At 43.8% G+C, this 57,671-nt stretch carries 58 protein-coding genes (2 of these 58 only partly in view); 37 read left to right on the top strand and 21 right to left on the bottom strand.

Features of this window, described 5'->3' with window-relative positions; all coding sequences use genetic code 11:
* Both yidC and mnmE read left to right on the top strand, forming a co-directional pair.
* On the top strand, window positions 1-887 hold the 3' portion of the coding sequence (yidC, locus tag CW740_RS12400) for a membrane protein insertase YidC (RefSeq protein ID WP_106647934.1). Its footprint begins 721 nt before the window's first position; the window shows 887 of its 1,608 coding nt (coding positions 722-1,608); the start codon falls outside the window, past its left edge; it ends in the stop codon at window positions 885-887.
* 14 nt (window positions 888-901) lie between these two features.
* The gene (mnmE, locus tag CW740_RS12395; RefSeq protein ID WP_106647932.1) at window positions 902-2,260 is read left to right on the top strand and encodes a tRNA uridine-5-carboxymethylaminomethyl(34) synthesis GTPase MnmE; all 1,359 of its coding nucleotides are present in this window, start codon (window positions 902-904) and stop codon (window positions 2,258-2,260) included.
* A 15-nt stretch (window positions 2,261-2,275) separates the two neighbouring features.
* Here the strand turns inward: mnmE and CW740_RS12390 are convergent, their stop codons facing one another.
* The 3 genes from CW740_RS12390 to CW740_RS12380 form a co-directional block, all read right to left on the bottom strand.
* Window positions 2,276-3,640, bottom strand: a complete 1,365-nt coding sequence (locus CW740_RS12390; protein ID WP_106647929.1) for a glycosyltransferase — start codon at window positions 3,638-3,640, stop codon at window positions 2,276-2,278.
* A gap of 240 nt (window positions 3,641-3,880) precedes the next feature.
* Entirely contained in the window at window positions 3,881-5,152 is a 1,272-nt protein-coding gene (locus tag CW740_RS12385) for a hypothetical protein (RefSeq protein ID WP_106647926.1), read from the bottom strand.
* A 38-nt stretch (window positions 5,153-5,190) separates the two neighbouring features.
* A complete protein-coding gene (locus tag CW740_RS12380; protein WP_106648211.1) occupies window positions 5,191-5,880 on the bottom strand; it encodes a CPBP family intramembrane glutamic endopeptidase in 690 nt (229 codons plus the stop codon).
* A 272-nt stretch (window positions 5,881-6,152) separates the two neighbouring features.
* Between CW740_RS12380 and mnmG the strand changes: the two genes are divergently transcribed.
* The 17 genes from mnmG to CW740_RS12295 all read left to right on the top strand — a co-directional run bounded on the left by mnmG (window position 6,153) and on the right by CW740_RS12295 (window position 22,694).
* Window positions 6,153-8,039, top strand: coding sequence for a tRNA uridine-5-carboxymethylaminomethyl(34) synthesis enzyme MnmG (gene mnmG / locus CW740_RS12375; protein WP_106647924.1), 1,887 nt, complete (start codon window positions 6,153-6,155; stop codon window positions 8,037-8,039).
* Window positions 8,040-8,077: 38 nt separating this feature from the next.
* Complete coding sequence (gene rsmG / locus CW740_RS12370) at window positions 8,078-8,782, top strand: 16S rRNA (guanine(527)-N(7))-methyltransferase RsmG (protein WP_264755039.1); 705 nt, start codon at window positions 8,078-8,080, stop codon at window positions 8,780-8,782.
* Window positions 8,783-8,798: 16 nt separating this feature from the next.
* Window positions 8,799-9,575 carry a ParA family protein gene (locus CW740_RS12365; protein ID WP_106647919.1) on the top strand — a complete coding sequence of 259 codons (777 nt, stop codon included), beginning with the start codon at window positions 8,799-8,801 and terminating at the stop codon, window positions 9,573-9,575.
* Between the two features lie 24 nt (window positions 9,576-9,599).
* Entirely contained in the window at window positions 9,600-10,499 is a 900-nt protein-coding gene (locus CW740_RS12360) for a ParB/RepB/Spo0J family partition protein (protein WP_106647916.1), read from the top strand.
* 172 nt (window positions 10,500-10,671) lie between these two features.
* Window positions 10,672-11,052 carry an ATP synthase subunit I gene (locus tag CW740_RS12355; RefSeq protein WP_106647913.1) on the top strand — a complete coding sequence of 127 codons (381 nt, stop codon included), beginning with the start codon at window positions 10,672-10,674 and terminating at the stop codon, window positions 11,050-11,052.
* A 33-nt stretch (window positions 11,053-11,085) separates the two neighbouring features.
* Window positions 11,086-11,934, top strand: a complete 849-nt coding sequence (gene atpB, locus CW740_RS12350) for a F0F1 ATP synthase subunit A (protein ID WP_106647911.1) — start codon at window positions 11,086-11,088, stop codon at window positions 11,932-11,934.
* A gap of 93 nt (window positions 11,935-12,027) precedes the next feature.
* Window positions 12,028-12,294 carry a F0F1 ATP synthase subunit C gene (atpE, locus tag CW740_RS12345; protein WP_106647908.1) on the top strand — a complete coding sequence of 89 codons (267 nt, stop codon included), beginning with the start codon at window positions 12,028-12,030 and terminating at the stop codon, window positions 12,292-12,294.
* Window positions 12,295-12,346: 52 nt separating this feature from the next.
* On the top strand, window positions 12,347-12,817 hold the full coding sequence (locus tag CW740_RS12340) for a F0F1 ATP synthase subunit B (RefSeq protein ID WP_106647906.1): 471 nt from the start codon (window positions 12,347-12,349) through the stop codon (window positions 12,815-12,817).
* Between the two features lie 9 nt (window positions 12,818-12,826).
* A complete protein-coding gene (locus CW740_RS12335; RefSeq protein WP_106647904.1) occupies window positions 12,827-13,363 on the top strand; it encodes a F0F1 ATP synthase subunit delta in 537 nt (178 codons plus the stop codon).
* A 12-nt stretch (window positions 13,364-13,375) separates the two neighbouring features.
* Window positions 13,376-14,923, top strand: coding sequence for a F0F1 ATP synthase subunit alpha (atpA, locus tag CW740_RS12330; RefSeq protein ID WP_018623641.1), 1,548 nt, complete (start codon window positions 13,376-13,378; stop codon window positions 14,921-14,923).
* Between the two features lie 68 nt (window positions 14,924-14,991).
* Complete coding sequence (atpG, locus tag CW740_RS12325; protein WP_018623642.1) at window positions 14,992-15,852, top strand: F0F1 ATP synthase subunit gamma; 861 nt, start codon at window positions 14,992-14,994, stop codon at window positions 15,850-15,852.
* A 50-nt stretch (window positions 15,853-15,902) separates the two neighbouring features.
* On the top strand, window positions 15,903-17,279 hold the full coding sequence (atpD, locus tag CW740_RS12320; protein ID WP_106647901.1) for a F0F1 ATP synthase subunit beta: 1,377 nt from the start codon (window positions 15,903-15,905) through the stop codon (window positions 17,277-17,279).
* A 26-nt stretch (window positions 17,280-17,305) separates the two neighbouring features.
* The gene (locus CW740_RS12315; RefSeq protein WP_106647899.1) at window positions 17,306-17,731 is read left to right on the top strand and encodes a F0F1 ATP synthase subunit epsilon; all 426 of its coding nucleotides are present in this window, start codon (window positions 17,306-17,308) and stop codon (window positions 17,729-17,731) included.
* A gap of 154 nt (window positions 17,732-17,885) precedes the next feature.
* Window positions 17,886-19,274 carry a bifunctional UDP-N-acetylglucosamine diphosphorylase/glucosamine-1-phosphate N-acetyltransferase GlmU gene (gene glmU / locus CW740_RS12310; RefSeq protein ID WP_106647897.1) on the top strand — a complete coding sequence of 463 codons (1,389 nt, stop codon included), beginning with the start codon at window positions 17,886-17,888 and terminating at the stop codon, window positions 19,272-19,274.
* On the top strand, window positions 19,274-21,103 hold the full coding sequence (glmS, locus tag CW740_RS12305; protein ID WP_106647894.1) for a glutamine--fructose-6-phosphate transaminase (isomerizing): 1,830 nt from the start codon (window positions 19,274-19,276) through the stop codon (window positions 21,101-21,103). Before glmU ends, glmS begins: the two co-directional genes overlap by 1 nt.
* 12 nt (window positions 21,104-21,115) lie before the next feature.
* Window positions 21,116-21,727, top strand: coding sequence for a thiol:disulfide interchange protein DsbA/DsbL (locus CW740_RS12300; RefSeq protein WP_106647891.1), 612 nt, complete (start codon window positions 21,116-21,118; stop codon window positions 21,725-21,727).
* A gap of 61 nt (window positions 21,728-21,788) precedes the next feature.
* The gene (locus tag CW740_RS12295; protein ID WP_106647888.1) at window positions 21,789-22,694 is read left to right on the top strand and encodes a lysophospholipid acyltransferase family protein; all 906 of its coding nucleotides are present in this window, start codon (window positions 21,789-21,791) and stop codon (window positions 22,692-22,694) included.
* Between the two features lie 6 nt (window positions 22,695-22,700).
* Here the strand turns inward: CW740_RS12295 and CW740_RS12290 are convergent, their stop codons facing one another.
* The 5 genes from CW740_RS12290 to def form a co-directional block, all read right to left on the bottom strand.
* A complete protein-coding gene (locus tag CW740_RS12290) occupies window positions 22,701-24,149 on the bottom strand; it encodes a TrkH family potassium uptake protein (protein WP_106647886.1) in 1,449 nt (482 codons plus the stop codon).
* 14 nt (window positions 24,150-24,163) lie between these two features.
* Entirely contained in the window at window positions 24,164-25,537 is a 1,374-nt protein-coding gene (trkA, locus tag CW740_RS12285) for a Trk system potassium transporter TrkA (protein WP_018623650.1), read from the bottom strand.
* Between the two features lie 85 nt (window positions 25,538-25,622).
* Window positions 25,623-26,954, bottom strand: coding sequence for a 16S rRNA (cytosine(967)-C(5))-methyltransferase RsmB (gene rsmB / locus CW740_RS12280; RefSeq protein ID WP_106647883.1), 1,332 nt, complete (start codon window positions 26,952-26,954; stop codon window positions 25,623-25,625).
* A gap of 66 nt (window positions 26,955-27,020) precedes the next feature.
* Window positions 27,021-27,980: a methionyl-tRNA formyltransferase gene (gene fmt, locus CW740_RS12275; protein ID WP_106647881.1), complete on the bottom strand. Its 960-nt coding sequence runs from the start codon at window positions 27,978-27,980 to the stop codon at window positions 27,021-27,023.
* Between the two features lie 8 nt (window positions 27,981-27,988).
* Window positions 27,989-28,492: a peptide deformylase gene (gene def, locus CW740_RS12270; protein WP_106647878.1), complete on the bottom strand. Its 504-nt coding sequence runs from the start codon at window positions 28,490-28,492 to the stop codon at window positions 27,989-27,991.
* Window positions 28,493-28,785: 293 nt separating this feature from the next.
* Between def and CW740_RS12265 the strand changes: the two genes are divergently transcribed.
* The 12 genes from CW740_RS12265 (at window position 28,786) to CW740_RS12210 (ending at window position 39,161) form a co-directional block, all read left to right on the top strand.
* A complete protein-coding gene (locus CW740_RS12265) occupies window positions 28,786-29,823 on the top strand; it encodes a LysM peptidoglycan-binding domain-containing protein (RefSeq protein ID WP_106647876.1) in 1,038 nt (345 codons plus the stop codon).
* Window positions 29,824-29,906: 83 nt separating this feature from the next.
* Window positions 29,907-30,998, top strand: coding sequence for a DNA-processing protein DprA (gene dprA / locus CW740_RS12260; protein WP_106647873.1), 1,092 nt, complete (start codon window positions 29,907-29,909; stop codon window positions 30,996-30,998).
* 85 nt (window positions 30,999-31,083) lie between these two features.
* Window positions 31,084-31,563 carry a DUF494 family protein gene (locus CW740_RS12255; RefSeq protein WP_106647871.1) on the top strand — a complete coding sequence of 160 codons (480 nt, stop codon included), beginning with the start codon at window positions 31,084-31,086 and terminating at the stop codon, window positions 31,561-31,563.
* Between the two features lie 209 nt (window positions 31,564-31,772).
* Window positions 31,773-32,594: a TlpA disulfide reductase family protein gene (locus CW740_RS12250; RefSeq protein ID WP_227523867.1), complete on the top strand. Its 822-nt coding sequence runs from the start codon at window positions 31,773-31,775 to the stop codon at window positions 32,592-32,594.
* Between the two features lie 220 nt (window positions 32,595-32,814).
* Window positions 32,815-33,378 carry an L-threonylcarbamoyladenylate synthase gene (locus CW740_RS12245; RefSeq protein WP_106647868.1) on the top strand — a complete coding sequence of 188 codons (564 nt, stop codon included), beginning with the start codon at window positions 32,815-32,817 and terminating at the stop codon, window positions 33,376-33,378.
* 9 nt (window positions 33,379-33,387) lie between these two features.
* Window positions 33,388-34,314, top strand: a complete 927-nt coding sequence (gene hemF / locus CW740_RS12240; protein WP_106647866.1) for an oxygen-dependent coproporphyrinogen oxidase — start codon at window positions 33,388-33,390, stop codon at window positions 34,312-34,314.
* 21 nt (window positions 34,315-34,335) lie between these two features.
* Window positions 34,336-35,334 carry a porphobilinogen synthase gene (gene hemB / locus CW740_RS12235; RefSeq protein ID WP_106647863.1) on the top strand — a complete coding sequence of 333 codons (999 nt, stop codon included), beginning with the start codon at window positions 34,336-34,338 and terminating at the stop codon, window positions 35,332-35,334.
* A gap of 16 nt (window positions 35,335-35,350) precedes the next feature.
* Window positions 35,351-36,238, top strand: a complete 888-nt coding sequence (locus CW740_RS12230) for an AEC family transporter (protein ID WP_106647861.1) — start codon at window positions 35,351-35,353, stop codon at window positions 36,236-36,238.
* A 54-nt stretch (window positions 36,239-36,292) separates the two neighbouring features.
* Window positions 36,293-37,012, top strand: coding sequence for a DUF4197 domain-containing protein (locus tag CW740_RS12225; RefSeq protein ID WP_106648206.1), 720 nt, complete (start codon window positions 36,293-36,295; stop codon window positions 37,010-37,012).
* A gap of 77 nt (window positions 37,013-37,089) precedes the next feature.
* On the top strand, window positions 37,090-37,962 hold the full coding sequence (locus tag CW740_RS12220; RefSeq protein ID WP_106647858.1) for an alpha/beta hydrolase family protein: 873 nt from the start codon (window positions 37,090-37,092) through the stop codon (window positions 37,960-37,962).
* A gap of 9 nt (window positions 37,963-37,971) precedes the next feature.
* Window positions 37,972-38,469 (top strand): acyl-CoA thioesterase, encoded by a 498-nt coding sequence (locus tag CW740_RS12215; RefSeq protein ID WP_106647855.1) that lies wholly within the window; start codon window positions 37,972-37,974, stop codon window positions 38,467-38,469.
* A complete protein-coding gene (locus CW740_RS12210; protein ID WP_157826424.1) occupies window positions 38,460-39,161 on the top strand; it encodes a hypothetical protein in 702 nt (233 codons plus the stop codon). Before CW740_RS12215 ends, CW740_RS12210 begins: the two co-directional genes overlap by 10 nt.
* Window positions 39,162-39,209: 48 nt before the next feature.
* Here CW740_RS12210 and CW740_RS12205 read toward each other — a convergent pair whose 3' ends face one another.
* A complete protein-coding gene (locus CW740_RS12205) occupies window positions 39,210-39,488 on the bottom strand; it encodes a hypothetical protein (protein ID WP_106647849.1) in 279 nt (92 codons plus the stop codon).
* A 117-nt stretch (window positions 39,489-39,605) separates the two neighbouring features.
* A complete protein-coding gene (locus tag CW740_RS12465; RefSeq protein ID WP_157826423.1) occupies window positions 39,606-39,881 on the bottom strand; it encodes a hypothetical protein in 276 nt (91 codons plus the stop codon).
* Window positions 39,882-40,080: 199 nt separating this feature from the next.
* Between CW740_RS12465 and CW740_RS12200 the strand changes: the two genes are divergently transcribed.
* Window positions 40,081-40,518, top strand: a complete 438-nt coding sequence (locus CW740_RS12200; protein WP_106647846.1) for a hypothetical protein — start codon at window positions 40,081-40,083, stop codon at window positions 40,516-40,518.
* A gap of 76 nt (window positions 40,519-40,594) precedes the next feature.
* Here the strand turns inward: CW740_RS12200 and rhlB are convergent, their stop codons facing one another.
* A complete protein-coding gene (rhlB, locus tag CW740_RS12195; RefSeq protein ID WP_106648204.1) occupies window positions 40,595-41,854 on the bottom strand; it encodes an ATP-dependent RNA helicase RhlB in 1,260 nt (419 codons plus the stop codon).
* Window positions 41,855-41,962: 108 nt separating this feature from the next.
* On the opposite strand from rhlB, the gene trxA reads away from it, so the two are divergent.
* The 5 genes from trxA (at window position 41,963) to CW740_RS12170 (ending at window position 48,114) form a co-directional block, all read left to right on the top strand.
* Window positions 41,963-42,289, top strand: a complete 327-nt coding sequence (gene trxA / locus CW740_RS12190) for a thioredoxin TrxA (RefSeq protein ID WP_106647843.1) — start codon at window positions 41,963-41,965, stop codon at window positions 42,287-42,289.
* 219 nt (window positions 42,290-42,508) lie between these two features.
* Window positions 42,509-43,765: a transcription termination factor Rho gene (gene rho / locus CW740_RS12185; protein WP_106647840.1), complete on the top strand. Its 1,257-nt coding sequence runs from the start codon at window positions 42,509-42,511 to the stop codon at window positions 43,763-43,765.
* Window positions 43,766-44,212: 447 nt separating this feature from the next.
* A complete protein-coding gene (locus CW740_RS12180) occupies window positions 44,213-45,763 on the top strand; it encodes a S41 family peptidase (RefSeq protein ID WP_106647837.1) in 1,551 nt (516 codons plus the stop codon).
* 102 nt (window positions 45,764-45,865) lie between these two features.
* Window positions 45,866-47,353 carry a 4-hydroxy-3-polyprenylbenzoate decarboxylase gene (gene ubiD / locus CW740_RS12175; protein ID WP_106647834.1) on the top strand — a complete coding sequence of 496 codons (1,488 nt, stop codon included), beginning with the start codon at window positions 45,866-45,868 and terminating at the stop codon, window positions 47,351-47,353.
* 11 nt (window positions 47,354-47,364) lie between these two features.
* A complete protein-coding gene (locus CW740_RS12170) occupies window positions 47,365-48,114 on the top strand; it encodes an NAD(P)H-flavin reductase (protein WP_106647831.1) in 750 nt (249 codons plus the stop codon).
* A 23-nt stretch (window positions 48,115-48,137) separates the two neighbouring features.
* Here CW740_RS12170 and CW740_RS12165 read toward each other — a convergent pair whose 3' ends face one another.
* The 10 genes in view from CW740_RS12165 to CW740_RS12120 are tightly spaced (at most 13 nt apart) and all read right to left on the bottom strand, a layout consistent with a single transcriptional unit that may run on beyond the window.
* On the bottom strand, window positions 48,138-49,355 hold the full coding sequence (locus tag CW740_RS12165) for a beta-ketoacyl-ACP synthase (protein ID WP_106647829.1): 1,218 nt from the start codon (window positions 49,353-49,355) through the stop codon (window positions 48,138-48,140).
* Entirely contained in the window at window positions 49,355-50,080 is a 726-nt protein-coding gene (locus CW740_RS12160; RefSeq protein WP_106647826.1) for a 3-ketoacyl-ACP reductase FabG2, read from the bottom strand. Before CW740_RS12160 ends, CW740_RS12165 begins: the two co-directional genes overlap by 1 nt.
* A gap of 13 nt (window positions 50,081-50,093) precedes the next feature.
* Window positions 50,094-50,570 (bottom strand): ApeP family dehydratase, encoded by a 477-nt coding sequence (locus tag CW740_RS12155; protein ID WP_106647823.1) that lies wholly within the window; start codon window positions 50,568-50,570, stop codon window positions 50,094-50,096.
* 9 nt (window positions 50,571-50,579) lie between these two features.
* The gene (locus CW740_RS12150) at window positions 50,580-51,773 is read right to left on the bottom strand and encodes a beta-ketoacyl-[acyl-carrier-protein] synthase family protein (RefSeq protein ID WP_106647821.1); all 1,194 of its coding nucleotides are present in this window, start codon (window positions 51,771-51,773) and stop codon (window positions 50,580-50,582) included.
* Window positions 51,760-52,344: a DUF3261 domain-containing protein gene (locus CW740_RS12145; protein WP_106647819.1), complete on the bottom strand. Its 585-nt coding sequence runs from the start codon at window positions 52,342-52,344 to the stop codon at window positions 51,760-51,762. The genes CW740_RS12150 and CW740_RS12145 overlap by 14 nt, the downstream gene beginning before the upstream one ends.
* A complete protein-coding gene (locus tag CW740_RS12140; RefSeq protein WP_106647817.1) occupies window positions 52,329-53,585 on the bottom strand; it encodes an NAD(P)/FAD-dependent oxidoreductase in 1,257 nt (418 codons plus the stop codon). Before CW740_RS12140 ends, CW740_RS12145 begins: the two co-directional genes overlap by 16 nt.
* Window positions 53,578-55,914 (bottom strand): MMPL family transporter, encoded by a 2,337-nt coding sequence (locus tag CW740_RS12135; RefSeq protein WP_106647814.1) that lies wholly within the window; start codon window positions 55,912-55,914, stop codon window positions 53,578-53,580. The genes CW740_RS12140 and CW740_RS12135 overlap by 8 nt, the downstream gene beginning before the upstream one ends.
* Window positions 55,901-56,533: an outer membrane lipoprotein carrier protein LolA gene (locus tag CW740_RS12130; protein WP_106647812.1), complete on the bottom strand. Its 633-nt coding sequence runs from the start codon at window positions 56,531-56,533 to the stop codon at window positions 55,901-55,903. Before CW740_RS12130 ends, CW740_RS12135 begins: the two co-directional genes overlap by 14 nt.
* Entirely contained in the window at window positions 56,520-56,963 is a 444-nt protein-coding gene (locus CW740_RS12125; RefSeq protein ID WP_106647810.1) for an acyl-CoA thioesterase, read from the bottom strand. The genes CW740_RS12130 and CW740_RS12125 overlap by 14 nt, the downstream gene beginning before the upstream one ends.
* A 1-nt stretch (window position 56,964) precedes the next feature.
* A protein-coding gene (locus CW740_RS12120; protein ID WP_106647807.1) for an HAL/PAL/TAL family ammonia-lyase crosses the window boundary here: on the bottom strand, window positions 56,965-57,671 show its 3' portion. 838 nt of this gene lie beyond the right edge of the window; only the last 707 of its 1,545 coding nucleotides appear in the window; its start codon lies beyond the right edge, outside the window — the gene reads right to left on this strand; it ends in the stop codon at window positions 56,965-56,967.

The raw sequence follows: 57,671 nt of genomic DNA, 5'->3' as shown, positions 1-57,671 counted from the left end.
GTTGGATCGGCTATTTGCAGCATTACTTCATATCAGCCTGGATTCCTGAGCAGCAGGAGCAAATCAAGGTGACCTCAACGGTTAAGCCAAACCAGGACACCATCATTCGTTTTATTCAGCCAACAGTTGCCGTTCCTGCGCAAGGCGAAAAGGCAATTAATGCCACACTTTATGTTGGCCCAAAAATCCTTAAGCGTCTTGAAGCGGCAGCACCAGGTCTTGAGAAATCTCTAGATTTGAGCTGGGTGTGGTGGATCGGTTTACCGCTGTATAAGTTGATGCAGTTCTTCTACTCATTCGTTGCCAACTGGGGCGTGGCCATTATTCTTGTAACATTGGTGGTTAAAGCATTGTTGTATCCATTGTCAGCAGCACAGTACCGCTCAATGGCCAATATGAGAAAACTAGCGCCAAAAATGCAACAGCTAAAAGAGCGATATGGTGAAGACAAGCAACGTATGCAGCAGGAAATGATGAAGATGTATAAAGAAGAAGGTGCCAATCCATTTGGTGGCTGTCTTCCAATGTTGCTTCAGTTCCCAATTTTCATTGCCTTATATTACGTATTATTCGAAGCGGTTGAATTGCGCCACGCACCATTCTTCGGCTGGATTCAGGATTTGTCGGTTGCTGATCCGTATTTTGTACTGCCGCTATTAATGGGGGGCAGCATGTGGTTGATGCAGAAATTACAACCTCAATCACCAACCATGGATCCTATGCAGCAAAAGATCATGAGTTATCTGCCAGTGGTCTTTACCGTCTTTATGCTGTTCTTCCCTGCGGGTCTGGTTCTATACTGGTTATGTAACAACCTGATTTCTGTTGCGCAGCAACAATACATAACCAAAAAGATCGAAAGACAGGGTAATGCAAAAGCAAAATAACCCTTCATTCTAAAATGAGCACTCTAGATACAATTGCAGCAGTAGCAACGCCACCCGGTCGCGGTGGCGTTGGCATTATTAGAGTATCTGGAAAAAACTGTCAGACAATAGCAGAAAAAATTCTACGTAAACCGCTCAATATTCGTGAAGCAACTTACCTACCCTTTTATGATCTGGCCGGAAATATTCTCGACCAAGGTATAGCGATATTATTCAAAGGCCCAAATTCATTTACTGGTGAAGACGTGCTGGAGTTACAGGGACATGGCGGTCCTGTGATTCTTGATATGCTGCTAAAAGAAGTTTTAAAAGCAGGTGCCAGAATAGCAAAGCCAGGTGAGTTTTCTGAACGAGCTTTTTTAAACGATAAACTGGACTTGGCGCAGGCTGAAGCAATAGCTGATCTGATTGAATCAACGTCAGAACAGGCTGTTCGGTCTGCCATACGTTCGTTGCAGGGTGAGTTTTCAAAGAAAGTAAATGCACTCGTTGAGTCACTGATTCATTTAAGAATTTATGTGGAAGCAGCTATCGATTTTCCAGAAGAAGAAATTGATTTTTTATCTGATGGCAAGGTTCAGTCCGATCTATATTCAATTCTGGATGATATAAAAAAACTGAGAAGTGAAGCGCAGCAAGGGTCAATTCTGCGAGAAGGTATGACAGTGGTTATCGCTGGTAAACCCAATGCAGGTAAATCAAGCCTGCTTAATGCGCTTGCTGGAAAAGAATCAGCGATTGTCACAGAAATTGCCGGCACTACTCGAGATGTGTTGCGTGAGCATATTCATATTGATGGCTTGCCTATTCATATCATTGACACTGCTGGTTTGCGCGAAAGCGATGATACGGTAGAAAAAATTGGCATTGAGCGTGCCTGGCAAGAAATCGAAAAGGCCGATCAGATAATACTGGTTGCTGATGCCAGTGAAACGAGACAGTTTATCCCTCATGAAATCGACCCGGCTTTTACCAAGTTTGAACAGTTTAAAAATAAACTGATGATAGTTGCCAATAAAGTGGATTTAACCAAAGACATGAAGTTGGCACAATCAAGTGAGTATAAAGTCCTACCACTGAGCGCAAAAACGGGTCAAGGTATTGAAGAATTAAAAAGCACCTTGAAGGATATCGTCGGTTTTAAACAGACATCCGAAGGATCTTTTATTGCACGTCGCCGTCATCTGGATGCTATAGAACGTGCATTACAGTATTGCGAAAATGGTAAGCAGCAGCTAGAGGTTTACCATGCGGGTGAGTTGCTAGCAGATGAACTTCGACAGGCGCAAAATGCTCTATCAGAAATCACCGGCGAGTTTACCGCCGATGATTTATTAGGAAGAATTTTTAGTAGTTTCTGTATTGGTAAGTAATCAAGCGAATAATTACTAGGAGGTCTGTTCCGCGGCTTGTTGCTGCAGACCAATTCGATTCCATTTCTGCCACTTAACAGCTTCCCGGTTGTAGAGTTTCTGCAAGCTCATTGTTAATGCAACCAGCTCAATAAACTCAATGACATAAAGTAATAACCAGGCTACAGGAATAAAAGGAATCAGGTTTTTATGGTAGCTGAATTTAGAGTCCAGTTTAATTTGCATAGTAACCAGTATGGAAGAAACTAGAATAACCGACGCCAGCAATGCAAAGTCCTGACTGACAATAACGTAGCAGTAGAACAAAGATAAAAACAGGCCAACATTCAGTAGCATAATCTCAGCATAAACTGCCAGCGGAAGGATAAACCATGAAAGATAGCGACTATGCTGAGAGTTGTGACTTAGAAACAGCTCTTTGTGTTTTAAATAGCAAAGAATACGACCATATTTCCAGCGAAGACGTTGCTTACGTAGACCTTTCCAGTCAGTAGGACCTTCGGTATAAACTACCGCATCATGAGCGTACCGGGTCTTGTATCCATGACTTAAAATACTCATGGATAAATCAATATCTTCGGTGATAATTTCTTCATCAAATCCTTTGAGGTTGGTCAACACATCCCTGCGATAGGCTGCGGCTGCTCCGCCAATAATATGTACCGCATTGAAGTAAGAGTCAGCCCTTTTATAGAAGAATCCGCAAACATACTCCAGCTGCTGTAACCACTCCAACGGTTTTCGTTTATTACCAACAATGATGTTACCGGCAACAGCGCCAATCGAAGGATCGTCAAATCGCTGAACAAATTTGTAGATTGCTTTTTGATCCACAATACAGTCAGCATCAATAGTGATGATGATATTACCTTCAGCAACCTCGAGACCTTTATTAAGTGCTCGTGCCTTGCCACCATTGGTTAGTGACAAATACTTAATAGGTATTAACTGGTTCGGCTCTTGCTCATAATCGGCAATAAAGCTTCTAACCAGTTTATCGGTATTATCGGTAGAGCCATCATTGATGACGATGAGTTCAAAGTCGTGGTAATCAGAGTTAAGAACTGACTCAATGGTTTTAATAATACCAACTTCTTCGTTCCAAGCAGGTAATAGAACACTGACCTTATAGGGGGTCATTGTTGTGTAGCCCTGGTTAACCGGCTGGAAGGAGTATCGAATAGCCGCATAAATCTGTACTAATAATTTAGTGATCAGAGGTATGACTAAAACGAAAAGAAAGCTTTTCAGGCCTAATAAGGTTTCAGAAATAGGACCATCAGAAACGAAAGCCATCACCAAAACAGTGGTCGAGAGAAGGTAAAGGCTGATTAATATCAGCCTTATAGTAATGGTTTGTTGCTTTAAAAAGTGAATCATATAGGTTCTATTATTTACCGAAATATGAATTAGCTTAGTCAAAATTGTGAGCGATTATTGCACAACAGTTGAAGAGCACAAAGCAATATGTATGAAGCAGTTCACAATAAGCTGTGGGGCACTGTTGGCAGTGTGAAGCGCTCAGCAAAAAAGCCTAAAAATCAGTAGGATATTGAAGAAAATACGGAACTTTTAAAGAAAATCCCGCCGTAGCGGGAGTTGTAGAAAGGTAGTAAGAATTTAGTCAGCCTGGTATTCGCGACGAACCTGTAGGTTTCTAATTTCCGAAATCCTGAAAGGCATCTGCAGGTAATTACCAGCGGAAACTTGAGTATTGATTCGTGCTACGGATCCTTCGACAGACTCAATGGTGCCTTTATAAGATTTACCACGGTAATCAAAATACGCCTGATAATTGATGTATTTAGCAAGCAGGGATGGATCGGTATCTTGCAAGGTCAAACCCTGAACCGTCTCAATACTGTCATCAACCACTTTGACTGGCTCATCAAGGGCCGGTAGGTCCTCAGGATTTGGGCGAGCCCCGAAAAGCTGACGAATTTCATGATCGTTGATGGTTACAGTCATATTGAGACTGCTTAACATCAGCTGTGGCGACATTGACATCAACTGAAATGGGTCCATCGAGTTATCAGGATAGCTAGAAATCTTGATGCTACGCGGGTTCTCTACATACTCAGCATACTGGGTAAAGAACTCCTCGCTTAGATAAATGGATTGGTTGTATAAAACATGTTGAAGATAATCCATATGACGCTGCTGGTACTCTTCTTTAGAAATACCAACCAAATCCGCGCAATACTCATTTAAACGATTCACATAACCATCGTTATTAAGCACCATGGTGACATTCTTTAACTTTGAAGCAAAAGAGTTCTGAGTAAAGTTATCCAGCAAAAACTCAATCTGATAGCTGCCATAATCACGAGCACTGGCATAAATTGTAAACTTGGCCTGATTCAGGTTGGGGTCAATATTGATACTGGTATCCAGATCAAGTGAAATTTGACTATAACCCATTTCATTCAAATCACTGATCGAAACAGAATTTTTATTGGAACAGCCAGCCAATTGCATTTCAGTTAGCAGGTCTGATTCGGATGAAGAGGCAAAGGCTGAAGTTGAATCGAGATCAGAAGTTAGCGGAAACTGAAAGTTTTTAATTTTGAAGACCAGCGTGTTGGGATCTTCAGCCCACATACCAGACTCGATGCTGCGGATAAACTTAAACGAATCGATCAGATTGCCAGTACCCACCTGAATTTCTTCGATGGAGGCATCTGTACTGGTGCCAGGGAATGTCAGTTTAATGCCGCGGGTAACCGATTTACCGTCGGCACTAACAAAAGTGCTGTCATAGCTTGCTGAAGTAAAGGTTCTCAGGCTGGTAAATGCTTCATCTATAATTTGTTTGTTTTTATACCAGATGTAGCCGTAAGCTAGAGCTGCTGCAATTAAAAGAAAGATAAATAAACGAATAAATATTTTCACCCTTTTCTCCTTCAAATATTGTTCAGCGGGAAAATCCGCTAAGCAAGGGTTAGCATAATTAAGTTATAACTGGCGTGGCAAACAATAGGTGCCAACATAGACCTGCTGCGCAAACGGATAATAGCCAACAAAACCCCCAGTATCAGGATGGCCACCAGTGCAAACCAATAACCGTAGTATTCTAGTAGGTGAAAGGACATAAAGACAACTGAGGATAATGAAATTGCAGAGAAAGTCGAAACTTTACTGGATAGACCGGACAGTAGAACACCGCGAAACAGGTATTCTTCACCGAGAGGGGCTAGAACAATAACCGAAAAAAACAATAAGCTATTCGATAACAAGCCGCCACGAATGATCTGCTCCAGGGTTGATTCAATTCCTGAGGGAGGTGTGAAATAGTGACCTAGCCAAATTACAATAAAGGCATAAACCACCCCACAAACAACTGCCATAAATAGCCAGAACAGGGATGATTTAAGCTGCGGTATAAAGGTTTTCCAAAAAAATGAAGCGCTAAGGAGCATCAGCAATGCATAGCTGGTCAGCAGACCAAAACAGACAGAAATGGCTAACATAAGAGAAGGAGGATTAGAGCCCAGAGGAAGGTCTAAAAAATAGTAAGCCAGAAATAGGATGCTGCTGGTAGTAAAAGCTAATAGCACCAGAGTTAAACAGGTTAGTATAATACTTTCCGCAAAAGGGTATTTATCGTTGTTATTGGTCAAAACAAACTCCATCTTATTGTTTTATCTAATTTTCTTGTAATCGATTGCTTATATCATAGTGTAAACTGCAACAGATCGACAGATGCTCTCAAGTTGCATCTGGCGAGCTTCTTTTAATAAAAAGGACCAATAAAGAAGTCAAAAGAAGCTTAAAACTGTTCAAAAGTTATACAAATATCGGTATGATCTCGCTCCCCCGTTGCATAGGGTTAGTGCATAGGGATGTTGTGTTAATTTTGCATTATCAGGTAAAGACCAGAGAAAATTGAATTATGCGTTATCCAGAAAATTATTCAGTCATTGTTATTGGCGGCGGTCATGCAGGAACCGAGGCGGCGCTGGCTTCTGCTCGCATGGGCGTAAAAACCTTATTATTGACGCATAATATTGAGACCTTGGGCCAGATGTCATGCAACCCGGCAATCGGGGGTATTGGTAAAGGGCATCTAGTAAAAGAAATAGATGCGCTGGGCGGTGCTATGGCACAGGCCATTGATCGTGCCGGGATTCAATTTCGAACTTTAAATGCCAGCAAAGGGCCAGCGGTTAGAGCTACACGTGCCCAGGCAGACCGTGCGCTTTATAAAAGTGCCATCCGAGAAATGCTGGAGAACCAACCCAATTTAACCATTTTCCAGAATGCAGTTGTTGATCTGATTGTTGAACAGAATAAGGTGATTGGCGTTAAGACCCAGATGGGGCTGGATTTTTATGCGCCAGCGGTTGTTTTAACGGTTGGAACCTTCCTAGGTGGTCTAATACATATAGGCATGCAAAATCATTCGGGTGGGCGAGCTGGCGATCCGCCTTCTATCGCATTGGCTGAGCGCCTGCGTGAACTGCCATTCCGAGTTGATCGCCTGAAAACAGGTACACCGCCTCGCATTGATGCCAAAAGTGTTGATTTTTCAGTGATGGAAGAACAGCCTGGCGATAATCCTGTGCCAACTTTTTCTTTTATGGGTACAGCGGATCAGCATCCAAGACAGATCTCCTGCTGGATAACCCATACCAATGAATCAACCCATGACATTATTCGTGGCGGCCTTGACCGCTCACCAATGTATTCAGGTGTGATTGAAGGCGTTGGGCCTCGCTATTGCCCTTCTATTGAAGACAAGATCATGCGTTTCAGCGACAAAAACAGCCACCAGATTTTTGTTGAGCCGGAAGGTCTGAACAGCCATGAACTCTACCCTAATGGGATCTCCACCAGTTTGCCATTTGATGTGCAGATGGATTTGGTGCGTTCAATAAAAGGTTTTGAAAATGCCCATATTACCCGTCCGGGCTATGCCATCGAGTATGACTATTTTGATCCGCGTGATTTGAAGGCTTCGCTGGAAACCAAGTTTATTGATGGGCTCTTCTTTGCAGGGCAGATCAATGGAACCACCGGTTATGAAGAAGCCGGGGCGCAAGGTTTGATTGCTGGAATGAATGCCGCGTTGCAGACTCAAGGTAAAGACGCCTGGTCACCCCGTCGAGACGAAGCTTATATTGGTGTCTTAATTGATGACCTGATCACGCGCGGTACACAGGAGCCATACCGCATGTTTACCTCGAGAGCGGAATACCGTCTGATTTTGCGCGAGGATAACGCTGACTTACGATTGACAGAAAAAGGTCATGAACTAGGTTTAATTAATGACTCACGCTGGCAGGCTTTCAGTGAAAAGAAAGAAGCTATTGAGCGGGAAACAACCCGTATTAAGAACCTGGTTGTACAGCCTGATAGTGCGGCAGGACAACAGCTTAATAAGCAGCTGGAAAAACCTTTAAGCCGTGCCTATAAAGGTGAAGAGTTGTTGCGTCGTCCTGATATCACCTATGCAGGTTTGATGGCGCTTCCAGGAATGCTTGAAGAGAAAGTCGCTGATAAGGTCGCCGAGCAGGTCGAAATCCAGATTAAATATTCGGGTTACATCGATCGCCAGAAAGACGAAATTGAGCGTAGTCTGCGTAATGAAAATACGGCCTTACCGAAGGATCTCGATTACAGCCAGGTAAAAGGCTTATCTAATGAAGTGGTTCAGAAGCTGATGAATATAAAGCCTGAAACTATCGGTCAGGCCAGCCGTGTGTCGGGTGTGACTCCTGCTGCAATTTCATTGCTGCTGGTTCACCTAAAAAAACGCCAGCAACTAAAATCGGCTTAATAATTAAATAAAATACAGCAATGAGGGCTCTTGCCCTCATGTATAAATTAATTGATACGACGTTAAAGAAGAATAGACTTGTGAATCCAGAACTGCTTAAACGACAGGATAACTTTAATAAGAAATGTCAGGACATTGGAATTACGTTAACAGATGATAAAAGTGAGCGCTTACTAAACTATCTATCACTGTTATTAAAGTGGAACAAGGCTTTTAACCTGACCGCTATTACCAATCCGGAAGAAGCACTCAACCTACATTTACTGGACTCGGTGTCCGTCTCGCCAGCGATTTCAAACTATGAAACCTTGCTGGATGTGGGTACAGGCGGTGGCCTGCCAGGAATACCGCTGGCAATCATAAACCCGGAAAAACAGTTCACGCTATTGGATACCAACAGTAAAAAAACCCGTTTTCTGAAACAGGTTGTCTACGAGCTGGGCTTAACCAATGTGACGGTTATTAATCAGCGAGTACAAGACTTTGAGAATCAATCAGGGTATGCTTGCATTCTTTCGCGGGCTTTTGCCAGTCTGGCAGATATTGTGCAATGGACCGAACATTTACTGGCAGCGGACGGCCACTGGTTGGCCATGAAAGGTCAGTATCCTCAGCAGGAGCTCGATGAATTACCAGAAACGACTGAACTGGTTAGTGCACAGGAAGTGAAATTACCCGGTGTTAATGCCAGTCGTTGGTTTATCTATTTAAAACAGAAGCAGTCAGCAAGCTGCAAAAAATAGAATAAAGAGGTGAAGCGTGGCGCATGTAATTGCCATTACAAATCAAAAAGGTGGTGTTGGTAAAACAACAACTAGCGTAAACCTTGCAGCATCGTTAGCTGAAGAAGGTAAGCGTGTGCTCTTGATTGATATGGACCCGCAAGGCAATGCGACCATGGGTTCAGGAATTGAAAAAGGTGATTTAGAGTTATCTGTCTATGATGCCTTGATGGAGCCAGAAGAAACCAAGAGTTATATTGTGGTTTCAGAAGCTGGTAAATTCGACGTACTGCCTGCCAATGCTGATCTGACTGCTGCCGAAGTCCACCTGTTGCAACTGGGCGATAAAGAAAAACGGTTACGCAAAGTGATTCAACAGATAGATGCATATTATGACTATGTGTTGATCGACTGCCCTCCTTCTCTGAACATGCTGACTTTGAACTCACTGGTTGCGGCTAACTCGGTCATTATTCCGATGCAATGTGAGTACTATGCACTGGAAGGTTTATCGGCTCTGCTTAATACCATTGGACAGGTACAGGATCACATTAATCCTGATCTGGAAATAGAAGGTATATTGCGGACTATGTATGACCCTCGCAACCGTTTGTCATTAGAAGTATCTCGTCAATTATTCAATCATTTTGCCGATAAGGTGTACCGGACAGTAATTCCTCGCAACGTACGCCTGGCTGAAGCGCCCAGCTTTGGTGTTCCAGTTATGTATCATGACAAATCATCAAGTGGCTCAAAAGCGTATCTAGCACTTGCCGGCGAGATTATTCGAAGAAATAAAGTGGCCGCGAGCTAAACGTGAAGAATATAAGGGTGAAAGATAACAATGAGTAAGCGTGGATTAGGAAAAGGTTTGGATGCTCTACTTGGTGGGGCGATGAATAAGCCAGCCAAAAAGTCCGGCGAGGGTTCAACCAATGCAATGGCAGAGGCTGAACGACATTTAAGGGAAATGCCCATCGAGTTTTTACAGCCTGGTCAATATCAGCCACGTCGCGTCATGACTGAAGAAGGTCTGGATGAGTTAGCTGATTCAATTAAGGCTCAAGGCATGATCCAGCCCATCGTTATCAGACCTGTCGGCAATCAAAAATACGAAATCATTGCTGGTGAGCGACGTTGGCGAGCTGCCCAGAGAGCTGGTTTGCACGAAGTACCGGTCATTATCAAAGAAGTGCCCGATGAAGCAGCCATTGCCATGGCGCTTATTGAGAATATTCAACGTGAAGATCTCAATGCCATGGAAGAAGCTTACGCCCTGCACCGTCTGATGCAGGAATTTGGCCTGACACACCAGCAAACGGCTGACGCTGTGGGGAAAAGTCGCACCACAGTCACAAACCTTCTGCGTTTAATGCAGCTCAGTGAGCATTGTAAAACTTTGTTGGAGCGTGGTGATCTTGAAATGGGTCATGCACGTGCACTGCTCTCTCTAGAACCGACCAAACAAACTGAAGCAGCCAAGACGGTTGTTGCAAAGGCATTGACGGTTCGTGAGACCGAAAAGCTGGTGCGAAATATCAATGAGCCGAAAAAGAAAGTAAAACCGGCAGAAAAAGATCATCATATTCAATCGCTTGAGCAGCAACTGGCAGAAAAAATTGGTGCCAGCGTAGCCATCAATCATGGTAGCAAAGGCAAAGGAAGCCTGGTTATTAACTACCATAGTCTGGATGAATTAGATGGAATACTACAACATCTAGGTATAAAGGAAGACTAAAACACAAGGTTTAGGTGGATTAGTTCTACTTATGAATAGAGGGCTGCAAGACCTTTAAATTTTGTGTTTTTTCGCCGAGGTTTGGTTGATTAAAGGCCACTAAATCTTTATACTTGCCGCCCGAATATGTGGTGAACCTATGCAGTTTTGCAGGGTGGAAGGGCAGCTCCTTATGAGTGAATCATTAGCTAAGCAGGGTCGAAAGCAGGCCTACAAGATGGTTCTACTCCAATTAGGTATTAGCGTAGCTTTAGTGTTAATTGGCTTGCTGATCTCTTGGCAAGTGAGTATGTCTTTGGGCGTCGGAAGTCTGATTGTGATTGTCGCACACTTCGTTTTCGCCACTATAGTATTTAGAAAATCAGGGGCTCAGGCAGCAGAAGCCGTACAAAAAGCTTTCAAAATTGGCGAAAGCTTGAAGATTTTGCTGACCATAGGGTTGCTGATTTTTGCTTTTACAGTATTACCGGTGCACCCACCATCACTGTTAATCGGCTATGTGATTATCGTGTTATCACAGTGGTTTGCGCCCTTAATCATTAAATCGTCTTAATTAAGACACCTTGATAAAAGAGAAGGCTTAAAAATGGCTTCATCAGAAAATCCAACTAGTGTTGAATATATCAAGCACCATCTGCAGAATGCACAAGTGTGTAAAACAGACGAAGGCTGGGTATGGAATCATTGTCAGGAAGCGGGATTCTGGACTTTTAACATCGATAGTTTGTTATTTTCTTTCATACTAGGTGCACTTTTCTGCTTCTCTTTCTGGCGTGTTGCTAAAAATGCCAAAATAGAAAATCCGGGTCGTTGGCAGTCGTTCGTAGAAATGACTGTTGAGTTTGTGGATAAAAGTGTTAAAGACACCTTCCATGGCCGTAACCCTCTTATTGCTCCGTTAGCTTTAACCATATTTGTCTGGATTTTCTTAATGAACCTGATGGATCTGGTACCGGTAGATTTGCTACCGTGGGCAGCCAATCAAGCAGGTGCTGAATACTTGAAAGTCGTTCCTACGACAGATGCCAACATCACCTTCAGTTTATCATTGGGTGTGTTCTTACTGATTATTTTCTACAGTATCAAGGTAAAAGGCATAGGTGGCTTTATAGCTGAATTAACCTTGCACCCATTCTCTAGCAAAAATAAATTTGTTCAGGTTTTGCTTATTCCTGTGAACTTCCTGATGGAGTCAATTGGTCTGTTAGCAAAACCAGTTTCATTAGCACTGCGTTTGTTCGGTAACCTGTATGCCGGCGAGCTAATCTTTATTTTGATTGCAGTATTAATGAGCGCGGGCATTGGCGGCATAGTCGGCGGTGGTATTTCTTACATGATATGGGCGATATTCCATATCCTGGTAATTGTACTGCAGGCGTTCATCTTCATGATGTTGACCATTGTTTATCTAAGCATGGCCCACGAAGATCACTAGCAGCCAATAGATAAGTCGCTAATTTAAAGAGTTCGTTTTTAGGTTTTATTTTTAGTTTTAACATTTAACTTTATTTCTCGATTGGAGGAAACAATGGAAACTTTGTTCGCGTTTACAGCATTAGGTGTGTTGTTAATTTTAGGTCTTGGTGCTTTGGGTACTGCGATTGGCTTCGGTCTTTTAGGTGGTAAATTCCTAGAAGCTTCTGCTCGTCAACCAGAATTAGCTCCTATGCTGCAAACCAAAATGTTCCTAGTAGCGGGTCTTCTTGATGCGGTAACCATGATCGGTATTGGTATCGGCATGTGGTTTACGTTCGCAAGCCCATACGTTGGTCAATTGCAATCATTGATTGGTTAATTAAGACAACCGAACGATTACTTTTGACTAACCAACTAGAGGGGGAATAGACGTGAATATCAACGCTACCCTATTAATCAATATGATTTTCTTCGTCGGCTTCGTGTGGTTCTGCATGAAGTTCGTATGGCCTTTTATCATGAAGGCAATCGAAGAACGTCAGAATAAGATTGCTGAAGGTCTGGCTGCTTCTGAAAGAAGTCAAAAAGATCTGGAGCTGGCTCAAGAGAAAGCTGCTGAGTTGTTGCGTGAAGCTAAGCAACAGTCTGCAGAAATCGTTGACTCTGCCAAAAAACGTCATGCTGAAATTGTTGACTCTGCTAAGGACGATGCTCGTTCTGAAGCTGAGAAAATCAAGAATGGCGCAATGGCTGAGATTGAGCAAGAAGTTAACCGTGCTCGTGAACAGCTTCGCTCAAAAGTAGCTACCTTGGCTGTAGCTGGTGCTGAGAAAGTAATCGAGCGAAATATCGATGAAGCTGCGAACAACGATTTGTTCGAAAAGCTGGTTAAAGAGTTATAAGGGTTAACTATGGCTGAGCTGACTACTATTGCAAGACCATACGCAAAAGCAGCATTCGAATATGCTCTTGGCGCTCAGACTGTATCTGAGTGGGCAAGCATGTTAGATTTTGTCGCTCAAGCCGTTAGCAACAATGACGTGGCCAACATTATCAGTAACCCTTCCCTTTCTGCAGAGCAAAAAGGTGAAGTGATTTTGAAAATAAGTGAAGGTCAGATAACTGATAAAGTTGAAAACTTTATTAAGTTGCTTGCAAGAAACCATCGTTTAGAAGCTTTGCCAGCGATAAAAGTTCGTTTTGATGTTTTAAAAGCGGATTATGACAAAGCCGTTGAAGTAGAAGTTACTTCTGCAGCAGCATTAAGCGATGATCAATTGCAACGTTTAACTGAAAAGTTAACGGCAAAACTTGGTCGTAAAGTTAATATTCAAACACAAGTAGATTCGTCCATGATTGGTGGTCTGGTTATTAAGGCTGGCGATATGGTAATTGACGGATCCGTACGCGGTAAGCTCAACAAGCTTTCCGAAACGCTAAGAGCTTAGTGAGGAAGAAGCATGAGTGTGCAACTGAATCCATCAGAAATTAGCGAGCTAATTAAAAAGCGTATCGACTCTTTTGAAGTCGTGAGCGAAGCTCGCAATGAAGGTACTATCGTCAGCGTATCTGACGGTATTTTACGTATTCACGGCCTAACAGACGTAATGGCTGGTGAAATGATTGAATTGCCTGGCGGTAAGTACGGTATGGCCTTAAACCTTGAGCGCGACTCTGTGGGTGCGGTTGTTCTAGGTGACTATACCGATATCGTTGAAGGCATGACTGCTAAATGTACTGGCCGTATTTTGGAAGTACCTGTTGGCCGTGGTCTATTAGGCCGTGTGGTTGACGCTTTAGGTAATCCAATTGACGGTAAAGGTCCAATTGATAATGACGGTTTCTCACCTGTTGAGAAAATTGCACCAGGTGTAATTGAGCGTCAATCAGTTGATCAGCCTGTACAAACAGGTATCAAGTCAATTGATGCCATGATCCCGGTTGGTCGTGGTCAGCGTGAATTGATTATTGGTGACCGTCAGACTGGTAAAACTGCGATTGCAGTTGATGCAATTATCAACCAGAAAGGCACAGGCGTTATCTGTGTTTATGTAGCGGTTGGTCAAAAAGCTTCAACAATCGCTGGTATCGTTCGTAAATTAGAAGAGCATGGCGCGATGGATCACACCATCATTGTTGCTGCATCTGCTTCTGATTCTGCTGCGTTGCAATTTATTGCTCCGTTTGCAGGCTGTACCATGGGCGAATACTTCCGTGACCGCGGTGAAGATGGCTTAATCGTATATGATGATTTGACTAAACAAGCTTGGGCTTACCGTCAGATTTCATTGTTGCTACGTCGTCCTCCAGGTCGTGAAGCATATCCTGGTGACGTTTTCTATTTGCACTCGCGTCTTCTAGAGCGTGCAGCGCGTGTTAACGCTGACTATGTAGAAAAATTCACTAATGGTGAAGTTAAAGGTCAAACAGGTTCTTTGACGGCATTGCCAATCATTGAAACTCAGGCTGGTGACGTATCTGCATTCGTACCAACCAACGTGATTTCGATTACTGATGGTCAGATTTTCCTTGAAACTGACTTATTCAACGCAGGTATCCGTCCAGCGGTAAATGCGGGTCTATCGGTATCTCGTGTAGGTGGTGCAGCACAGACTAAAATCATCAAGAAACTTGGTGGTGGTGTTCGTCTTGCATTAGCTCAGTATCGTGAACTTGCAGCATTTGCTCAGTTCGCATCGGATCTTGATGATGCAACTCGTGCACAGCTAGAGCATGGTCAACGCGTAACTGAATTGATGAAGCAGAATCAATATGCTCCATTATCAGTAGCTGAGATGGCTGTATCATTGTATGCAGCTGAGAAAGGCCACTTGAAAGATGTTGAAATCAGCAAAGTAGGTGATTTTGAATCTGCATTGTTAGATTACTTCAAGAACCAGCACGCTGACTTGTTGAAAGAAATCAATGAAAAATGTGATTACAACGACGAAGTTGCAGGCAAACTTGAGGAAGCGGTAACCAAATTTAAGGCTACCCAAACTTGGTAAATACATCAGGGTGCTATGCACCCTTTTGTGCTTTCACCAATTAATTAGATTAAGACTGGAAACATACTATGTCAGGCGCTAAAGAGATTCGTACCAAAATAGGGTCGATTAAAAATACGCAAAAAATTACTTCAGCAATGGAAATGGTTGCTGCGAGTAAAATGCGTAAAGCGCAAGATCGTATGGCGGCTTCTCGTCCTTATGCCGAGAAAATCCGCAACGTGATCAAGCACATTGCACAAGGTACTCCAGAATACCGACATGCTTATATCTCTGAAAGAGATGTAAAACGTGTTGGATATATTGTCATATCCACTGACCGTGGTTTATGTGGTGGTTTGAACATTAACTTGTTCAAAGCTGCATTAAACGATATGAAAACCTGGTCTGAACAGGATATCGAAATTGACTTGTGCCTAATCGGCAATAAAGCGACTTCTTTCTTCCGTAAGTTTGGCGGATCAGTTGTTGCTAAGACTTCGAACCTGGGCGATACCCCTGAAATCGAAGATCTGATTGGTTCAGTTAAAGTTATGCTAAAAGCCTACGATGAAAAGCGAATTGATCGTTTGTTCGTTGTGACTAATGAGTTTGTTAACTCAATGACACAAAGCCCTGTGGTGGAACAGTTATTACCTCTACCTGCAGGACAAGACGACGAGCTTAAGCATCACTGGGATTATTTGTATGAACCAGAAGCTAAACCTTTGTTAGATAAATTGATGGTTCGTTTCATAGAATCACAGGTTTATCAGGCAGTGGTTGAAAATATCGCATGTGAACAGGCGGCGAGAATGGTTGCAATGAAAGCAGCATCTGATAACGCCGGTGACCTTATTGATGATCTTGAGTTGGTTTACAACAAAGCTCGTCAGGCTGCGATTACTCAAGAGCTTTCTGAGATTTGTGCAGGTGCGGCTGCGGTATAACGCAATAATTTATTGAAAAGTTTTTAAAGCTTAAGATTGAGGAAATCAATATGAGCACAGGTAAGATTGTAGAAATTATCGGCGCGGTTATCGACGTTGAATTCCCGCGTGATAGTGTACCTAAGGTATACGACGCATTAACCGTTCAAGAAACTGAGTTGACTCTAGAAGTTCAGCAACAGTTAGGCGACGGTGTTGTTCGTTGTATTGCGATGGGTTCATCAGATGGTTTACGTCGTGGCTTAGAAGCAACGAATACTGGCGCGCCAATTCAGGTACCTGTGGGTAAAGAAACCCTCGGCCGTATCATGGACGTGCTTGGTAACCCAATCGATCAGAAAGGTCCTATCGGTGAGCAAGAGCGTATGTCTATTCACCGTAAAGCACCTAAGCTGGAAGAACTAGCGCCTGCCAACGAATTGTTAGAAACCGGTATTAAAGTAATCGACTTGGTTTGCCCTTTCGCGAAAGGTGGTAAAGTTGGTCTATTCGGTGGTGCTGGTGTTGGTAAAACTGTAAACATGATGGAGCTTATTCGTAATATTGCGATTGAGCACTCAGGTTATTCAGTATTTGCTGGTGTGGGTGAGCGTACTCGTGAGGGTAACGATTTCTACCACGAAATGACAGATTCTAACGTTATCGACAAAGTATCATTGGTATACGGTCAGATGAACGAACCACCAGGTAACCGTTTACGTGTTGCATTGACTGGTTTGACAATGGCTGAGAAATTCCGTGATGAAGGTCGTGACGTACTATTGTTCATCGATAACATATACCGTTATACACTAGCAGGTACTGAGGTATCAGCACTTCTAGGCCGTATGCCTTCAGCGGTAGGTTATCAGCCAACTCTGGCAGAAGAGATGGGTGTACTTCAGGAACGTATTACTTCAACTAAAACTGGTTCGATTACATCGATTCAGGCGGTATACGTACCTGCGGATGACTTGACTGACCCTTCTCCGGCTACTACATTCGCCCACTTGGACGCGACCGTTGTATTGTCACGTCAAATCGCTGAGCTAGGCATCTACCCTGCGGTTGATCCACTAGATTCAACTTCTCGTCAGCTTGATCCATTAGTGATCGGTAGCGAGCATTATGATGTTGCTCGTGGTGTACAGGGTGTATTGCAGCGCTATAAAGAGTTGAAAGATATTATTGCGATTTTGGGTATGGACGAGCTATCTGAAGAAGATAAGCAAACCGTTGCCCGTGCTCGTAAAATTCAACGTTTCTTGTCACAACCATTCTTCGTAGCAGAAGTATTTACAGGTTCACCAGGTAAATATGTATCGCTAAAAGACACCATTGCTGGCTTTAAAGGTATTTTAAACGGTGAATACGATCACTTACCTGAGCAAGCATTTTACATGGTCGGTTCAATCGAAGAAGCGGTTGAAAAGGCGAAAAATATTTAATCCAGCCCTAAAATTAGGGGGACCTAATGGCAATGACAGTACATTTGGATATCGTTAGCGCCGAGGAATCAATCTTCTCTGGTAAAGTTGAGCGATTGATTGCAAACGGTGACTTGGGTGAGCTTGGTGTTGAGCCAGGCCATGCCCCTTTGCTAACGTCCCTGAACCCAGGGCCAATCAAGGTCACGTTACCAGGTGGCGAGGAAGAGTTTTTCTTTGTATCTGGTGGTATGCTTGAAGTTCAACCACACGTTGTAACCGTACTTGCTGATACGGCGGTTCGTGCAGAAGATGTGGATGAAGCGAAAGCTCTGGAAGCGGAAAAAATGGCTCGTGAAGCACTTCAGGATCAAAGCTCAGAGATTGAATACTCTAAAGCGGCGGCTGAACTTGCAGAAGCAGTAGCCCAGTTAAGAACATTACGTGCCATTCGCAAGAAATCAGGCAAGTAAAACTTAATTATGATCCGAACTAAAGGTGGCTTTGCCACCTTTTTTTATGGGTGAATCAAAAGAATTGAATCAGTCTAAATAATTAGAAGTAGAAGGATTCAAAATCACACTTTAATGGTAAAATGCGCGCTTATTCAGGAAAAATGACTATATTATGGGTTTAAGTATCGTTATCTTGGCAGCGGGTAAAGGAACTCGCATGCAATCAAATATGCCAAAAGTGTTGCACAAAATCGCCGGCAAAAGCATGCTTCAGCATGTCATTGATGCTGCGCAACAGCTGCAGCCTGAACAAGTTATTGTTGTCGCTGGACATGAAATTGAGCAGGTTAGATCCAGCGTAGCTGAACAGGATATTATTATTGCTGAACAGTCAGAGCAACTAGGTACCGGCCATGCAGTAGATCAGGCGTTACCACACGTTGTTGAAGGTAATCAAGTTCTTGTGCTTTATGGTGATGTTCCACTGATTCAAAAAGAAACGCTTAAACAGCTTATAGATGCTCAGCCTAAGGATGGCATCGGACTACTAACTGTAAAGCTGAAAGATCCGTCTGGTTATGGCCGAATTATTCGAAACAGCGACGGCCGGGTAACTGCCATTGTAGAGCAGAAAGACGCAAGCATGGATCAGCTTGCAATAAATGAAGTAAACACCGGTATTATGTCGGTCGGCAGTGGCAAGCTAAAACAGTGGTTATCTAACATAGATAATAACAATGCGCAGGGAGAATATTACCTGACAGACACTATAGCAATGGCTGCTGAAGAAGGAGGCGTCAGAGCCTGTCACCCTTCTTCTGCCATTGAAGTTGAAGGAGTCAATAGCCGTATCCAATTGGCACAACTGGAAAGAGCTTTTCAGCAGCAACAAGCAGAGCAACTGATGAATGAAGGTATTACCTTAATTGATCCAGCTCGATTTGATGTTCGTGGTAATTTGATTTGTGCTACCGATGTTGTAATTGATGTGAATGTCATTATTGAGGGTGATGTTTCAATCGGCCGAGGAAGCCAGATTGGCGCTAACTCAATCCTTATTAATTCAAAGATCGGTACCAATTGCATAATAAAGCCCAACAGTATTATCGAAGGTGCGGTCATTGAGTCAGAGTGTTCGGTAGGACCTTTTGCAAGAATAAGACCGGGCACGCAGTTATCTCAAGGTGCATTTATCGGTAACTTTGTAGAAACAAAAAATACAGTAATGGGCCAAGGAAGTAAGGCAAGTCACCTGAGCTATATCGGTGATGCCGAGGTCGGAACTGGTGTAAACATTGGTGCCGGAGTTATTACCTGTAACTATGACGGCGCCAACAAATATAAGACTATCATTGAAGATGACGCATTCATTGGTTCGGATTCCCAGCTGGTTGCGCCAGTTAGCGTAGGCAAAGGCGCAACCATAGGTGCTGGCACAACAGTTACAAAAGATGTTGCTGCAGGTGAACTTTGCATTAGCCGTGTTGCCCAAAAACACATTGAAAACTGGGCACGGCCTGTTAAAAAACAGACTAAGAAAAAAATAGAGGAAAAGAAATAATGTGTGGCATTGTTGGAGCAATTGCGCAGCGAGATGTAAGCCAGATTTTAGTAGAAGGATTGAAACGATTGGAATATCGTGGATACGATTCAGCTGGTCTTGCAATTTATAATGATAATGAAATTCAGCGATTAAGACGCCTGGGTAAGGTATCTGAGTTGCAGCAAGCCTTGAATGAAACCCCTCTACCAGGTGGACTGGGTATAGCGCATACTCGTTGGGCAACCCATGGTGAGCCAAGTGAGCGAAATGCACACCCTCACATGTCGGAAAATAATATTGCACTGGTTCATAATGGCATTATTGAAAACCATGACGAGCTACGTGATGAGTTAAAAGCCAAAGGCTATACCTTTGCATCAGATACTGACACCGAAGTGATGGCTCACTGTTTGCATGAGGAATTGAAAACAAGTTCTAGCTTATTAGAGGCTTTGCAGAAAACCACCAAAAAACTCGATGGTGCTTACGGGACTGTTGCGATTGATGCTAACGATCCAAATAAAATGGTGGTTGCTCGTTCTGGTAGCCCATTGGTAATCGGTAAAGGTATCGGTGAATATTTCGTAGCATCCGATCAATTGGCATTATTACCAGTTACCCGTGATTTTATCTATCTTGAAGAAGGTGAAGTGGCCGAGGTGCGTCGTGATGGCGTAACGATATTAGACAGTAATGGAAATCAGGTTGAGCGTGAGTTCGAAACGTCTGATATTCAACATGATGCAGTAGATAAAGGCCGTTACCGCCACTTCATGCTTAAAGAAATCTTTGAGCAGCCCCAGGTAGTCAATGACACCCTTGAAGGACGTTTGGTTAATCATAAAATTATTATCGAAACGCTGGGCGCAAACGCAAATAAAGTATTTGCGGACACCCGAGCTGTACAGATTATTGCCTGTGGCACCAGTTACCATGCGGCACTGGTAGCAAAATACTGGATTGAAGATTATCTGAATATCCCATGTCTTGTGGAAATTGCCAGTGAGTACCGATATCGAGAAACTGCAATATTACCAAATAGTCTGTTTATTACGATTTCACAGTCTGGGGAAACGGCTGATACCTTGGCAGCACTGAAAAAAGCCAAAGAGCAAGGTTACCTCGGAACGTTAACGGTATGTAACTCCCCTGCTTCCTCAATGGTTCGTGAGTCAGACTTTACTTTGTTAACGCGTGCCGGAACAGAGATTGGAGTCGCTTCAACAAAGGCTTTCACTGCCCAGTTGGTTTCGTTGATGTTATTAATGGTTACCATTGGTAAGGCACAGGGTCTGGATGAGGAAAAAGAAAAGTCAATTGTCGATGCGTTGGAGCATTTACCCAATGAAATTCAGTCGGCGTTGGAACAGGCTGAAGCAATTGAAGACTTGTCAGAAGCCTTTGCCGAAAAGCACCATACACTTTTCCTTGGACGTGGTCAGCAATACCCGATTGCTATGGAAGCAGCCCTGAAATTGAAAGAAATTTCTTATATTCATGCTGAAGCCTATGCTGCTGGCGAGCTAAAACACGGTCCACTGGCCCTGATTGATAAAGAAATGCCAATTGTGGTGGTTGCACCGAAAGATAATTTGCTTGAGAAACTTAAGTCAAATATTGAAGAAGTACGTTCAAGAGGCGGCCAACTCTTTGTTTTTGCCGATGAGTCAGCTAATATTCAGAGTTCTGATGGTATAACCGTCTTTCCAATAAAGAGTCAGTACGCAATAACTGCACCAATGGTGTACACAATACCGATGCAGTTGTTATCTTATTATGTAGCTGTGATTAAAGGTACAGACGTTGATCAGCCACGAAATCTGGCGAAATCTGTAACTGTAGAATAACCGGAGACATCAATGAAATTGAAAACATTATTTGGTGCTGCTTTAGCACTATTAGCATTAACTCAAGTAGCTTGTGCAGAAGCAAATACTGCTAGTGAAGCGAAAGAAGGCAAAGATTACTCGATTATTTCTGGTGCTAAAGGCGTCAACAAACCAGAAGTCATGGAATTCTTTTCATATACTTGCCCACACTGCTACAACGTAGAAGGCTTTTTGCATAAATGGGAACCAACTAAGCCTGAAGAAGTTGAATTCAAACAAGTTCCGGTGTTTTTACCTCAGGTGCCTCATTTGACCTATGGTTACTACACAGCAGAAGTATTAGGCGTGCTGGATAAAGTACATCCTGCAATCTTTAATCAATGGCATGCACAGAAAAAAATCATTAAATCGAAAGAAGATTTAATTCCAATTTTCCAAGCAGCTGGTATTTCACAGGAAGAATTTGAAAAAGCCTACAGCTCATTTGCTGTGGAAAGCAAAGTTCAACATGCTAAAAAACTAGCCCGTGAATTCAAGGTGATGAGTTTCCCAATGTTCGTGGTGAATCAGAAGTACAAGATTGAAAGCTACGAAAAGCTGGACTATATGTTGAGCAAATTCCCAATGGAAAAAGCACAATAAATAATATTCAAGTTATAATAAATGCCGGTTCGCCGGCATTTTTTCTATAGGCAGATAATTAATGGCAAAAGGTAAAGCAGTTACTTCCAGCCCAACAAAAGTATTTTTAATCCGTAGCATGATTCGAATATTTTCTGTGCTGCCGGTTTTTGTCGGTCGCTGGATAGCATATTTATTTGCCAAAATGAGTCGTTGGACCAAAAGTCGAGCCTATATAACCAGTAAAACCAATATTGAGCTTTGTCTACCAGAACTGACTAAAGAACAGCAGCAGGAAATCATTCATCAAAGCTTGATTAATACAGGCCGACTATTTACAGAAGCAGCCAAAGTTTGGTGTAGAAAAGATGCTGAGAAATGGCTCGATAATGTTTATGGTGAAGAAGCGGTTAAAGCAACATTAGAAAGTGGAAAGGGTGTGCTAATCACGGGTGCGCATCTTGGGAATTGGGAAGTAGCCCTATATTACCTTGGCAGTCGCTATAAGTTTCATTGTATGTACCGCCCTCCTCGCCAATTGGAAATGGACGAAGTTATCTGCAAAGGTCGCTGTAAAAATGAAACCACCATGGTTAAAGGCAACAGCAAGGGTGTACTTCATCTTATTGAAGCACTGCAACAGGCCCAGGTTGCAGCAATTCTAAGCGATCAGGAACCTGGTCGACGCGCAGGTGTGTTCGTACCTTTCTTTAACCAGCCAGCGCTAACCATGACTTTGGTACAAAAAGTTCAGCAGAAAAGTAATGCAGAAGTTTTTCAAATAGCCGCTATCAGAAATGAAACGGGTAAGTTTGATATTCATCTGGAACCATTGGATATAGATCCAGAACTTGATGAATTAATTTATGCAGAGAAAGTAAATCAGCACTTGGAAAACATCATTAGACGATTCCCAGAACAGTATCAGTGGTCATATAAGCGCTTTAAAACCACTAAAGATGGCTCAAAAAACGTTTATCGAAAATAGGAATAATTAACGTCGCCAAAAATAGGGCGTGAATAGAACAAGCAATGTAAATATCTCAAGACGCCCTAAAAGCATCGCGAAGCTGAGCACGTATTTTGCCAGATCACTTAAGCCACTATAGTTGACAGCTACATCACCCAATCCTGGACCCAGGTTGTTCATACAAGCCGCAACGGCGGAGAATGCGGTAATTTGGTCCAGTCCATCTGCAAGAAGAATAAGCATAAGCAGGACAAAAAGCACAACGTAAGTAGCAAAGAACCCCCATACGGCCTGTACTACCCTGTCGCTGACTGATGTCTTACCAAGCTTTATCAGGAAAATTCCATTGGGGTGTACAAGACGTTTAATCTCACGCATCCCCTGCTTAAATAACAGCAAGACACGAATTACTTTCATCCCGCCACCCGTAGAACCGGCGCTGGCACCTATAAAACTGGAAAAGATTAGTAGTACTGGCAGCAAAGTTGGCCATGCAGAAAAGTCTGCGCTGGCAAAGCCGGCTGTAGTGGCAATAGAAACGGAGTGAAATATGCTTTTAACCAAAGCATCATCAAAATCGTACACTTGATAATAAAGTAGGACAGCCGTGCAGCTTAGAATAATAACCAGTAATATGCCGAAATAGCCTTTAAACTCTGGGTCTTTAAGGTAAGGCCGAATAGTCAGGGTACGCACGGAAATAAAATGAAGCGCAAAGTTTATCCCGGCAAGAAACATAAAGAAGGCACAAATCAGTTCTATGGCGTGGCTATCAAAAAAGCCAATGCTGGCATCGTGCGTTGAAAAGCCACCGATAGCTACTGTCGAAAAACTATGGGCTATTGCATCAAAAGCGGTCATTCCAGCAAGCCAATAGGCCAAAGCGCAGGCAATTGTAATACCTAAATAAATATACCAAAGTGCCTTGGCAGTACCGGCGATTCTTGGTGTTAATTTATTATCTTTCATGGGTCCAGGCATTTCTGCGCGATATAGCTGCATTCCACCAATACCCAACAAAGGCAGGATAGCCACGGCTAACACGATGATACCCATGCCGCCTAACCATTGAAGCTGTTGCCGGTAATACAGGATTGAGTGTGGCAGGTCATCAAGACCACTAATAACTGTTGCGCCAGTAGTTGTTAGACCTGAAAAAGACTCAAAAACGGCATCAGCTAAGCTTACTGGAAGTGATTGAGCCAATATAAAAGGCACTGCACCAAAAGTGCTCAGTACCGTCCAGAACAGAACAACAATTAAAAAGCCATCGCGAATTTTGAGTTCTGCACGTGCTTTTCGTTTTGGCCAGAAAAGGACAAAACCAGTAATCAGTGATAGTAAAAATGTACTGATGAAGGCACTACCACCGCCATCTTCATAGATAGCAGAAACAATCGCAGGCGGTAGCATGGTCAGACTGAAGACCATCAGCAAGATGCCTAGTATACGAATGATGGTTGCGTATTGCATGCAGTCAGTCCGGACTAGAAATAGGTAACGTTGACCTGGAACAGGCGCTCAACATCATGGATATAGGCTTTATCTACCATGAATAGGACTACATGATCATTTTCACGGATGATGATGTTTTCGTGTGCGATGAGAACTTGATCGTCGCGCACAATGGCGCCAATAGATGTGCCTGGTGGCAGAGGAAGTTCACCAATGGTACGCCCTACTACCAGCGAGCTTTGTTCATTGCCTTTGGCAACCGCTTCTATGGCTTCGGCAGCACCGCGACGTAAAGAGTAGACGTTAGAGACCAAACCTCGACGGATGTGTTTAAGCAGACTACCGATAGTGACCTGTTGTGGCGAAATAGCGATATCTATCTGATGGCCCTGAATCAGATCCACATAGGCGGTGCGATTTATTAGCACCATGGTTTTACGGACGCCAAGCTTTTTGGCCAGTAGAGCCGACATAATATTGGCTTCATCATCATTGGTTACTGAGATAAACAAATCAAAATCACCAATGTTCTCATCTTTAAGCATGTCCTCATCAGACACATCGCCCTGTAAAACGAGCGTATCGTGTAGGACGTCAGCAAGTTCCTGAGCACGCTCAGGGCTACGCTCAATAATCTTGACCTGCATTTTGCTCTCTAGAGCTTTAGCAAGACCCTCACCAATATTACCGCCACCGGCAATCATCACTCGAGTGTAATTTTTTTCCAGACGTTGCAGCTCGCTCATTACCGAGCGAATATGTTTTTTGGCTGCCAGGAAAAAGACCTCATCATCAGCTTCAATGATGGTGTGACCGGTCGGCACAATAGGTGCGCCTCGACGGAAAATAGCGGCAACCCGAGTATCGACGTTGGGAAGGTGGTGTTTTAGCTCGGATAAGGCATTACCCACTAATGGCCCGCCATAGTAGGCGCGAACCGCCACCAGACGCACTTTACCCTCGGCAAAATCCAGCACCTGAAAAGCTCCGGGATTTTCAATCAAACGGGTGATGTATTGCGTAACCAGCTTTTCAGGACTGATGACCACATCCACCGGGATATGATTATCTTTAAAGATGATGTCTTTATTGTGGTAATTGGGCGAGCGAATTCGGGCAATTTTAGTAGGAGTCTGGTACAGGCTGTGTGCGATCTGACAGGCGATCATATTAACTTCATCGCTGTTGGTCACTGCAACCAGCATGTCAGCATCTTCGATACCCGCGTTATAAAGCACGTCTGGATAGGCGCCATGACCAGTAATGGTTCTCAGGTCGAGATGATCCTGGATATCGCGCAAACGCTTGCTATCAGTATCGATCAGCGTGATGTCGTTATCTTCGCCTTCCAGATTAAGCGCCAGGGTTGTGCCTACCTGTCCGGCTCCGAGAATGATGATTTTCATAACGACAATTAAGATCCTTGCCTTATTATTCGCTTAACTTTGCCTATGCTAACGCTATAAGCAACTGATCTAAAGGGTTTTTTGCTCAATTGGTGGCTTTTTCCAGCAGTGCGTAATAAAAGCCATCCATTGATAATTGCCCTGGAATCAGCTGACAACCAGTTTTAGAGTGAGACAGCTGCTGGATTTCTGGGGCTAAAGGAATCAGTGTGGCATTAGAATGTCGCTCAAGAAATTGGCCAATTTGTTGCTCATTTTCCTGCGGTAAAATCGAGCAGGTTGCATATAAAAGACGGCCGCCGGCCTTTAGCTTGGACCATAAATGTTCGAGGATTTGCTGTTGTAGCTCAACGAGCTGGTCAATGTCGCTCGCCTTGCGCAACAGTTTGATATCTGGATGACGACGAATGACGCCAGTAGCACTACAAGGAGCATCCAGCAATATCGCATCGAAATGTTCGTCAGAATAATTGCTGTCAGTTAAATCCTGGCAATCCACTTTGGCCCGTAGCTGCAGACGCAACAGGTTCTCTGAAATTCGCTGACAACGCTCATGGTCAATATCACAGGCCGTTAGTTCAATCGATTCATAAAGCTCTAGTAAATGACAGGTTTTTCCCCCGGGAGCAGCACAGGCATCCAGCACGGTACTATTCTGAGCAGGCGATAAAATAGCTGCGGCCAGTTGAGCGGCGGCATCCTGAACAGAAACAAAGCCATCAGCAAAGTGCGGCAACTGTTCAACACTCACAGGGTGTTCTAGCACAAGAGCATTGCCTGCAATCGGGTGTGTGGTTGCGGCTAGACCCTGTTCCAGAAGAAGCTCAAGGTATCTGTCACGACCAATTTTTTGACGATTAACCCTGAGCGTCATCGGAGCCTGTTTGTTAATGGCGCTCATCAGAGACTCCATCTGGCCTTTGTAATAAGGTTTCAGTATGGAAATAAGCCAATCGGGCAATGCAAATTTTGTGTCCCAGTTTGAATCTACTTTGGTGAGCAAGTCAGCTTTCTGTCGGATGAAATTGCGCAGAACTCCATTAACGACATTGGTAGCCCAGTTTTTCTTAAGCTGCTGACAGACGGCAACGGTTTCAGAGATAGCCGCATGGTCCGGAACTCGGCTGTATTCTAGTTGATACAGACCAAGAACAATCAGACACAATAGGTCACTATCTTTAGGTTTAAATGGTTTTTGTAGTAACTGGTTGGCGATCGCCTCAAGCCGGATAAAGTAACGGCAACTGCCTAACACCAGTGCACGAAACAGGCCATTATCGGATCCCTGTTCAAAGCATATAGAATTCAGCACATCATTGGCGGAGCGACCTTCAAAGGCAATTGCATGTAACGCCAGACAGGCTTGCTTTCGCAGCTGCTGGCCTTTGAAAAGCTGTGGGTTTGGCGTTAAAGACACAATTAATCCTTGGCTACTACAACGAATATGTAAAGCTTGTCAGTGAGAGTATTTAGAAGCTACTACTTACAGAGTAGCAAACTGATGGCCAGGAGCAAATAATTGCTGGTTTTTAGGAGCATTCAGCAGATCTTTAACCGACATGGCTCGGGAACCCGGTAATTGCAGTTGGGTGAGTAACAGACACCCCTCACCGCAACTGACCAGAATGCCATTGCCGTCTGCCTTTAGAATAGTACCAGGCGCTGCATTGCTTGAGTGGTCAACGATGTTTGCTTGCCAGACCCTCACCGTATTAGTGTCCAATTGGCTATAGGCTACCGGCCAGCTGTTAAAGGCGCGTATGGTGCGATCCAGCTCTTGTGCGCTTTTCTGCCAGTCGATTTGGGCTTCTTCTTTGTTTAGTTTATGGGCGTAGGTTGCAAGCTGATCATCCTGCACAGTGGCTTGCAGTTTATTATCAGCGATATCATCCAGCGCTTTGACTAATAGCTTTGCACCCATTTCTGCTAGCCTGTCATGCAAGGAAGCGCCAGTATCTTGTTCGCTAATGGGTGTGGAAGCGGTCATAAGCATCGGGCCGGTATCTAGCCCCGCCTCCATCTGCATGATGGTGATACCGGTTTCTTTATCGCCAGCCTGGATAGCTCTTTGGATCGGTGCGGCGCCCCGCCAGCGTGGCAACAAGGATCCATGAACATTAATACAGCCTAGCTTGGGGGTATCAAGAACCTTTTGTGGAAGTAATAGACCATAAGCGACTACCACCATCACATCTGCCTGATAACTGGCCAGTTGGTTTAATGATTCTTCTGACTTAAAGTTCAGGGGTTGTTCAACAGGAATATGGTGTTCCTGAGCTAGCTCTTTGACCGGGCTCATGGTGACTTTTTTGCCACGGCCAGCTTTGCGGTCTGGCTGTGTATAAACGGCTACAACTTGGTGGTGACTGTTTAGAACTGCGGACAATGAACTGGCGGCGAAGTCGGGAGTCCCGGCAAAAATAACTTTTAAAGGTTGAGGCATGTGAGTGCTTACTGTTGCTGCTTCTGCTGTTTTTCCAGCATTTTGCGAATTCTATTACGTTTCAAGGGCGATAGGTAATCAACGAACAGCTTTCCTTCGATATGATCATTCTCATGTTGAATACAGACCGCTAATAGCTCACCGGTATCGATTTCAAATGGCTTGCCATGACGATCAAGTGCTTTGACTACAATCTCATTAGCGCGCTGAACTTTGGCATACACACCCGGAAAAGATAGACAGCCCTCTTCCATTTCCTCAACCCCACGTTTTTCAACAATTTCTGGGTTGATGAAAACCAGTGGCTCGCTTTTATCTTCGGACACGTCGATCACGAAAAACTGTTTATGGATATTAACCTGAGTAGCGGCCAGACCAATACCCGGTGCGGCATACATGGTTTCGAACATATCATCTATTTGCTGCTGCAGTTCCTCTCCAAAGTCAGTAACAGGCTTTGCCTTAGTGCGTAAACGAGGATCAGGGAACTCTAAAATCTCTAAAATAGCCATTGATTCTGTAATCTGTGTCATCAGGGAATCAGATCATAATAAATTAAGACGACAAAGACCATTTTAAAGAGTAAATCAATGCGATAGTGCTTAAAATTATGATTAGACTGTGATTAAGTTGTAGTAATGTGATAAGAAATGTTGATAAGATGATGATCCTTTTAGACTTTGACCTTGTCAGATAAGGCCTGTAGGCTGGCTGGATGGTCGGGTTTTGGCTATTTCCTATTGCTTTTTTTCGAGGTATAGTAAGCGCAATAGGATCCGATATCAGTTAATTACAAAGGAAAGCCATGAAAAAATTAATAATTGCTTTGACTGCCTCGGTAGCGGTCTTATTTGGGGGGATCGCGCAGACAGCCGAGTTGCGTGACAATCATCCAGACACTTATGTGGTCCAAAAAGGTGATACCTTGTGGGATATTTCGGCAACTTTCCTGACCGATCCATGGTTATGGCCGGAAATCTGGCATGTTAATCCTAAAGTTGAGAATCCTCATCTAATTTATCCTGGCGACATCCTGAAGTTAGTTTATATCGACGGTAAGCCGTACATTGTTAAAGCAAGCGACGGTACTATCAAACTTCGTCCAGAAGCGCGTGTCCTTTCTGAAGGCGATGCGATTACTACCATTCCACTAAGCATGATCAAGCCTTATCTGATTGATGAGATGGTGGTTGATCCTTCTGTATTCGATACAGCTCCTTACATTCTTGAGTTAGAAGAAGGCCGAAGAATAGCGGGCGCTTTTGGAGATCGCGTTTATATTCGTGGTTTGAGCTCTGGTTCAGGAAGTTCTTATGGCTTATATCGTAAGGGTAAAGAATATCGCGATCCTGAAACCGATGAACTATTGGGTGTTGAAGCTCGCTACCTGGCAAACGGTAACATTAGCCGCGAAGGCGATCCGGCTACATTGACAATCAAAAAATCTAAATTAGAAGTTCAAAAAGGTGATGTGGCTCTTCCTCGCAATGAAAATCCATTGCCACCAGTTTATGCGCCACGTGCTCCGGAAACTGATATTAAAGCACAGATTATTTCTGTATATGACGGTGTTACTCAGATTGGTCAATACAATGTAGTAACCCTAAACAAAGGGTCACGTGATGGCTTAGAAGAAGGTCATGTATTGAGCGTATATCAGCGTGGAAAAAAAATTCACGATGAAATCGCTGCTCAACGTGGTGGTGATGCTGAAGTCACTTTGCCTGAAGAGCATGCAGGCACTTTGATGATTTTCAGAACCTATGACAAAGTTAGTTTGGCTCTGATCATGAATGCAACGCGTCCAATTCATTTGTTTGATATTGCACGTAACCCTTACTAGTTTTTAAACTGGTTATAGAAAGTATTTAAACTAAAAGTTAACAAATTAAGAGATCTCATCACCAAGGACGGTGGTTAAACATTATGGAACAAGTCGAATTGCGCCACTGGTTGGCGCTTTCTCATATTAATATTGGTGCAAATAAACTCTTGGCTTTTTTAGAAGCCGGCAATTCACTTGCCCGTTTATTTGAATTATCCGATCAATCATTACAAGAGCATGGATTCCGTCCCGGGCTAGCTAAAAAGCTGGGCTCAGTGACTGATGAATTAATTGATCAGGATCTGGAATGGTTTGATTCTGATTTTAAGCACCTGATTCCTATCACAAGCAAAGATTACCCAGCTTTATTAAAAGAAATTCCTGATCCACCCAAACTGCTGTTCGTGCATGGGGATAAGAGTCTTTTAAAAGCTCACCAGATTGCGATCGTGGGCAGTCGAAATCCTACCGCTCAAGGCAAAGAAAATACTCGTGAGTTTGCCAAGACATTAGCCAGCGCGGGAGCCGTCATCACCAGCGGAATGGCGTTAGGAGTGGATGGAATCGCTCATCAGGCGGCACTGGATAATGGCCAAACGACAATAGCTGTCGTGGGAACTGGTTTGGACAGGATTTATCCTGCACGACACAAGGAGTTGGCCATTCAAATCAGTCAGCAAGGAGCACTGGTATCCGAGTTTCCCTTGGGAACTCCTGTAAAAGCGAGTAATTTTCCCGTTCGTAACAGAATTATCTGCGGCATGAGCCTTGGTACTTTAGTGGTCGAGGCAGCTATTCGCAGTGGTTCATTGATAACGGCAAGGCTGGCAATGGAGCAGGGTCGCGAAGTGTTCGCAATTCCAGGCTCTATTCACAATACTTTGGCCCGTGGTTGTCATAGTTTAATCAAGCAGGGCGCTAAATTAGTTGAAACGGCAGAAGAAATAATTGAAGAACTGGGTGCGCTGGCAACCTGGCAGACAGAACACAATCAACAAGATGAGCCACAAGAGTTTGTTTTAGAAAAAGAATATCAGGATATGCTTGAGTTTGTTGATGATAGTACCACCAGTGTCGATACCATTATTCAGCGTAGCGGGCTTGAAATAGAGGTAGTCAGCCACATGTTATTGTTGTTAGAATTAAATAACTACATAGCTAGTGTGCCCGGTGGCTATCAGCGTGTCCGTTAAGCAACAGTACAGCAACTATGTAGTATATCTAGCTTTACTCTAGCTTTTTAACCTGGCCTGGCCAGTAACCACAGAAGAGAGCTAAATGAAAGAAGACGTACTCGACGTACTACTCTATATCTTTGAAAACTTCCAAGACGAAGAAAGCAATCATATTCTCGCCAATGACTCACTCATTGAAGCCCTAGAAGACGTTGGTTTTACCGATGGTGAAATCAAAGGGGCTATCGATTGGCTTGATGGTTTGGTTGAAATCACGTCTGAGTCCAGTAAATCTGAAGATTTGGTAACCGATTCCATGCGCGTATTTTCGCCGCAGGAGCAGTTGCTATTGTCAGCAGATGCCCAAGGCATGATCCTGTACTTTGAGCAGCGAGGGATTCTTGACCCGCAAGCTCGAGAAATGGTCATTGATCGTATGTTGGCGCTGGGCCCACAAGAAGACGTTGAAACCGAACTGGATCGCCTACGCTGGGTGGTCATGATGGTCCTGTTTAATCTTCAGGATCGAGATGCCGAGTTTGCCTGGGTAGAAAATCTGGAAAGTAGATCTGAGCCTCATTAATCAGTTTTTTAAGACTCATTAGAGTCTCGGACTACACCACAGCGGCCATCTGCCGTACACCTCTTTCAACAGTAGCCACTGACTACTCAACTGACTTTTAATCTCTAGAATTCGAAACAAAGACTGTTTTACCTAACCTTTACAGCCCATTGACGAGAAATCTACCAATGGTGGCGTAAGATACTGCCAAAAGTTATTTAGAAAAATCTATGATGTCACTTTCAATTGGTCCAATTAGCCTGCCCATTGACCGCTTGTTAATTCTAGTCTGTCTAGCCATTACCTTTATTGTGGGTGCCTTTGCGGCAAAGAAAGACAAAGTATCAGTTGATGGCAGTATTGCCGGAATTTTTATTCTGTCCATGCTTGCTGCAAGAATCAGCTTTGTCGTTCAATACTGGGCAGAATACCAGCAAGATTTATGGTCAATGATTGATATCCGAGACGGTGGGTTTGATGCCTGGACGGCAATCATCGTTGGCCTGGTGTCCTTAATTGTTTTTGCCTGGAAACAGCCGAAAGCATGCAAAGCATTAATCAAAGCCTACTTGGTTGGATTTTGTGTATGGGGAATCACTACTTTCTCTTTGCGTATGCTGAATTATACTGCTCAACAGTTGCCGGCGATCATGGTCAAGCAATTGGATGGTATTGCGGTAGATTTGAATAAGGTAGAGCAAGGCAAGCCAAGAGTGATCAATCTGTGGGCTACCTGGTGTCCACCCTGTCGACGAGAAATGCCGGTATTACAAGAAGCACAGCAGGAGATGACTGATGTTGGTTTTGTGTTTGTTAATCAAGGCGAGCATTCTGAAGTCATTGAGCAGTTTCTAAGTCGGGAAGATCTTGCTTTGGGTAATGTCATGGCTGACACACGAGGTGTATTAGGCTATCAGATAGGAAGTAGAGCATTACCAACAACTTTGTTTATTAATGCGCAAGGCGAACTGGTAGATGCGCATCTGGGTGAATTATCTAAGGCCAGCTTGAAAGCAAAATTAGAAAAAATAGAAAAGTTGGAAGTCGAATAGTCAGAGCAGTACAACGAGTAACGGTATCGCTTTATGATTCTGGTGGGTTCGGCTAAAAAGCCTACACAAAGCATGAACAAGCCAGTAAAATTGACGTTAATTTCAATGACCAGCCACTAAGTCGAAAGGTTTGAAGCGTATCAACCTTGGTTACAATGAGGTCAACTCTTCATACACTTCATTTAGGACTTTCAGTTAGGACTCTCAATTAGGACTAGGTTTGGCCTATATCAATACTTTCAAATTGCATGCTGCCGCCCGGATTATTGGTCAGGGTGGAGTTATTGCCTATCCAACCGAGGCTGTGTATGGTCTGGGTTGTCATCCAAAAGCCACAAAGGCCATACAGAGAATTCTAGATATAAAGCGACGCCCCTGGCAGAAAGGCTTGATTTTAGTGGCTTCAAGGGTTGAGCAGATTGAGCCTTACCTTAGTGAAGATGGACTGAAACTGATAGACTGCTTTCAAGAAAAACATAAGCGTCCGGTGACCTGGCTGATGCCCGTCAAACAAGAGGTCTCTCCCCTGTTGCGTGGTGAGCATGACAAAATTGCCATTCGCCTAAGCGATAATCCTTATGTCAAAGCTTTGTGTGACGCTGCAAACAGCGCTCTGGTTTCAACCAGCGCAAATCGGGCCGGCCAGCCTGCAATGAGAAGCGCAGAAGAGGTTCGCAGTAAGCTAGGTGCTGAACTGGATATGATCCTTGTCGGCCCGACCGGCGGTAATAAGCGACCTTCATCAATAGTAGATGCCCAAACCCGAGAATTATTAAGAGCTTAAGAATTTTATATGCAGAATATTAATATTGAAGAGGTTCAACAGTATTTGTTGGGCTTACAAAAGAACATTTGTCAGCAGTTAGCCGAAGAAGATGGTGAAAAAGACTTTATCGTTGACGAATGGCAGCGTCCACAGGGCGGTGGCGGCCTGACTCGGGTCATGGAAAATGGCGCCATCATTGAAAAAGGTGGCGTTAATTATTCCTATGTTGAAGGCACTAATATGCCCGCTTCGGCTACCGCACATCGACCTGAATTGGCGGGGAGAAGTTTTAAGGCGATGGGTGTCTCATTAGTCATACATCCCAAGAACCCTTTTGCACCAACATCACATATGAATGTCCGCTTTTTCATTGCAGAAAAAGAAGGTGAAGAGCCAATTTGGTGGTTTGGTGGGGGTTTTGACTTAACCCCCTATTATGCGGATAAAGATGATTGCATATTCTGGCATCAGCAGGCCAAAGCTGCCTGTGCTCCATTTGGTGAAGACGTTTATGACAAATATAAAAAATGGTGCGATGAGTACTTTTATTTAAAACATCGAGATGAGCATCGCGGTATCGGTGGTTTATTTTTTGATGACTTGAATAGTGAACAGACGGGTTGGGATTTTGAGCAGTGTTTTGCATTTATGCAGTCAGTGGGCGATCACTACATCAAAGCCTATCGCCCTATATTAGCCAAGCAGAAAAAAAAGCCCTTTACCGAAGCTGAGCGTGATTTCCAGCTATATCGCAGAGGTCGGTACGTGGAATTTAATTTGGTCTGGGATCGTGGTACCTTGTTTGGCTTACAGACAGGAGGTCGTACCGAATCGATTCTGATGTCACTGCCTAGTGAAGTACGCTGGCGCTATAACTGGCAGCCAGAAGCAGGCAGTCGCGAAGCTGAACTGACAGAGTATTATTTGAAACCAAAAGATTGGCTCAACCAATAGTTGAGAAATAAGGTAGAAACTATGAATAGCGGATTTTTCCCCAGTCGCCGATTACGTCGTATTAGATCACAGGCATTCAGCCGCGATCTGGTGCGTGAGAACAGCATTTCTGCAAAAGATTTAATCTATCCTGTTTTTGTGCTGGAAGGTAACAATAAGAAAGAAGCCGTGGCCTCCATGCCTGGTGTGGAGCGTAAAACACTCGATTTGTTACTTGAGGAATGCCAGGAAATCGTCGATTTGGGCATTCCGGCAATTGCCCTGTTTCCTGTGATCGATGCTGCCAAGAAATCATTGGAAGCTGAAGAAGCCTATAACCCTGAGGGACTGGTACAAACAACGGTCAAGGCCATCAAAGCTCAATTCCCGCAATTGGGCGTGATTACGGATGTCGCTCTCGATCCTTATACTTCGCATGGTCAGGATGGGATCATTGACGATAATGGTTATATTCTCAATGACATCACCAAAGAGGTATTGGTAAAGCAGGCCCTCAGTCATGCGGCAGCGGGAGCTGATGTGGTCGCCCCTTCGGATATGATGGATGGTCGTATTGGCGCCATTCGCGAGGCGTTGGAAGCGTCAGATTATGTGAATACCATGATTTTGTCTTATGCGGCTAAATATGCATCGAGTTTCTATGGACCGTTCCGCGATGCTGTCGGCTCTGCGGGTGCTTTGGGTAAAGCAGATAAGAAGACCTATCAGATGGATCCGGCTAATTATGATGAAGCACTTCATGAAGTTGCGCTCGATATCGAAGAAGGAGCGGATATGGTGATGGTCAAACCCGGTATGCCGTATCTGGATATCGTCCGTCGTGTTAAAGACGAATTTAAAGTACCCACCTTTGCCTATCAGGTGAGCGGTGAATACGCCATGATCAAAGCCGCCGCTGCCAATGGCTGGCTGGATGAAGAGCAGATCGTGATGGAAGCGATGATGAGCTTCAAGCGTGCTGGCTGCGATGGAGTCCTGACCTATTTCGCTAAAGACATTTGTCGTTACTTAGCTAAGTAAAAAAGAGAAAGCATAGATGCTCATTCTGGACGCCATTATTCCCATCGCCCTGGTGGTGATTATTGGCGTTCTGTTGGTCAAATCCGATTATGTCAGCGATGCTTTTTTCCCAGAACTATCAAAGCTGGTGTTCCGAGTTTTTGTTCCTGTATTTCTGTTTGTTAGTGTCTATCGCAGTGGTTTACAGGACGTTGGACAGACTCTGATTGCCTATTTTGTTCCGGTGCTTGTAGTTTTTGTCGCGGTAGCGCTGTTGATTAATCACCGCATGGCACTGACTTCGACCTTCTCCAATAACGTGCTGGTAGGTATCCCAGTGATATTGTCAGTAGCTGGAGAACAGGGTTTGACGATTACGCTGGCGGTGATTTCAGCACATAGCCTGATCCTGTTCAGCGCTTTTTACCTGTTTTCAACCAAGGTTAATGTTACCCCATCTAAGTTTAAGGCCAGTCTGAGCCTGTTCAGTAATCCAGTGATTATTGGGCTGCTCCTGGGATTGGCTTTTAATTACTCTGGAATCAAACTGCCCGCCCAGCTGATGACTCCGCTTGAGATGGTCTCTGATGCAGCCCTGCCGCTGGCGCTTATCATTCTGGGCAGCTCGCTGGCGCAGATGGGTAAGATTAAAGCGTCACTGATGCAGAAGACGGCATTAATCACGACAATCAAGCTGATTCTGTTGCCGTTGGTGGTCTATAGTTTTGGACGCTGGGTGATGGAGCTTAATGATGTAACGCTAATCTCATTGGTGATATTGGCTGCCTGCCCGACCGGGATCAGTGTGATGCCATTTGTCGAAGCTGTTGAGGCGGATCGTCAGGTGGCCCATAGCACTATTGCCATTTCAACGTTGCTGTCAGTGATTTGTATACCAATTACCATTTGGCTGGTTCAAGGCTAGAGCCTTGGCGGTAGCTTTTGTATGATGTGTTATCTCATTATTCAGGTATTTATCATGCTTAGGCCAATTAAAATCTCAATATTATTGATAGCGTTAATAACGCTAAGCTCCTGTAAAACAACTGATGTTCAACGAGTATTGGATACTTTGGGTGGAGCCAATCAACCTTTATCCGAACAAACCGTTGTCGCTGGCTTGAAGGAAGCCCTGGAAGTAGGTACCGAACATGCCGTTTTCAAAACCAACAAAACCGGTGGTTTCAGTAATAACCCGCTGATAAAAATCATGGTTCCGGAGCAGTTCAGCGATGTAGCAACTAAAGTCAGGCAGATTGGGCTTGGCTCTTATGTGGATAAATTCGAACTACAGATGAATCGAGCTGCCGAGCAGGCCTCTGGTGAAGCCAAACAGGTGTTTTTTACTGCGATATCTGGTATGACGGTGCAGGACGCCTGGGGAATACTACGCGGTGGAGACAATGCGGCGACACAGTATTTTAGAAATAAAACCGCACGCCAGCTGGAACAAAAATTTGCTCCTATCATCAGCAATAACATGCAAAAGGTCGGTTTTTACAGCGATTACCGCCGGCTATTAACCACCTATGACAATATTCCATTCACCGACAAACCCAATCTTGATATTGAAGATTACGTAATGACTGAAACATTGGACGGTTTGTTTACTCTGGTTGCTCAAGAAGAGGCTAAAATCAGGCGCGATCCTGTGGCCAGAACCACAGAGTTACTGCAAAAAGTATTTGCTCAGCAATAATTAAAAGGCCAGACCACTGGCCTTTTTTATGCATATCAGGTATTTATGGTCTTTTATAAACCTGAACGGAAGTTGTTTTGTCTTACCCCCACCAAAGAATCACCATAAAGGCAACCGATGGCTTTGAGCTATCGGCCATGATCTATCCAGCTCACAACCAAACAGACTCCAAGAAGTATCTGATAATAGGATCTGCTTTTGGTGTCCCTCAGCAGTACTATAAGCATATCACTAATTATTTTGCTGAGCAGGGGATCAGTTGCCTGACTTTTGATTATCGAGGAATTGGTGAATCGAAAACCGGCCTTATGCCAGCTCAAGAGATGCTGATGCAGCATTGGGGACAGCTGGATCTGGAGGGTGTCATTCAATATGTAGAACGAAACTATCGGCCTGAACAGCTTTACTACCTTGGTCATAGCGCAGGTGGACAAATTCTGGGGTTGGCGCCCTCTTGTGATAAGTTTTATAGAGTCATCCTGGCAGCTACTGGAGTAGGCGCCTGGCGAGCCTGGCTTGGTGCTCAAAAATACCTTTTGGCGGCCATGTGGTATGGCTTAATGCCATTGATGATGTTATTGCAGCGAGGTGACTTTTTTCATTCAAAAATGCTCGGCCCAATACCCGTGCCAAAACACGCCGTAAAGCAATGGGTCGAATGGGCAAAGTCAGAAGATTATCTGTTCACCGCAAAGCATGGGCTGGACTTAACAGGGTATAAAAATATCAAAGCGGAGATTTATGCTTTAACCATTTCAGACGATTGGTATGCTCCTCAGTCTTCAAGAGATGCATTGTTGGCGCACTACTCTAACAGTCACCGCGAAACACAATACATACTGCCACAAGATGTGGGCCTGAAAAAAATTGGACACTTTGGGCTGTTTCGGAAAAAGCAGGAAATCGTTAACGGAATATGGCAACCTATGATTAATTTTTTAAACCAGTAGGCATGGATTATGACAGAACGAATCAAGAAAAAAGCGGAAGAAATTGAAACCTGGAACTTCGTTTTCCCCAACCAAAGTAATCCTTATGGCAACATGTTCGGTGGTGAGCTGCTTGCGATTATGGATACCACAGCTGCCATGGCAGCTATCCGATATGCAGAAAAAACCGTATCCACCGCGTCCGTAGAGCGAGTCATTTTCAAAAAACCCATCTTTGTCGGTGATCGTATTAAGACCGTTGCCAAAGTAGTTCTGGTAGGCAGGACATCAATGATGGTGCGTACCGATGTTTTTGTCGATAAAGGTGGCGAGGAAGGTGATGTCTTAAGTACAACTGCACACTTCACACTGGTAGCCTTTGACGAAGAACGGGTGCCGGCGGAAGTGCCAGAACTTATCATCGAAACCGATAAAGAAAAGAAACAAAGTGAGTTAGCGCAACAAATAAAAGATCATGTTGGACGCCGTGAAGGCAGAATTAAGGAAGTTGTGGAGAAATGGAAATGATAAAAAACATACTTTTGGGGTTTACCTTATTAATTACATCAATTGCATATGCAGAAGATATGATTGTTATTGGCGATACAGAAATTAATTTACCGCAAGTAGAAGGATTTCAGAGTATTGGCCAGAACCATATGATGTATGAAATCCTTTTGAACTTTGTACCGCCATCTAATGAATTATTAGATATTAAAATAGAAAACAGTGATATTGATGCTGAAATAAGAGGTATTGAGCCGGAATATAAGAGATATATTGTTATGCAGACCTATATTCCAACTAAAAATAGGTCCGTGAGCAAAAATGAATTTGAGCAGTTAAGAAATTTTCTAGGCAACCAATATGAGCAAATGACTAAAGCAATTCAATCTAAAGTAGATGAGTTGGCTGAAAAGGGTTCAAAGGAAGCTAGTAATAAATACTCTGTTGAAATGGCCGCTAAGATTACCGATAACGTTCCACTGGAGATTTTTTATAACCAAGGCCAACGTTTTTCAGCTATGAATCTAATGACAGGTAATGTGATGGTAGATGGCCAATCGGAATCAGTTAGCACTACCATGGGATTGAATGTATTGCACGTTAAAGAAAAGATTATATATCTATATGTTTATGAAGAATCAGATTCCAAATCGGCTCGTGAGTGGGTAAGGGAAATGTCTACAGATTTTAGTAATGCAATAATCAAGCAGTAAAAGAGCAGAATAAAAAAAGGCTACCTAGGTAGCCTTTTCTGATTTTATTTAGCGTCCTTCCGGACCAGTCATACTAGAACCTTGGGCGTTTTCAATAGCTTGTCGGCTTTTTTCTTGTAGATCTTCATAATCTTCTTTAGTCCAACATTGCTTGGTTTTGAAGTGAGTGCCTACTTTTTGTGTGCGCTTACAAATAATTTCACGGTCAGAATCGTTGCTGGCAACTTTTTCTGCGTCTGAAGATACGTTTTCACCTGCTACAGGTGATTGAGTGGCGCAAGCTGAAACAAAAAGTATTACTGATAAAAATGACAATTTTTTTAACATGACTATCCCTTTAATTATGTAAAGTTACGTGAAGTTATCAGACAGATAAGCAAACCGATATATAAGAATTGTAACTGAATATGTAACAGTTAATGAACACGTCAAAGATTTCAAAGATTATTTACTAGAATTTGGCAACTTATCAACCGATATCGAATTTGTGTATACAGCCTGGGATTTAGCGGGCAAAAAAGAAGCATTATGTTTTGCATAAGCTTGGGCAGAAGTGCAATGTTTCTCTTTGAGCTGCCATCCTGGTCTTTGAATGTAGAAGCACACCTGATTACTTGATGAGTCTAAATTAGCATGCGTCGATGTTAGTGAATTGCTGTTAGTAGTTGAACAGGCTGTAAGAGCTAAAGCCGCAACGGGAAAAAATAAATGTAGCTTCATGATTATTTCCTTTTAGTCAAAATTCCAATTAGATAGACAAGGCTATACGACAAAACGTGACAAATAAAGCTTAATAAAACAATGCGCTATTACTTATTGTGAACTAGTTATCATAAATTTGGGTTTGCTATTTGCTTTGTCAGTACTAAAAGTAACAAGATGGAACATCCTTTATGCTCGAATAAATTAGGAGAACACGATGAAGAAATTAATCAGTTACTTTGTGATCTCAGTATTTCTATTGAATGTTACGGGTTGTGGAACTATCTTGCATCCGGAGCGAAAGGGACAGACTGATGGGCGCATTGATCCGGCTATAGCAATTATGGATGGAGTTGGATTATTGTTATTCGTGATTCCAGGTATTATTGCTTTCGCGGTTGATTTTCATAACGGAACAATCTACTTGCCTGGCACTCAGGGCAGCTTGCATGATGATGACGGAACTCGTGTTGTAAAGTTTGACGGTGAGCTCGATATTGAAGAGCTAGAGTCGATTCTGGAAAAAGAAATCGGCCATGATTTTGATTTGAAAAAAGATTTAACCATGGTAATGGAGCCTGAAACAATTGAAGAAGCGCAAATGCGAGTGGTGCTTATTAATAAGTCGATGCATTTGAATCTGGCTCGGCAGTAATTTGATGCAGTAAGAGTAAAAAAGGCTACCGAGGTAGCCTTTTTTATTGTCTATTATTGGTAAAGATTTAATCCGATTAATTACGAGGATGACGAGGTTTGCCACCGCCTCTACGTTGCGTCGGATGGCGTCGTTTCTGTTGAATTGGTAATGAAGGTTTCAGGCTAGCCAAATACTCAGGCTTTATTTCCAACTTAGGTAAAGGATGGCCAACATATTCCTCGATAGCGGTTAGATTCATGGCAAAGTCTTCACCAGCAAAACTAATCGCATCACCTTCAGCGCCAGCACGAGCAGTTCGACCTATGCGGTGAACATAATCTTCGGCATCGTCAGGCAAGTGGTAATTAAATACATGAGTGATGCCATCAATGTGTAAGCCTCGTGCAGCCACATCGGTACAAACCAGTACACTTACATTTTCATTTTTTAGTTCATCTAATAGTCTTAGACGTTTCTTCTGATGAACATCACCCGTCAATAATTCTGCCTTAATGTCGTTACCGGCAAGACAGGCCCAGACATGTTCGGCGGCGCGCTTTGTATTTGTGAATACAATGGCCTTGTCAGGCTGCAATCGGTTCATCAGACCAACCAATAACGGTAAAGCCTCTTCGCGGCTTGGGTAGAATAAGGCTTCGCGAATTTTCTTGGCCGTGACCTGCTGTGCCTGAATTTGCACATGCTGAGGGTTGTTCATATGCTCATATGCCAATTCTTGAACGCGATGCGATAAGGTTGCTGAGAACAGCATATTGAGACGATCGGTGGCTGGTGGCATGCGATTGAATAAATAACGGATATCCTTGATAAAACCAAGGTCGAACATACGATCGGCTTCGTCGAGAACCACGCTATCAATAGCTTCCAGACCAAATGCTTTAGTTTTGCAGTAATCAATCAGGCGACCTGTAGTACCGATCAGGATATCAACACCATCGATCAGTTGCTGGCGTTGTTTTTCGTGATCTTCGCCCCCATATACAACTCGAATCTTGAGATCAGTATATTTGCCAAGCTGGACAGCATCTTTGGCAATCTGTACCGCTAGTTCGCGGGTTGGAGCCATAATCAATGAGCGCGGCTCGTTTTTGCGGCGCCCTTCGATTTCGGGCAAGGTTAGGATATCGTTCATAATGCCTAATAAGAAGGCAATGGTTTTACCGGTACCAGTTTGCGCCTGACCGGCAACATTTTGCCCTTTAAGTAATAAAGGCAGGGTTTTCGCCTGAATCGGCGTGCAATATTCAAAGCCAAGGTCAGCAACGGCCTTGAGCAATTTGGGATCGAGTCCTAGATCGGAAAATCTAATGGTCGATAGATGCGATGTATCCATAAGGTAATTTTTACCATTAGCGCTTGCATTAACAGGCGCGATTGTTTGAAATAGTGCCATTGTGCGTATGTACAGAGCCAAGCGCAAGTAAATAGCAGGAGAAATTTGATGAGTGACAAAATTGTATATCTGACTGATGCAACCTTTGAAGCAGAAGTTTTGAATTCTGATCAGCCAGTATTGGTCGATTACTGGGCAGAATGGTGTGGTCCATGCAAAATGATCGCGCCAATCCTCGACGAAGTAGCCGAGATGTATGAAGGCAAAGTTAAAGTTGCCAAGCTTAATATCGATGAAAACAACGAAACGCCTCCAAAATATGGTATCCGTGGTATCCCTACCCTGATGCTATTCAAGGGCGGTAACATCGAAGCAACTAAAGTCGGTGCTTTATCAAAATCTCAGTTAATGGCATTTATCGACAGCAACGTTTAATGCCAGATTGATACTTAAAAGAGGCTGCGGCCTCTTTTTTGTGATTTTTAAGCGGTGGTCAAAACACTAGACACCCCGCAGAACTAATGCTACATTGAGCAAGCTAATAAAAAAGCGTCTCTAAGCCCCTGGGGCAAACTCCGTATCTTTTCCAAATAATTTTATTTCACAGGAACTCGTTTCAAGACGTTTCTATGTTTCAATCAACAATTCGACACTATGAATCTAACTGAATTAAAGCAAAAGTCAGCTCAAGAGCTGTCTGAAATGGCGAAAGCCGTTGGTCTCGACCATATGGCGCGTATGCGCAAACAAGACATTATCTTCGGTCTATTAAAGAATCACGCGAAAAGCGGCGAAGATATTTTTGGTGGTGGAGTTCTCGAAATCCTTCCCGACGGTTTTGGTTTCCTACGCTCAGCAGAAGGCTCATACCTGGCTGGTCCTGATGATATCTATGTTTCCCCAAGCCAAATAAGACGCTTTAACTTGCGAACGGGCGATACCATTTTCGGCAAAATTCGCCCACCGAAAGACGGTGAACGCTATTTTGCCCTCCTGAAAGTCGCAGAAATTAACTACGACAGCCCCGAAAACTCTCGCAACAAACTTCTCTTTGAAAACCTTACCCCACTCCACCCAGACGAACGTATGCGTATGGAGCGTGGTAATGGTTCGACCGAAGACATTACGGCTCGAGTTATCGATCTGGCAGCTCCTATCGGTAAAGGTCAGCGCGCACTTATCGTGTCACCGCCAAAAGCCGGTAAAACCATGATGTTGCAGAATATCGCGCAGTCGATTACCAGCAATCATCCAGAGTGTATGTTGATCGTTCTTCTGATCGATGAGCGACCAGAGGAAGTGACCGAAATGCAGCGCTCGGTAAAAGGTGAAGTGGTTGCTTCAACCTTTGATGAGCCAGCAGCACGTCACGTTCAGGTAGCCGAAATGGTTATCGAAAAAGCCAAACGTCTGGTTGAGCACAAGAAAGACGTGGTTATTCTCCTGGACTCGATTACACGTCTGGCCCGTGCTTATAACACCGTGGTTCCATCATCAGGTAAAGTCTTAACCGGTGGTGTTGATGCCAATGCCTTGCAACGTCCCAAAAGATTCTTTGGTGCAGCGCGTAATATCGAAGAAGGTGGCAGCTTAACCATTATCGCTACTGCACTAGTAGACACGGGCTCCAAAATGGACGAAGTAATCTACGAAGAATTTAAAGGTACCGGTAACATGGAATTGCACCTGTCGCGTAAAATCGCCGAGAAGCGTGTATTCCCAGCCATCGACTTCAACCGCTCAGGCTCTCGTAAAGAAGACCTATTAACCGGTTCGGAAGAGCTACAGAAAATGTGGATTCTACGCAAGATCCTACACCCAATGGATGAGATCGATGCGATTGAGTTTTTGATCGATAAGATGGCGATGACGAAGACTAACGATGAGTTTTTTGACGCCATGAAGCGCTAAAATTGTCTTTTTCTTCCTATGCTTTGTTGTAGCAAGACTTTTTAATATCCTCATTCACTACTTGTGAAATCGTCATTAAAAATCTTGCTACGCCTCGCCTAGAAAGAAAAATCTTAATTTTAGAAGCGGCGTATATATTAAAATAGATCGCGCCTCGTTCTTTCATCAAAAGTCTTAATTTTTAGCGGGGGAAGTAAAGTATGGGTTATCATTATACGCGCGCCTGCTGTGAGTGACTTTAGGAATGCCCTCTGGTGCGAGTCTAGCTTGTAGAACTCCCAAAACACCTCTTTTCTGACACTATATTTCGAGTAGCAATTAATTAACTAGCCTACTCTAATCTCCCCTCTACATTTAATACATCCTTACACTTGAAAATAGATCTATAAGCGTATACGCGGTAATGTGTGCAAATAAAAGAGCTAATAATTACTAGAGGATTGGAAGGTGAAGGTATTTATAGCGGCATTATTGCTTCTTGTTGCACAAATTGGGTCTGCAAATGAAAAAGGAAAGGATCAGTCTGACTTTCTAACAGAAAAACAAAAAAATGAATTTTATTCACTCCTAATATCAGAAATTGAAAGGCTCGATGCGGAAATCATTGAAACACGTAATTATTCAAAAAGTGTTAAATGGAATCAGTTTGTAGCCTACTATCAGCCTCATTTTCAAAGTGCTAAAAATTGGCAAGAGTTAGCGATTGCTTATGATTCATTCGCACAGGGCCTGGTCAATTTACATACGCGTGCGGAATTCCTGGCTGTTGAATCACCAAGCCAAAGTGTGGGCTGGCTTAATGATGAGGTGCAGTTTGAGTATCCAGATTTAAAATTCTTTCTTAAAAGTAATGGCTACCAAATTTTTGCTGTTAACGGGGAGCCTATTAGCAAGTCGTTTGAATACTTTAATAATTATCAGTGTCGCCATAATAATACTGCTGGATGTGTAGCAAGTTATACGGAGTTTTTTAATTCTGGAGGAATCAAAGTTAATGGTAAACCGGCAACAGATTTAACACTGATTAATCAAAAAGGTGAACGGATAGAACACCCCTTGGACTACAATGGAAAACCTGCTCCAGATCCAGACTTTATGGCCGAGGATTATTGTAACAAACATGAGGGATACGCAGGTTTTGATACTGTTTTTGAAGGTGTTAATGCTTGCCTTTATTCAAATGGAAAGGAAGCTGTAATTCGATTAAGGCATTTCATTTATCCTGATCATCAAGAGCCAAGTATCTATTGTGATTCAGAAGGGGTAACAAGTTCATACTGCTCGGATATTGCTGGATTATTAAAATCATTACATCAGTTAAAACCTGAGCACCTGATTTTTGATATGACGCATAACATAGGTGGTATGGAAAATAGCCCCTGGCTGGCGGCTTTTATGCCTAAGCCTTTTAAAGATCTACCTGTGGCATACAAAAATACTGTAGAAATTACCAATCCAGATATAAGAAATGAATTGTTCTACATGAACCCTAAGGGTGAGACCTGGTATCAGAAAGTTAAAAGTCACAAAGGTGAATACTTCCCTGTTCGAGCAGATTTTTGTCAAGGAGCCGAAGACTGTTCCTTAAAGTGGATTGAACCCAGAAAGGATCATTTTAAAGCAGACAAAATTTCCATTATCACTGATTGGATGTGTGTATCCTCATGCGATGATTTTGTATGGCGCATGAAAGATTATGCAAAGGCGAAAGTTTATGGGATACCACCAGCACAAGATGCAACTTATGCTCGAATCAAATTATATCTATATCGCGATCAAAGTGGAGAGATAAAGAGTAAAGCGGTCGGTGAAATGACTAAAATTGAGGCTCAAGATGGCGAGTTATTATTGGCGGTAATTACAATGCCGTATTCAAAGTCAGTAACCAGTGACGGAAAGCTTAGAAATATAGAGCCCGTAGAGATGAAGATAAATCCATACACTCTTGAAAATCAATCCAATTATTCCGAAGCTGTTTTAAAAGAATTAATAGATTAACTTAATTCATGTCCAAGACAGAGCCTAACGGCAGAAGGGTTACATATCATTTCTGCCGTTTTTTCGTTAATATATCCGCATCTAAAACACCTGTGAAAATCTATGCAATACAAAGATCTGCGTGATTTTATCGCTAAGCTGGAGTCAATGGGCGAGCTTAAGCGTGTTTCTATGGAAGTTGATCCTTATCTTGAGATGACTGAAATCTGTGACCGTACCTTGCGGGCAGGTGGTCCGGCGATTCTGTTTGAGAATGTCAAAGGTCATTCGATTCCGGTGCTGGGTAACTTGTTTGGAACAACGCGACGTGTAGCTCTTGCAATGGGTAAGGAAGACTTAACAGGCTTGCGTGAGTTGGGCGAGTTGTTGGCTTTTTTAAAGGAGCCAAAGCCGCCTGAAGGTTTTAAGGATGCCTGGCAGCAGCTGCCGGTGTTTAAGCAGGTCTTCAATATGGCACCTAAGGTGGTTAAGAAAGCACCGTGCCAGAAGGTGGTGCTGGAGGGTGATGATGTAGATCTGAGTAAAATTCCAGTTCAGACTTGCTGGCCGGAAGATGCCGCACCTTTGATGACCTGGGGTTTGACCATTACTAAAGGTCCACACAAGAAGCGTCAGAATCTAGGCATTTATCGTCAGCAGGTGATTGCCAAGAATAAGTTGATCATGCGTTGGTTGGCGCATCGTGGCGGAGCCCTGGATTTTCGTGAGTGGTGCCAGCAGAATCCTGGTCAGTCCTTCCCTGTTTCGGTAGCCTTTGGTGCCGACCCCGCTACAATTCTCGGCGCTGTGACGCCGGTTCCGGATACTTTAAGCGAATACGGTTTTGCTGGCCTATTGCGAGGCGAAAAAACCGAAGTGGTCAAATCGTTGGGTAATGATTTGCAGGTTCCGGCCAGTGCGGAGTTTGTGCTGGAAGGTTATATTGATCCTGAAGAAATGGCTGATGAAGGACCTTATGGCGACCACACCGGTTATTACAATGAAGTAGATAGCTTCCCGGTGTTTACGGTTGAGCGGATTACCATGCGCGAAGATCCTATCTACCATTCGACTTATACAGGCCGGCCACCGGATGAACCCGCCATTCTAGGCGAAGCTTTAAACGAAGTCTTCGTGCCGATTCTACAGAAACAGTTTCCAGAAATTATCGATTTCTATTTGCCGCCCGAGGGCTGCTCCTACCGTCTGGCCATAGTGTCGATGAAGAAGCAATACCCAGGTCACGCTAAACGAATCATGATGGGCGTCTGGTCATTCCTGAGACAATTCATGTACACCAAGTTTGTGATTGTGGTGGATGATGATGTGAATACTCGTGACTGGAAAGATGTGATCTGGGCGATTACCACGCGGGTTGATCCCACGCGTGATTGCACCATGATCGATAACACGCCGATTGACTATCTGGATTTCGCCTCGCCAGTATCAGGATTAGGCTCAAAAATGGGGATTGATGCTACTAACAAGATGCCCGGCGAAACCGACCGTGAGTGGGGTAAACCGATTGTCATGGACCAGGCAGTTAAAGATAGAGTAGATGCCCTTTGGGATGAATTGGGTCTGGATATTGACGACAACGAAAACCCATAACTGGAAAGAATATGTCAGAACAGAATAGCGAAAATTTAGAAGCCATTTTTGTTGATTGTGAAGTTACACTGGTGCGCCGAATTGGCCGCGATGTCTACTGGGTACAATTGACGCCAACCGAGGGCTCTCTTCCCTCCTACACTGCCGGCCAGTACTTAATGCTCGAGCTGGACGATGGTTCCTTGTGTCCTTTCTCAATAGCCAGTTCACCCTTGCAGGATGTTCTGGAGCTACACATTCGACGCCTGCCTGGTCATGATGCTGCCGATAAAATTGTTAGTCAGCTGAAGCATCGCAATAGGGTCAGAGTGCAAATGCCTTATGGCGAGTGCGTCCTAACGGACTCAGAAAGACCTGCGATATTCATTGCCGGCGGAACCGGCTTTGCCCCGTTTCATTCCATTATTAAGACAGCTTTGAAAAATGGTGATAAGCGTGAACTGACTTTGTATTGGGGCGCGCAAACTTCTGCGGATCTCTATCTATTAGAAGAGCCTCAAGCCTGGGCTGATGAATTTGATCACTTCAACTTTATTCCAGTACTCTCCGGCCTGGATGAACAATGGCAGGGCCGCAAAGGATTTGTCCATCATGCCTTCATGCTGGACCATAATGATTTAACCGATATGGATATTTATGTGGGTGGTTCCGAGCCTATGGTGATGTCCGTGTATCAGGATTTGCTCGATCGAAATGTTGAAAAAGATTCGATTCATTCGGATATTCTGAATATCAAACGAGAAATGGGTCTACTTGACTAGACCCTTTTCTATACTGGATCCTTTTACACTCTTTTGAATATCAGCGAGGTATTGATCCCACCAAAGGCAAAGTTATTGCTCATAATAAATTCGTTATCCATGCTCCTGTCCAGCTCAGTTATGTAATCAAGCTCGGCGCATTCAGGGTCAATTTCAGAGAGATTAACCGTTGGTGCGTACCAGTTATTGCGCATCATCTCGATGGATAACCAGGCTTCAATGGCACCGCAAGCTCCAAGGGTGTGGCCAAAATAGCTTTTCAATGAACTGATAGGAACTGAGCGATTGAAAACGGCGCGTGTCGCGTGAGACTCTGCTACATCTCCTCTGTCGGTTGCTGTGCCATGCGCACTGACATAACCAATGGCATCGGCAGTTAAACCTGCGTCCTGTAAAGCAAGTTGCATCGCCTGAGACATGGTTTCTTGCTGAGGTTGGGTGACATGAGCGCCATCGGAATTACAGCCAAAACCGACTATTTCCGCAAGAATCTTAGCACCGCGCGCCACAGCGTGGTCGTAATCCTCAAGAATCAAGGTGCCAGCTCCCTCTCCAATCACAAGACCATCTCTATTTTTATCAAAGGGTCGAGGTGTTAGCTCGGGATGTTGGTTATCAATAGAGGTTGCGAATAAGGAATCAAATACGGCGCCTTGAGTAATGCACAACTCTTCCGCACCGCCAGCAATCATAATTTTTTGACGACCAAATTTAATTGCTTCGTAGGCATAGCCAATGCCCTGGCTGCCTGAGGTGCAGGCGCTGCTGGTTGGAATGATGCGACCTTTGCAACCAAAAAACACACCCATATTGACGGGTGCGGTGTGGCTCATCATTTCAACGTAGGACGTGGAGGTGAAGCCTGTCATGGGGCCACCTTTGATCAAATCACCAAACACCGGGATGGTGCGAGTACTGCCAGAAGAAGAACCGTAAGCAATTCCGGTATCGCCATTTGTCAAAGAGTCGCTATCAAGCAGGCCAGCCTGAGCAAGAGCCTGTTGAGTCGCGCAGGTGGCCAACAAAGAAACGCGGCCCATGCTGCGGATTCGCTTGCGTGGCAACTTAGGAAAGGTGTAATCGACAGGTGCTGCCAGGCTGGTGCGTAGACCTTCACAGGTCTCCCATTGTGGCATGACTTTAACCGCATTTTTTCCTTGGGCCAGCTTACTATGTATGGAACTCCACTGCTCACCAAAAGCAGTGATACCGGACATGCCGGTGATTACAACACGTGACATCAGGCCATACCCCCATTTACGGATATGACCTGTCGGGTAAGGTAGCCTGCGGTATCAGAAAAGAGGTAGGACACCAGTCCGGCAATTTCTTCTGGTTTGCCCATGCGTCGGGCCGGGATCATTTTCATGGCTTCGCTTGCCAGTTCATCATCAACCATATCGGTTTCGATAAGCCCGGGCGCAACACAGTTAACGGTAATTTTTCGTCTTGCCAGCTCCACGGCAAGAGCTTTAGTAGCACCAATTAGTCCAGCCTTGGAGGCACTGTAGTTGACTTGGCCACGGTTACCAAGCACCCCAGAAACCGATGACATAACAACAATTCTACCGCCCTGTTTTTCACGAACCATTGGCATCACAAGCGGTTTTACTACATTGTAGAAGCCATCTAAGTTGGTATGTATAACATCGTCCCAGTCAGAGTCAGAAAGAGCCGGAAAGGCATTGTCACGAGTGATCCCTGCATTACAGACCACACCATAATAGGCACCATTTTGTTCAATATCTGATTCCAAAGCTTGCTGGGTTTGCTGACGATCAGCAATATCAAATTGAAGTAACTGTGCTTTACCACCTGCCTGTTGAATCTCTTCAATGGTTTGGTTTGCCTGCTGTATACCAGAACGGCAATGCACAGTTACCGCAAACCCACTTTTAGCTAGTTGCAGGGCGATACTTTTGCCAATTCCTCGGCTTGAACCTGTGACTAATACTCTTCGACTCATAGGAAAATATCTCTTAATTTAGCAGTTTATTCTGGTCGCTGGTTTCAAAAACATTGAGTTTGGCTGAGCAAACATAGTGATCATTATGCATGATAGAACAATCAAAGGAACCTAAGCCGGAATCATCCATATACAACTCTTTGATTTGAACAGTGTAAGTTTGGTTGTTATTAAACTGTTTCTGGAAAAGCTCGAGTTTTCGGGTACCTAATAAAAAGCCAAGATTGACCGGCTGATTGACCAGAAATGCTCTAATGCCGGCCAAAGCTGCTATGGCCTGAGCCATATACTCGACACCTACCCAGCTTTCTATGCCTGCAATATCCGTTTGATAAAAACGACTGTCAGGTGAAACCGAAAACTCAGCAACCAGTGAGGACTGATCGAAATCGACTACCCTATCAATTAAAACCATAGGTGCAGAATGAGGAACAAACTCAGACACAGGTTTAGATAAGATAATGGGTTTTTGTGCTTCTATCGATTGCATATTAGATCCTCATGAGCGGCCGATTATAACACTGACGTTGTTGCCGCCAAAGGCGAAAGAGTTACTCATAGCAATGGACAAGTCACTGCAATGTGTTTCAGAGCTTGCCAGTGTCAAAGGCGGAATTTCCTGATCATAGTGACCATCATATGCATGTTTAGGTAATGAGTACTTTGGTCCCTGCTGATTCAGGGCCAACCAGCAGAAGGCAAGCTCTGTGGCACCAGCTGCGCCCAGTGTATGACCTGTAAGAGGCTTGGTTGAACTGACTATCGTGGTTGAGGGAAGTACCTGATGTACGGCTTTTCCTTCCATTAAATCGTTAAGTTCTGTGCCTGTACCATGAAGATTGAGATAGTCAACATCATTAGAGCTAATCCCGGCATCTGATAGTGCCATTTGCATCGAAGATACTGCACCAGCACCTTCGGGATGGGGGGCTGAAATGTGGTGAGCATCAGAGGACTCGCCGACGCCTAACAAGGCAACCTGCGACTTCTGGCGAGACATGATGAAAAGCGCTGCACCTTCTCCGATGTTGATTCCCTTTCTATTAGCACTAAAGGGCAGGCATAACTCGGAAGATATGGCTTCCAACGAGTCAAAACCATTAAGGGTCATATCACATAAAGAATCTGAACCTCCGACAATCACTGCATCGCAAAGATCGTTTTCGATTAGGCTGCGTGCCGAAGCAAAAACCTTACCACTGGATGAACAGGCAGTGGATACACAATATGCAGGCCCTTGTAATTGAAGATAGTCTTTTATAAAAGCCGCTGGCGAAGCCATTTCTATTTGAGAATAATCAAATTCAACCGGAAAATGGCCAGACTGAGAGTAACTGTGCAGGGCTTGCTCCCCTTCTGCGATGCCTGAAGTGCTGGTTCCAATAATTACGCCAATGCGATGGCGAGGATATTTACCAAGTATTGCTTTCAGCTGAGTGGAAAGTTGTTGCAGGCAATGAAGAACCAGTTGATTATTGCGGGTATTATGCTTCAAATAAGGTTCCGGCATTCTTGGTAACTCAAGCGCTACCTGCCCTACCAGGAAAATGCGGTCAGTGGCCGGTGAACGATAAGACTGCATGCCTGATGTATCTGCTTGGATCAATTTAGAAAAGACTGACTGATGATCAGCGCCCAGAGCATTGATACATGCCATGTGATTAAGATAAACCATCTGCTTATTCTGGCTCATGTAGCGTCTCTTCAATGGATAAGGGTTCAATTAGTAAACTATAGCCACGCTCTAAATGCTGAAAATGAATTTGGCCTTTGTAGAACTCCGGGTGAGAATATTTAATCCTAATAATTTCCTTTTGATCACGCATAATCAGCCTTTGTGTGGCATCAGGTTGCACCAATTCTGCACCAGAAAGAGCATGGTTAATAGATGAAGCAGGCCACAGACTTAGCTGCATATCGGCCAGCAAATGCTCCGGTTTTAATCCATCATCAGCAGGCAGTCCAGAAGCGGTAATCTGGCCTGCAGACATTTGGATGGAGAAAAGACGGGTGCCAGTGGCGCTTAATCCGACCATAACCAGTTGCTTCTCACTGACTTCGGTTTGAAACAGAAGATCATGTAACTCATTGTTATAATTAACCTGAGCACTTTGTAACAGATGAAAGTCGTTAGTAAAAGGGTGCTCCGTGATTAATTGAAAGTCGACGTCTTGAGCAATTGATACGGTTTGCCGATCGCTAACATAGGTGGAGCTACAGCCCCAGAACAGGATACTTAGAAAAAGGATTAGGAAGCTGCGCATAGTTGTCCCAAGGTATTAAGTCGACGCTCAGTCTGTTGAACGAATGGGTTTGTCGTATCCCAGGCATAGCCGGCCAGAATGGAACACACCATTTCCCTGATGTTTTCAGGAGCAGACTCATAATGAATGATGTCCTGTAACTGCCCGTCATACCAGGATTGTACAAAAGCCTTAAAAGTATCTACCCCTTGCTGTAAGGGCAATGCAAATTCAGACTCCCAGCAAACGGTTTGACCACTGAATTGCTTAAGCAGGGCATCAGCCGCCAACTTGGCTGATTTGAAGGCTATAGTTACACCTGAAGAAAAAATGGGATCGAGAAACTCGCCGGCATTACCAAGCAAAGCAAATCGCTCACCATACAGTTGCTTAACATTTGAGGAGTAGCCAGTAATGTGCTGAACAGGAGAAGCTTTTTCGGCGCCTTCAAGTAGCTCCTTAAAACGAACTGTCTGCTCAATGCAGGCTTCCAGCGCCTGTTCATGATTGCCGTGGTTATGGCCAAGAGCTTCGAAAAAATCGGGTTTGGCAACACAGCCCAAAGAGGCAGTGCCATCCGAGAATGGAATCAGCCAGTACCAGACGTCCCTATGGAGAGGGTGAGTTTCTATCAGAATTTTATTGCGATCATATTGCTGACAACTGATACCGTCTTTTATGTGACAAAAGATTGAACTTCTAACAGGAAAATCACTTGGCTGGGTTAAGTTTAACAGTCGAGGCAGAACTTTGGCGAAACCACTTGCGTCCAGAACGAACTCTGCTGAAATCTGTTCAACTTCTCCTTGCTCATTTTCAACAGTTAACTGGCATTTATCGTTAAACATGGCCTCGGTTACGGAGTGGCCAAAGCGGAATTCAGCGCCCTGATCCTGCACCAGCTGTACAAGTAGATGATCGAACTGTGCGCGCTTAACCTGAAATGTATCGCAGGGGCCTTCGCTAAATTTCTGTTCAAAATCAAAATAGCAATAATGTTGATCGGCGAAAAAAGCCGCACCATTTTTAAATTGAAATCCCAGTTTTGGAGCGGCCTGCTTAATAGCATCAAGGAGATTGGCCTGTTGCAGGTAAACCATGGATTGCGGCAACAGACTTTCGCCGATTGAAAACCGAGGAAAGTGTTGCTTTTCTACGACCAGAACTTTGCGCTGGCCCTGCGTCAACAATGAGGCTGCCAGAGCACCGGCTGGTCCGGCGCCAATAATGACAACATCATAATGAGACTGCGATTTATCCATTATCTAGTCCTTTAATGCGATAGAGACGATTGCCCACAATGGGGGAAAGAAGAAATACGGTCAATATACCGGTTAACATGGTGAGACCAAAGGCATGGATTGCTGGAGTCTCACTAAGTGAAAGCAGACCGAACGAAAGGAAGGTTGTGGTTGCCGACAAGGTAACTGCAAGATGAATATATATAGAACGTGCCTGAGCTTCCGCATAGAACAAGCCATAGTCAATACCGATTCCCACCACTAGAAATAACGCTAGTGTGCTAAATAAATTAAAACTGCCGGCAACTAGAGTAGTTACGATAATGGCTACCGAAGCAGCAATTATTGGCGCAAAAATAACGTGGTAAGCAATTTTTATTTTGTACTTAACCAACAACAAAGCAAATATTAGCAGACAGGCCAGGATTAGCATTAGTGTGGCAAGTTGTCGGTAACTGGAAAACAGTTCAGAAACTTTATCCACCTTATTAATAAAATAAAGGCCATTGTGGGATTGAGCTAATTGTTCCAGAGCCGCTAAATCTTTAATGTTCGAAATACTGATAATGGCTGCGGAGTCCCCTTCAATTTTTCCTAACCACAAATAGGATAGCCTTTGCCCAATGGGCGAGGCCAGCCAGTCTGATAAAGAAAGGTAGTCACTTTCTGATGCCCTGTAATTATCCAGCAATCTCTGATAGCTGGATGCATCTAGCAGACCAGTATCAAATAGCGATGTAAGTTTAGACTCAGTAAATTGCTGTCCAATCAACTGATAATCGCTTAGCTGTTGAGTACGGCTGGGAACCCATTGAGCCAAGTGGCTGTACTGATCAATTACATTTCTTGTTACTAATTCATCGAGCTCATCATTGTATTTGCTTAAGGTTTGTAACAGCTGTTCGTTTGAATCAGCTCGCACTAGAAAAAACTGATTAGTTGCCGGTGCTGAGATAATACGGGTTAGCTCGGCTTCCTGATCAACAAGTTGCTGAGGTGCTGCCTGCAACTGCCTGATATTGTCATTAGACCGATCGGTATTGAGTATTAGATAACCTGCAAAGACTGGTAATCCCAGTAACATGATAAGAAGCGTGGGATGAGCGAGTTTTCGACTGAAAGACTGGTGATGTTTTAAAAGCGTTATAAATGGTCCTGGTGTTGATACCTTGTAATGGAAGACATCAAACAGTAAGGTCACCGTCAAGAAGGCACCTATCAAGCCAGCAATACAGAAAATAGCCATTTGCTGGAGGCCGGGGAATGGAGCCATAAACAGCGCGACATAACCAATAACGCTTGAAACAAGGCCCATCAGAATAGCTATGAATATATACGGTAAGGGACGGCGGTGGTGAACGGCGCTGGAAAAATAGTGAAAGGCATAATCGACCGCGACGCCCACAAGACTGGCACCAAAAACCAGAGTCAGAACATGAATGGAGCCAAATATTAGGTGGACAGCCGTAAAGCCGATAAATACGCCTGTGGCTAATGACGTCATTGTCATGAAAAGCGGAGCAATGCTTCTAAACGCAATAATCAGCAGAGCAATAACTCCAAGTAAGGAGCCTAAGCCAATCGTCGATATTTCTGATTTGGCAGAGGCAGCAGCATATTGGGCATAAAAAAGTGCACCGGTAGTTAATAGCTCAACCTCGGGATTTTGTTCAGAGAAGTTATCAAGTAAGCCGGTAATCTGTTCCTGTGTCTTGGTATCAAAGGGCGACTCTTTGAGACGTGCTGAAAGAATCAGAATTTGCTGACCCGAATCGATAACTTTTAAAAAATCGCCAACTACCTGTGTGCTGCTATCTGAAGAAGAGCTATTGGTAAAAGCCTGCTGTAAATAACGGTAGGATAATAACAATGGATCCTGTGCAATCAGCGGTAATAATTGACCCGATAACGGCGAGTAGATCATTTGTAGGCTGTGCTCAACAAAGGGCTCAGCACCCTCTGACAGCATCAGATCTCTATCTGTGGTCTTTAATAAATGAAAACGATGGTTGAAGATAAGTTCAGCAATGGCTTCCTGTTCATCCTCTGAGATTTGTGTATTAAATCGCTCTATCAGTTGTGTTTGTTGCAGCTTCTCAACCAGAGAAGCGGCCATCGGTTCGAGATCTTTATTCGAACTGCTTTTAAGTCCAATGATGATCTGCTTGAAATTATTATCGGAAAACTGTGCAAAGGCTTTCTCTGCAAAAGGGTCAACTTCAGTCTCTGGCAGCAACTTCAGGATATTGGTTTCTACGCGAAAGCCGTCATTGAGCTGTTTATAAAACAGACCAGCTGAAAGAAGGATCGCTAATGCCCAGATGAGGGCTTTAACTTTAGTCGATGGCATATGAGCGGAGCTGACTGATCAGATTCGGATCGGCTGATGGTGAAAGAACCAGCCGCGTAGAATCGCCACTAGCCTCGGTAAAAGAAAGCAGTTCGATATGATTCTGACCGCTGATATTAATATTGGTAATGATAGGTTTCATTTCATTGGAACTGGCTTCAAGCTCAATGCTCCAACGTGATTCTGTACAGTCCAGAGCTACAGAAAAGTGGTTATCTAACTTCTCAAAATTACCAGCAAGAATGGCCATAAAAGTCGTACTGATAAGCTGACTCATTTTTTGATTGTTGTTGGCAGGCGACATGACCGACTGGTCATTTTTATTGAATTGTTTGAGAGATTGCTGACCTATAAGCAGAGTGCTCTTTATCGGCTCCTGAGTCTGCCAGACAACTTGATTATTATCAGTGATCAATAGATAGCCTTTAGATATCAGCGGCTTTTTTAGAATGGTAACTTTTTTGGTCTGAACAAATTGACTCAGCTTGGCCTGTTCATTGAGCTTGGCTGCAATTGACTCAAGAGTACATTGGTCTGCTGGTTGAGCGCTTATAGGGATGCTTAAGGTAATAGATAAACCCCAAAAGATACTGGTCAATAGAAATTTAGTTAGAGGCATAATAATCTTTTATTTTCTGGGCAAGAATTTCAGGTGATACCAGCTGCATTTCAAAGTCATCTACCGTAACCGCTACCTGGATTGAGTAACCTTTTGACAGGCGCTTGCCTGTTTCGTGGTCTTCAATTTGATAATCAATGGCCAGCCTGTTCTCGCACTCTTTAAGAGTTGCGATACAGCGGAGCCGTTGGCCATATTTAGCTGGATGAATGTATTTAAGGCGAATATCGATGATAGGCCAGTAATACCCGGAGGCTTTCATCTGGGGATAATCATAATCAATAGCGCGGAGCAGCTGGCAACGGGCTTCCTCGAAATATTTAACATAGTTGCCATGCCAAACGATGTGCATTGGGTCGAGGTCAAAAAATGGAACTTCCACCACATACTCGGCACTTATTGGCTGTAGCTTAAGCTGTTTATTATCCATCTTAATAAGTGCTCCAATGCTGATCCTGAATCAAAGCCACAAACTGGCGTAACTCATTCTCAAGAGGACGATCTTCACTGACCAGTTCAAAACGCTCGAACACTTCTTGTAATGTCTGCAAAACATTTTCGGAGAGAGATGACTCCTGCAGCTGATCCTGGCGAATGCGTAACTGAACTGCCTGACTTGCTGCCATCAAAGAAGCTGCGGCAACCTGTTCGGTTAACTCTAAAATCCGTAAACAATCTCTGGCAGCGATAGTGCCCATACTGACTTTATCCTGGTTATGGCACTCGGTTGAGCGAGAAAAAACACTGGCTGGCATGGTTACTTTAAGAGCTTCAGCAGTCCAGGCGCTGATGCCGATTTGTACCGCCTTAAAACCATGATTTAATGGCTTTCTGTCTTCAGTTGCAGCCGATAAATTGTTCGGTAATCCATGATTGAACTTGTTATCCATTAACAGGGCCATTTGTCGATCCATCAGATCAGCCAGATTGGCGACACCTGTTTTCATAGTATCCATCACCATAGCGATATGACCACCATAGAAATGACCACCATGCAGAACATGCTGTCCTTCGCCATCAATAATAGGATTATCATTAGCACTGTTTAATTCAGTTTCGATGACCTGCTTGAACCAGGGCATGGCATCGTTCAATGCACCGATAATATGTGGCGCACAGCGGATGGAGTAACGATCCT

The organism is Kangiella profundi, assembly GCF_002838765.1.
Taxonomy (GTDB): domain Bacteria; phylum Pseudomonadota; class Gammaproteobacteria; order Enterobacterales; family Kangiellaceae; genus Kangiella; species Kangiella profundi.
Note: the sequence above shows the minus strand (reverse complement) of the source record. Positions and strands in the feature narration are given on the sequence as shown.

What these genes read in the sequence shown, in the direction of transcription:
- mnmE (WP_106647932.1), top strand. Translation starts at nt 902, where the DNA reads ATGAGCACTCTAGATACAATTGCAGCAGTAGCAACGCCACCCGGTCGC.
- CW740_RS12390 (WP_106647929.1), bottom strand. Translation starts at nt 3,640, where the DNA reads ATGATTCACTTTTTAAAGCAACAAACCATTACTATAAGGCTGATATTA.
- mnmG (WP_106647924.1), top strand. Translation starts at nt 6,153, where the DNA reads ATGCGTTATCCAGAAAATTATTCAGTCATTGTTATTGGCGGCGGTCAT.
- rsmG (WP_264755039.1), top strand. Translation starts at nt 8,078, where the DNA reads ATGTATAAATTAATTGATACGACGTTAAAGAAGAATAGACTTGTGAAT.
- CW740_RS12355 (WP_106647913.1), top strand. Translation starts at nt 10,672, where the DNA reads ATGAGTGAATCATTAGCTAAGCAGGGTCGAAAGCAGGCCTACAAGATG.
- atpB (WP_106647911.1), top strand. Translation starts at nt 11,086, where the DNA reads ATGGCTTCATCAGAAAATCCAACTAGTGTTGAATATATCAAGCACCAT.
- atpE (WP_106647908.1), top strand. Translation starts at nt 12,028, where the DNA reads ATGGAAACTTTGTTCGCGTTTACAGCATTAGGTGTGTTGTTAATTTTA.
- CW740_RS12335 (WP_106647904.1), top strand. Translation starts at nt 12,827, where the DNA reads ATGGCTGAGCTGACTACTATTGCAAGACCATACGCAAAAGCAGCATTC.
- atpA (WP_018623641.1), top strand. Translation starts at nt 13,376, where the DNA reads ATGAGTGTGCAACTGAATCCATCAGAAATTAGCGAGCTAATTAAAAAG.
- atpG (WP_018623642.1), top strand. Translation starts at nt 14,992, where the DNA reads ATGTCAGGCGCTAAAGAGATTCGTACCAAAATAGGGTCGATTAAAAAT.
- atpD (WP_106647901.1), top strand. Translation starts at nt 15,903, where the DNA reads ATGAGCACAGGTAAGATTGTAGAAATTATCGGCGCGGTTATCGACGTT.
- CW740_RS12315 (WP_106647899.1), top strand. Translation starts at nt 17,306, where the DNA reads ATGGCAATGACAGTACATTTGGATATCGTTAGCGCCGAGGAATCAATC.
- glmU (WP_106647897.1), top strand. Translation starts at nt 17,886, where the DNA reads ATGGGTTTAAGTATCGTTATCTTGGCAGCGGGTAAAGGAACTCGCATG.
- glmS (WP_106647894.1), top strand. Translation starts at nt 19,274, where the DNA reads ATGTGTGGCATTGTTGGAGCAATTGCGCAGCGAGATGTAAGCCAGATT.
- CW740_RS12300 (WP_106647891.1), top strand. Translation starts at nt 21,116, where the DNA reads ATGAAATTGAAAACATTATTTGGTGCTGCTTTAGCACTATTAGCATTA.
- CW740_RS12295 (WP_106647888.1), top strand. Translation starts at nt 21,789, where the DNA reads ATGGCAAAAGGTAAAGCAGTTACTTCCAGCCCAACAAAAGTATTTTTA.
- CW740_RS12290 (WP_106647886.1), bottom strand. Translation starts at nt 24,149, where the DNA reads ATGCAATACGCAACCATCATTCGTATACTAGGCATCTTGCTGATGGTC.
- trkA (WP_018623650.1), bottom strand. Translation starts at nt 25,537, where the DNA reads ATGAAAATCATCATTCTCGGAGCCGGACAGGTAGGCACAACCCTGGCG.
- fmt (WP_106647881.1), bottom strand. Translation starts at nt 27,980, where the DNA reads ATGCCTCAACCTTTAAAAGTTATTTTTGCCGGGACTCCCGACTTCGCC.
- def (WP_106647878.1), bottom strand. Translation starts at nt 28,492, where the DNA reads ATGGCTATTTTAGAGATTTTAGAGTTCCCTGATCCTCGTTTACGCACT.
- CW740_RS12265 (WP_106647876.1), top strand. Translation starts at nt 28,786, where the DNA reads ATGAAAAAATTAATAATTGCTTTGACTGCCTCGGTAGCGGTCTTATTT.
- dprA (WP_106647873.1), top strand. Translation starts at nt 29,907, where the DNA reads ATGGAACAAGTCGAATTGCGCCACTGGTTGGCGCTTTCTCATATTAAT.
- CW740_RS12255 (WP_106647871.1), top strand. Translation starts at nt 31,084, where the DNA reads ATGAAAGAAGACGTACTCGACGTACTACTCTATATCTTTGAAAACTTC.
- CW740_RS12250 (WP_227523867.1), top strand. Translation starts at nt 31,773, where the DNA reads ATGATGTCACTTTCAATTGGTCCAATTAGCCTGCCCATTGACCGCTTG.
- hemF (WP_106647866.1), top strand. Translation starts at nt 33,388, where the DNA reads ATGCAGAATATTAATATTGAAGAGGTTCAACAGTATTTGTTGGGCTTA.
- hemB (WP_106647863.1), top strand. Translation starts at nt 34,336, where the DNA reads ATGAATAGCGGATTTTTCCCCAGTCGCCGATTACGTCGTATTAGATCA.
- CW740_RS12230 (WP_106647861.1), top strand. Translation starts at nt 35,351, where the DNA reads ATGCTCATTCTGGACGCCATTATTCCCATCGCCCTGGTGGTGATTATT.
- CW740_RS12225 (WP_106648206.1), top strand. Translation starts at nt 36,293, where the DNA reads ATGCTTAGGCCAATTAAAATCTCAATATTATTGATAGCGTTAATAACG.
- CW740_RS12215 (WP_106647855.1), top strand. Translation starts at nt 37,972, where the DNA reads ATGACAGAACGAATCAAGAAAAAAGCGGAAGAAATTGAAACCTGGAAC.
- CW740_RS12210 (WP_157826424.1), top strand. Translation starts at nt 38,460, where the DNA reads ATGGAAATGATAAAAAACATACTTTTGGGGTTTACCTTATTAATTACA.
- CW740_RS12205 (WP_106647849.1), bottom strand. Translation starts at nt 39,488, where the DNA reads ATGTTAAAAAAATTGTCATTTTTATCAGTAATACTTTTTGTTTCAGCT.
- CW740_RS12465 (WP_157826423.1), bottom strand. Translation starts at nt 39,881, where the DNA reads ATGAAGCTACATTTATTTTTTCCCGTTGCGGCTTTAGCTCTTACAGCC.
- CW740_RS12200 (WP_106647846.1), top strand. Translation starts at nt 40,081, where the DNA reads ATGAAGAAATTAATCAGTTACTTTGTGATCTCAGTATTTCTATTGAAT.
- rhlB (WP_106648204.1), bottom strand. Translation starts at nt 41,854, where the DNA reads ATGGATACATCGCATCTATCGACCATTAGATTTTCCGATCTAGGACTC.
- trxA (WP_106647843.1), top strand. Translation starts at nt 41,963, where the DNA reads ATGAGTGACAAAATTGTATATCTGACTGATGCAACCTTTGAAGCAGAA.
- rho (WP_106647840.1), top strand. Translation starts at nt 42,509, where the DNA reads ATGAATCTAACTGAATTAAAGCAAAAGTCAGCTCAAGAGCTGTCTGAA.
- ubiD (WP_106647834.1), top strand. Translation starts at nt 45,866, where the DNA reads ATGCAATACAAAGATCTGCGTGATTTTATCGCTAAGCTGGAGTCAATG.
- CW740_RS12170 (WP_106647831.1), top strand. Translation starts at nt 47,365, where the DNA reads ATGTCAGAACAGAATAGCGAAAATTTAGAAGCCATTTTTGTTGATTGT.
- CW740_RS12165 (WP_106647829.1), bottom strand. Translation starts at nt 49,355, where the DNA reads ATGTCACGTGTTGTAATCACCGGCATGTCCGGTATCACTGCTTTTGGT.
- CW740_RS12160 (WP_106647826.1), bottom strand. Translation starts at nt 50,080, where the DNA reads ATGAGTCGAAGAGTATTAGTCACAGGTTCAAGCCGAGGAATTGGCAAA.
- CW740_RS12155 (WP_106647823.1), bottom strand. Translation starts at nt 50,570, where the DNA reads ATGCAATCGATAGAAGCACAAAAACCCATTATCTTATCTAAACCTGTG.
- CW740_RS12150 (WP_106647821.1), bottom strand. Translation starts at nt 51,773, where the DNA reads ATGAGCCAGAATAAGCAGATGGTTTATCTTAATCACATGGCATGTATC.
- CW740_RS12145 (WP_106647819.1), bottom strand. Translation starts at nt 52,344, where the DNA reads ATGCGCAGCTTCCTAATCCTTTTTCTAAGTATCCTGTTCTGGGGCTGT.
- CW740_RS12140 (WP_106647817.1), bottom strand. Translation starts at nt 53,585, where the DNA reads ATGGATAAATCGCAGTCTCATTATGATGTTGTCATTATTGGCGCCGGA.
- CW740_RS12135 (WP_106647814.1), bottom strand. Translation starts at nt 55,914, where the DNA reads ATGCCATCGACTAAAGTTAAAGCCCTCATCTGGGCATTAGCGATCCTT.
- CW740_RS12130 (WP_106647812.1), bottom strand. Translation starts at nt 56,533, where the DNA reads ATGCCTCTAACTAAATTTCTATTGACCAGTATCTTTTGGGGTTTATCT.
- CW740_RS12125 (WP_106647810.1), bottom strand. Translation starts at nt 56,963, where the DNA reads ATGGATAATAAACAGCTTAAGCTACAGCCAATAAGTGCCGAGTATGTG.